The sequence below is a fragment of the Mesorhizobium sp. M7A.F.Ca.US.010.02.1.1 genome (assembly GCF_004023085.1).
GTDB lineage: Bacteria > Pseudomonadota > Alphaproteobacteria > Rhizobiales > Rhizobiaceae > Mesorhizobium.
Genome location: NZ_RZRV01000035.1, coordinates 19,492 through 67,039, shown reverse-complemented (window position 1 = coordinate 67,039; position 47,548 = coordinate 19,492). Strand labels below are relative to the sequence as shown.

The window sequence follows — 47,548 nt, the reverse complement described above, 5'->3', positions numbered from 1 at the left end:
GGCAACAGTGGGGGCGGCAACGGCGGCAATTCCGGCGGAGGCAATAGCGGGAACAGCGGCAATAGCGGCAACGGCAATGGGAATGGCAACAGCGGCAAATCAGGATCCAATCAGGGTAAGAGCGGGAGCCATGTCAATGCAAAGACCGGTGACAAGGTCGACGTGACCGGCAACAAGATCACGGTCCGGCACCCCGACGGCATAACGGAAAAGCTCGAGAACGGTCGTTTCAGCATGAAGGACGCGCTCGGTCGCACGATCATCGACCGCCAGGCTACCCCGGCCGATGCCAATCGTCTCAAGGCCTTGTGAAGCTGGCCAACAGGCAACGGTCAGCTTTGCACGTCACCTCCGCCGCCCCCCGGCGGAGGTGACCTCGTTTTTGGCCAGCGTCCCGGTTTTCGGCACCGCAATGGCTGCAGTCCCGAGGCGCGACGTGCTTTTGCGCAATCCGGGACGGGAAACCGCTGCGCATTTCTCCGTACCTGGCCTGGAGCAATTCTAGGAAAAGTGTGAAGCGGTTTTCCGTCTAGAATCGCGTCAAAACAAAGAATTAGAGCAGCTCGCCGTTTCCGTGAAACGGTGAAATGCTCTAAGAAGGCCTGTCGCGGTCGCGCAACTCACGCATCATCAAGGCCGCTTCGGTGCGGTTTCGCACATTGAGCTTCGACAGCACCCCGGTCATGTGATGCTTGACGGTCTTCTCCTGCAGCTCAAGCCGCAAGGCGACTTCCTTGTTGCTCAGCCCCTCCGCCACCAGCCGCAGGATTTCCGTCTGCCGATCGGTGAGCTGCCGCAGCCGTTCCGCAATGCCGTCGGTCGGCTGCTGGGACTGGAGATCCGAAAGCAGCCGGGCCGACAGCGTCGGCGACAGATAGCTTTCGCCGGCTGCAACATTGCGCAGGATGTCGGCGAGCCCGCGCGACCCGACGCCTTTGAGGACATAGCCATTCACCCCTGCGTTCAGCGCCTTTGTCACATCGGCATTGGCCTCCGAAACGGTCAGCATGACGATCTTCTGGGCGGGATGGCTGGCGAGGATGCTTGCGACCGCGGTCAGCCCGCCGCCCGGCATGGAGATATCGAGCAGCAAGATGTCGGGCCGCACCGTCGTGGCGAGGCGTTCGGCATCCTGCGCCGTGGCGCCCTCGCCAACCATCTCGAAGCCCCCGATCTCCGACAGGCTGCGCGTCACACCTTCGCGAAAGAGGGGATGATCGTCGACAATGGCGATGCGGATGGTACCAGTCATGCTTGCTCCTCGACCGACAGACGGATCACCAAACGCGTACCTTGCGGCCCGGTCAAGGTTTCGAACTGTCCGCCAATGCTTTCGACCCGCTCCCTGAGGCCGGCGAGGCCGAGACCCTCGACCCGTGCCGCCGGATCGAAACCCGGCCCGCCGTCCGACACTTCGACAAAAAGCCTGCCACCTTTCATCCCGGCGCTCACCGCCTGATCCTTGCCTAGCCCGTGGCGATAGGCGTTGTTCAGCCCTTCCTGAACGAAACGATAGATGCTGATCTTCTCGGAAGCGCCGGGTTCCGGCAACTGTCCGGCCAGCGTCAGCGTCACCGACGTTCCCGTCCTCTGCTCGTGTTCCTTGACGGCCAGCCGCAGAATGTCGTTTGCGGCAGCCGTCTCGATCTGCGGAAGGACAAGGCCGGTGCAGATGCCGCGTATTTCGCGCATCGCATCCTCCAGTGTCTTGCGGATCATCGCGACCTCGGTCGAACGGCTTACGCCCGAATGGCCATCGCTGGAAAATATCGGGCTGTCCATGCGCAGCGCCGCCAGGGCCACGAGTTGGGCCGGGCCGTCATGGAGGTCGGCGCCGATGCGGCGCAGATATCTTTCGTTGAGCGCGGTGGCGCGGCGAGAGGCCCGTTGCACGCGCAGTCGCAAGGCACTGTTTTGCGCCACCAAATCCTGCAGCTCCGACACCTGGCGGCGCAGCGCCCCACGCTGGTCGTCGATGGTGCGGCTGCCGCGCAGGACGATGCCCGACAGGAGCAGGAATGCCGCCAGGGTCGCGCCGGCCACGATCAGCCAGCTCGACCACAGAGCGGACGCCAGGGTGGCCTGGAAATCGTCGGCGATCTCATAGAACTCGGTGACCGCCACCACCTCGCCCGACCAGGGCTCGCGCACGGGATTGTAGATCTCCAGCAAGGGCAAGCGGGTAGCCTTCTCCTCGCGTTCATCATCATCGAATGTATTGAATTCAGCGACGACGTTGCCTTCGAAGGCGGAACGCAGATTGTCGCTCGGACCGAAGCGGCGGCCGATCAGGGCCGTCTCCTTGGCGTAGAGAACCGTCCCGTCGCGGCGCCAGAGCACGAACGATTCGAGGCGCTTGCCAAGCGCGCCCTGGCCAAGCGTCTCGTCCAGCGCCTGCTTGACGGACTCGCTGAGCTCCTGCTCCTTGCGCAAGTCGGGAAGCAGCGGCGCAATCACGCTGTCGACATAAAGGGCCGTCGTGGCGGCCGAATTGCGGATGACGCCGTCCCGGATCTGCGCCGTCACCCAGGTGCCGACCACCAACATGACAGCCAGCAGGCCAAAGCCGCCGGCAATGACGAATTGCAGGGCAAGGGAAAGCTCGCTCCAGCGCCGCACCAGGTTTTGAAAACTGCGAATCATGAGCCCCTGACCGCCCTTCGAACCGACAGATTGGGCGATGGTAGTACTTTGAGCTTCCGGCTTGCCATTGCCAAGAGCTTCGTTTGGTCGAGGTCGCTTGACGTCCCGGCGCGCTTGGGAAACAACGTCCGCGACACACGCGGCGGGAGCCGCTTCGAGAGGGGACGGAGCGTTGAGTTTTTCAGGATTGCTGCAGCTCGGCTTTTCGACGGTCATTTTCCTGCTGGCGGCGACAGCCGCCAAGCAATGGGGCCTGGCGCCGAGCCTTGGCAAGATCGCGCTGACGCTGGCACTCTATTCGCTGGGCAATCTGATCATGCTGCGGCTGATCCGCGAATTCGGCATGTCGGTGTCGTTCAGCCTTTCCGCCGTCATCCAGCTGGTCTCGGTGAACGTCGTGGCACTGGTCTTCTTCGGCGAGCGCGTCAATGCGCTGCAGGCGACCGGGATCATGCTGGCGATCGCAGCGGTGGCGCTGATCACGCTCGGACCCTATCTGCAAGGCCGGCTGTAACGGGCGAATTGCCGATGAAGAACGCCGCGAACGCTTTGCTCAACCGGGTTGAATTCCCGGTGCTGCTGGCCGGCCTGGTCATCGCCGCCGGCCTGTGGGGATTCGAGGAGCTGATGGAGATGGCGCGCGCCACCACGCCGCACGCCTTCGATACCGAAATCCTGCTCGCCTTCCGCCAGGCGGGCCGCCCCGACAGCCCGGTCGGCCCGCTGTGGCTGCAAGGGGCGATGCGCGACATCACCAGCCTCGGCAGCGGCAGCGTGCTGGTGCTGATCGTGACGGCGGTCATCGTGTATCTCCTGCTTATCCGCAGGCCGGCGACCGCCCTTTTCATCTTCGTGGCGGTGGCCGGCGGTCAGGTGCTGTCGAGCCTGCTGAAAGCCGGCATCGACCGGCCGCGCCCCGAACTCGTCTCGCATCTCGTCAACGAAACGACGCTGTCTTTTCCGAGCGGCCACGCCATGCTGTCGGCGGTGACCTATCTGACGCTCGGCGCGCTGGCGGCACGCTTCCTGCCCGGTCGAACGACGAAGATCTATGTGCTGTCGCTGGCGGTGCTGACGACGCTGCTGGTTGGCATCAGCCGCATCTATCTTGGCGTCCACTGGCCATCGGACGTGCTTGCCGGCTGGTGCGCGGGCTTCGTCTGGGCGATGCTTTGCTGGCTCGCTGCCCGGGCGTGGCAGCGATGGCGTGGGCAGCACCCGGACGGCGAGACTGGAGACTAGATCAGCCGGTTGATCAGCCCGGGAAAGTATCTGAAAAAATGGTCAGTCAATGCGCCGCGCCTTACGTCCCAGACGTTCATACTAATGCTTGAAACATCACAATAATGGTATTATACCTCATTTCTGCAGACTCAGACGGGGATTCCGGCCGATGATCACTGCCGCGCAGATGCGTGCCGCAAGGGCGCTGGCCGGCATCGATCAGAAGACGCTCGCCGAGCGCGCCGGCGTTTCGCTTCCGACCATCCAGCGCATGGAGGCGAGCGATGGCGTGGTCAGGGGCGTGGTCGACACGCTGATGAAGGTCATCCAGGCTCTCGACGAGGCCGGGGTGGAGCTGATCGGCGAGAACCAGGCCAGCGAGCGCGGCGGCCGGGGCGTGCGCCTCAAGCCTGCCGTGCCGCGGGGTCCCAAGGCTGAGCCGGCATAAAGTCGCGACGGCGACCGCCGACAGCCCTGCCGACGATCCCGCCGCCTTTCAGGGTGCGAAAGGCAGTCCATGGATCACACGCAGCGGGCAGTGCATGAACCGGCCCACAGGTCGGTAAAGCCGACATTTTCCGAATTGTTCACACCGAAGCTGGTGACGGTCTGGCGCGAGGGCTACACGTTCGCCGACTTCAAGGCGGACGCCATTGCCGGGCTGACGGTCGCCATCGTCGCGCTGCCCTTGTCGATGGCGATCGCGATCGCATCGGGCGTCGCTCCCGAGCGCGGCCTCTACACCTCGATCGTCGGCGGCTTCATCATTTCGGCGCTCGGCGGCAGCCGCTTCCAGATCGGCGGTCCGGCCGGCGCCTTCATTGTGCTGGTGGCAGCGACGGTTGCCCGTGTCGGCATCGATGGGCTGCTTTTGGCAACGATGATGGCAGGGGTCTTCCTGCTCGCCATCGGCTATCTTCGTCTCGGCACCTACATCAAATTCATTCCCTATCCGGTGACGGTCGGCTTCACCGCCGGCATCGCCGTCATCATCTTTTCAGGACAGATCGTCGAACTGTTCGGGCTGAAGCTTGCCGGCAAGGAGCCGGGACCGCTGGTGCCGAAGCTGATCGCGGTCGCCGAGGCGGCCGGCACCATCAACCCGGCGGCGACCTTGGTGGCGGTGTTGACCATCGTCACCATCGCCGGCCTGAAACGCTGGCGGCCGACATGGCCCGCAATGCTCATCGCCATCGGGCTGGCATCGCTGGTCGTGGCGCTTCTTGCGCTGCCGGCGGAGACGATCGGCACCCGCTTTGGCGGTATCCCGCGCAGCCTGCAAATGCCCGCTCTGCCACCGGTCAGCCTGGACAGGATGATTGACGTGCTGCCGGATGCCATTGCCTTCGCCTTGCTGGGCGCCATCGAATCGCTGCTGTCGGCAGTGGTCGCCGACGGAATGACCGGCCGGCGGCATCGCTCCAACTGCGAACTGGTGGCGCAAGGCTTCGCCAACATCGCGTCCGCCCTGTTCGGCGGCATCTGTGCCACCGGCACCATCGCCCGCACGGCGACCAATGTGCGGGCCGGCGCCCACGGACCGGTTTCGGGCATCGTCCACGCCGCCATCCTGCTCGCTTTGATGCTGGTGGCGGCGCCGCTCGCCAGCTACATCCCGCTCGCCGCCCTTGCCGGCGTGCTGGCCGTCGTGTGCTGGAACATGTTCGAGAAACAGGCCTTCGCCACCTTGCTGCGTGCCTCGCGCGGCGATGCGCTGGTGCTGATGGTGACCTTCCTGCTCGTCATCTTCCGCGATCTCACCGAAGGCATCGTCGTCGGCTTCGTGCTGGGGTCGATCCTGTTCATCGACCGCATGGCCAAGTCGATTGCGGTCGAGGCCGATCAGCCGCTGGTGCAGGAGGATGTCGCCGACAGCACCAACGCCTACGATGCCAGCGAGGCGACCGACGCCGACACCGTGGTCTACCGCATCTCCGGCGCTTTCTTCTTCGGCGCCGCGTCGACCGTCGGCACCGTGCTCGACCGCATCGCCGACCAGCGCAAAAACTTCATCCTCGATTGCTCGGCCGTACCGTTCTTCGATTCGACGGCGGCCAACGTCATCGAGGGCGCCGCCCACAAGGCGAAACGCGCCGGCGTCCGCTTCATCATATCAGGTGCCGCGCCGCAGATCCGGCGTATGCTGATCAACCACGGCGTCAAGCGCCCGCTGGTGACCTATGCCGCCTCGATCAAGGATGCGCGGGCGCAGCTGAAAGGGAAGCTGGAGGCAGAGTAGAAATCGGGATTTGCCGGTCGGCGGGCCACACAGGTGTCCGCCGGTTGAACGCAAACGTTTTGGCCCTGGGTTGACTCACGCACGGCGCGACGTGAACGGCCGCTTTGCGCCCTCGTTTCCGCCATTAGACCACCGTTGCAGCTTCCCGAAAGCTGACGGTCTGCTAAGCCAGCACTAAGGCCTCGAATGGGGTGGTAGCAGGTTACGCCGCCGGTCAGCCCGCTGCCCAACGATAATAGTCGTGTTGATGTCAATGCGAGCCCCAAATATCATGCAAGTACTCCTGGGCTATCCGCCCGGGTGGTCGTGCCACCGTGCGCGGCGATGAACATGGCGACGGCCGACCGGCAATAGGATTCGATTTCGTTGTCGTCCTCTGCTCTCGCCTCATCGAAGCGTGCGATAATCAGGAGATCGGATCCTTTGATAAGCGCGGCAAACAGGCGGGCGGACCGGAGAGGATCGGTCACGTTCAGAACCGCCTTCGCGTGCAACTGACGCAACAGGGCCTCGATTTGGGCGATGACATGGGCGGGGCCGGCTTCGTAATGGAGCTTGCTTAACGACTTCTGATTCGTCTTGTCGGCCATGATCATGGCTTCGACACTGCGGACGTCCGGGTTCAACAGCGTGCGAAGCAGGGATGATCCCACCGCCATGAGCTGATCTTCGGCCGAACCGTCGACGCCTTCAAGAAGGGCAGGTGGTGCAAACAACTGATGGCAGCCGGACGCGATGGCCGCGCTGAACAGCGCCTCCTTGTTCTCGAAGTGCCGATAGATGCTGAGCTTGGATATCTTCGCCCGCTGGGCGACCTTGTCCAATGTCGTCCCTTGAAAACCCAATTCGACAAAGAGTTCGGACGCAGCGTCGAGTATCGTTTGGCCAAGCGCCTCGTTGGCGGGCCGGCCGCGGCGGCCCTGGCTATTTTCGGTCACGGCAATTACAGTCCTTGACAGTATCTTAATTGTTGAATTACGATACCACGCAGTTTCAGAAATATGCAAGCCAGGCCAAGCCAACCTCTCATCCACACACGGAGCCCATCACCATGGATGACGTCATCATCATCGGCGGCAGCTTTGCCGGTCTCGCCGCCGCCCTGCAGCTCGGACGTGCCCGTCGCAAGGTCACCGTTCTCGATACCGGCCTGCCGCGCAACCGCTTCGCCGGCCACTCGCATGGTCTGCTCGGCCACGATCACAAGCCACCGCTGGACATCCTGGCCGAAGCGCGGAAGCAACTGGCGCGTTATCCCACGATCAGGCTGGTCAATGGCCGGGCCGACAGCATCTCCGGCACCATCGACGATTTCTCCGTCCTCACTGGCGATGGCGAACGCCTTGGGGCGCGCCGCCTGATCCTGAGTTATGGCGTCGCCGACCAGATGCCGGATGTTACGGGCTTTGCCGAAAGCTGGGGCACATCCATTGTGCCCTGCCCCTATTGCGATGGCTTTGAAGTCGCCGACCAGCATTGGGGCCTCGTCTGGTCCGGCCCGCCGTCGCACAATTATGTCAGGCTGTACCACGACTGGACCGAAACATTGACGGTCTTCGCCGATGGTCACGACATTTCACCCGATGTTCGGGCCGATCTGGCGCGCCGCAACATACCTGTCGTTGATGGCCGGATCGCCGAAATCGCCCATCACCGGGGCCATATCACCACCGTTAATCTCGAGAGCGGCCGCAATGCCGCGGTCGACATCCTGTTCGCGCATCCGCGCAACAAGCCGTCCGCAAGCCTGCATGAATTAGTGGGCCTCGCCACGGTCAATACGCCTTTCGGCATCGCCATCAAGGTCGATGAGCGCCGCGAAACCAGCACAGCCGGCATCTATGCTGCCGGCGATCTTGCGAACCCGGCCATGGCCTCGGTCACCACGGCAATATCGCAAGGCGCGACGGCGGGTATCTCCGCCCAGCAGTCGATGCTGGTTTGAGAACACAGATTCCCCTCTCCCGCACCGGCCTCCCTACGTCGTCGCCACCGTCGGCTGCCCGACAATACCAGCCAGTCTGCTGCCGGCCCCAATTGAGCCGTGGGTACGCCCGCAACCCGATGTCCGCTTTCGATGCCTCTCCACTAGAAGCTGACGGACTGCTACCGGCCCAAAGGCGACATCAAAATATCTGCTCGGCAATGTCCGCTATTGGCGCTTGGCGGGCCGATCCGGGCGACGTCGTTTACTAGCCACAATAAGAGTTCGAGTTGGCGATCCTCGCCGATGAACGACAGTCCATCGGCTGTTGGCGAACGTCTCGGAGATCGGCCCCTGAGGCACCGATCATGGCTCTCAGTCGAGCTTCAGCGCAGCCACTTCGCCCTCGTTCATCAACGGCACATAGAGGATCGACTTGCCGTCGGTACCGATGTCGGCGCTGCCCGGTTTGAAGTGCGCCAACGCTTCCGGCGCGCCGCCGGCTTGATAGCGGTAGAGCGTGCCGGTCATGTAGGCGGTGGCGTAGATGGTGTCGCCGATGGCGATGACGCCATCGAGATCGGCGAATTTCTGCGCGCCCGGCAAGGGCGAAACCACCTTGCTGGCGATGTCGACCGACAGCAGCCCACCCGGCTCCGCCGTGCTGAAGTCGGACTTGATGTCCTTGCCCCAGGAGGCGACGATCAGCCTGTCGCCATCGGCGAAGACGCCGTTGGGCGAAGCCAGCATCGCATCCCTAGCGAACAGTTCTGGTTGTTCGCCGTCGATGCGATAGATCGTGTCGGCCAGCATGTCCGTGACATAGATCTTGCCTGATTGGTCCGATGTTATGTCGTTCAGGAAAACAGCGTTCGGCACCGTGATGCTGGCGACGAGCTTGCCGCTGGCGAGGTCGACGACGCGAACCTTGGTGATGTCGGCGACATAGAGCTTGCCGCCCGCTATCGCCATACCCTTGGGCGCGTCCATGCCGTCGGTCCAGTGCCGGGTGACCGTCCTGCCGTCCACGGACAGCACGCTGAGATAGCCGTTGCCGTCGGCGTCGCCGGGATTGCCGACGATATTGGAAACGATAAGGCGATTGTTGGCTGCGTCGAACAGTGCCGATTCCGGTTGTTCGAGGCCGGTGGCGCGCCAGAGTTCTCCAGCCTCGGCGGCAGGCGCGGCTGCGATGCCGATGACGGCGAGAAAGGCTGATGTGACGAGGGTGTTCATGGCTGCTCTCCTGTGATGACGGCGGAGAGCTATGATTTTCGATACTTTCCGGAAAGGCCGATAACCGCTAGTATCGAAAGTCGATACGAAACCCACGGCAAGAGGTGCATTCCATGAACGGCCTTATCTTCGACGCGTTGAAGCGGACGCTGAAGGCGAAGGGCGTCACCTATCGCGAGCTTGCCGAACGCATGGGGGTTTCCGAGCCGACGGTGAAGCGCATCTTCCACGAGCGCAACTGCAAGCTCGACCGGCTGGTGGAGATCTGCGCTGCCGCCGGTGTCGAGCTGGAGAACGTGCTCGGCTCGATGAACCGGGGGCCAGGGCCGGTCAACCACATCGCGCCGGAGATCGAACGCAGGCTCGCCGGCCGGCCGGCACTGCTGTTCATTTTCGTCATGCTGTCGGAAAAATTCACGCCCGAGGGCATCATGCGCTCGCAAGGCCTGAGCGAAGCCTCGATGTTCCTCTATCTGCGCGATCTCGAGGAGCTCGGCCTGATCGCGCTCGGCCGCGGGCTCACGGCGAGATTGCTTGTCGAGACGCCGATCCAGTGGAATTTCGAAGGGCCGCTGCGGCCGCTGTTCGAGATGACCAACAAGAACTTCATCGGCTGGGCGATCACCCATATCGACAAGGAAGCGACCTTCGTCAGCTTTAGCAGGCGGATGCGGCCGGAGACGGCGGAGATGGTGCGACGCGAGGCGCAGGACCTCGCCGATCGCGCCAAACTGCTGGCCCATCACGACCAGCACACGACGCCGGAAGACGGGCTGGTCGGCTACAAATGGACGTTTGCCTTTGGCGCGACGCCATTCCCGGCGATCATGCCGATCGGGCCGCACGCGCGAGATGCCGGTGCGAGAGCAACCGACCCGGCCGCCAAGACACGGCGGCCGCTGCCGGCCTGATCGGCCAATCGTCTCAGCATGATTGCATCTGGCGGCTGAGCTTGCCGCGCACGGCCCTGGCGGTGCCGATGGCCACCATTTTCGCCGCTGTCTTGCCGCCTGGGCCTGCCATGCGGCCGGCGATGCCGACCGCGCCATTGACCGCGCCCATCATCTTCATCTGCCCGGCCGTCTCGTTCATGCTGGCCCTGCAGTCCTGCATTTTCCTGGTCGCCTCGACTGCAGCCAGGGCCTCGCCAAGGCCCTCCGGCGAGTCCGGGCCGGCCGCCAGCTCCGCCAATTGCGCATGCTGCTCTGGCGTGATCGGCGGGCTGGCGGCCGTCTGGCTGCAGCTGGACGCCAGCAGGCAGATAAGCATCGCGATCGGGCTGCCCCGCCTGACACGTGCCGTGGTTGGAAAAATGCCGCGATGTTCGGCCTCGAGGCTCCCGCTCGGAGTTGCTTTTCCCGCCACCCGTTTCCTGTTGCCCAACATCCTATCGCCCCATCGCCGGGCCGAGGATGAGGCTGCGGATTTTTGGCGTCAGCGGCCTGACGACATCGGCGAAGGGGCCGCCCTCGGCCCGCAAAGCCATCAACCCTTCGACCTCTTCGTTGATGGCGTCGATGGTCTCTGTCTTCTGCGCGTCGGTCAGCTCCTTCATGCCGGATATGGCATTCCTGAGCTTGGCGAAAATGGCATCGAGTTCTGCGACCGGCATCGTCGCCAGGAACCCGCGCATGGTCTCGCCAAGCGCGATCTTCCAGCTGTCGGCGGTGAAACCGGCTGTGTCGATCAAGCCCTTGTCCGCGGCATCGCGCTCGTACCAGTCGGCGGCGATCTCCTCGTCATAGGCGAACTGACCGAATTCGGGTTGCAAGGCCTCGATCAGGCCGACGACCGCCGACGCATCCCGCGCTGTCAGCGCCAAGGCCTGCGGGCTGTCGAAGATCATGCCGGCAAGTGCGAGCGCGCCGGCCAGCCGGCGCATGGCTGCGAAACGCCGCTCAGCCATAACAATCCTCCGCAATGCCGGCCCGGGCACTGCTCGTCGCCTGGGACTGCAGAACCGAGCCGCCGATCGAGGCGGCCTGGCCGGCAATGACCCCACCATTGCCAGCCAGACCGCCAAGACCCCCCGCCATCGACAGGACACCGCCGAGCAGAGCCGCATTGGTCTGCGCCTTCGCCGCCTTCTTGGCGGCATCGGCGCAGGCCGTTTCCGTCGTCGGTTCGTTCTGGGCCTTCTTGCTGCCGGCCGCGCTCGCGATCGATGCCGGGTTGTTGTCGGCCTGGCCCGTTTGGCAGCCCGCCAGGGCAAGGGTCAGGGCCAGGAAAATGATCCTTTTCATGGTGCTGCTCATCATCGGGCAGCGCGCGGCGGCAGCTTGGCCTCGCGATGATCGGTCACCGCGTTGCCCAAGGCGATCGACAGCAGATAGACGCGCGGATTGAAGCCCGCCGCGGCCAGTGCCGACAGCGTCTTGAACAATTGCAAATGAAACATCGTGCCCCCTTGGATTGCCGCCAATGCGGTTCCGGTTTTGGAATCGCGCCGCAAACTAGGGGCATCGAAGGGGGTCAGCTTGGACAGAACGGCACTGAAAGCGGCCAAAACGGCCCGGGATTGACGTTTTGCAGGCCGCGGCGCATATGACCGCGCTCTTGGGCATGGGGGTGTCGATGACTGCGACGATGGGGCCGTCAGCTTCGTTCAGGCTGGCGACGGAGATGTTTCCGGAGCGGGATCGCGTCGAGATTACGCGCGAGGTTTACGGCCGCACCGTTCTGAGGGTGGACCTCGATCCGCTGGCGCCGGCGCAGATCGACATGCGGGTGCGCGCGTTGCCGGGCCTCGGCATCGCCACCGGCAGCTCATCGGAATTCCGGGTGCATCATACGTCGTCGCTGATCGACAACGACGACTTCGTTCTTCTGGCGGCCCTCGACGGGGGCAGCGTGATGAAGCATCGCGGCCGCGAGGAGGCGGTCGGCAACGGCCAGGCGCTCATGATGAGCGGTGAAGAGGTTGGCCTCAACCTGATCGGCGCCGGCGGGTTCCGCTTCGTCAATCTCAGTTTTTCGCGCAAGCAGCTTTCGCCTCTGATCGGCGATCCGGCCGCGGTCCTTATGCGGCCCTTGCCGACCCAGAGCGGGGCGATGCGGCTGTTGCTCGACTATATCAGCTCGATCCAGGAGGTCGGAGACGAGTTGACCGCGGAGGCCTGCCACCTTGCGGCGACGCATGTCTTCGACCTTGCCGCACTCGCCATGGGCGCGACCAGGGATGCGGCCCAGATCGCACGCGGCCGTGGCGTCAGCGTTGCCCGCTTGCGCGCCATCAAGGCCGATATCGTCGCGCATGGTGGCCATGTCGACCTGTCGGCGCAGGACGTCGCCGCCCGCCACGGACTGTCGGCACGCTACGTCCGCAAGCTGTTCGAGAGCGATGGCACATCCTTGATTGATTTCATGATGAACCAGCGGCTGGCGCGCGCCCATCGCATGCTCGGCGATCCACGCCATGCCGGACGCAGCATCACCGCGATCGCCTACGAGGCCGGCTTCAACGACCTTTCCTATTTCAATCGGGCGTTCCGTCGGCGTTATGACGCTACTCCCTCGGACGTGCGCGCTGCGGCTTGCAAGCACTGACGCCAAAGCGCCGCCGACCGGCGCGCTCCCGGGCCGTCCACGCGGTTGGACTCATTTGATCGCGTCTATTCGGCGGCCTTCGCCCCGGGATCGGCAACCTTGTCATCCCAGGTCACCGCCCGGTAGTCGAAACCATATTCCAGCGTCGGCTTGACGATGCGGAAATAGGGCGACAGGTCGAAATCGCGCGGCGTGTAGAGCGAGTGGTGGCGGATGTGCAGGATCTCCTTGCGCGAGTAATTCGACTGCGCCGAGGCGCGGCCGGGCGCACGGGTGATCTCGGGCAGGATCGGATAGCGGATCTGGCCATAGGCCTCGGCGATCAGCGTAGAGCAGATCGCCCGTGTCGGGTCGCCGGAGCCGAAGGCCAGCATGCGGCGCCGCCAGCGCACCGGCACCGGCGGTGTCGGGAAGAAAAAACGCAGCATGTCGAAAATGTTCTTGAGGTCGTATTTCAGGCCGAGCCTGCCGATCATGAACGCGACGACCTTGTCGCGATCCTCCGGCGCCAGCCCGCTCGCCCGGCAGATGCGGGTGTTGTAGGTGCGGTAGCGCGACAATGGCACGGCGACGCAGCCTTCGCCGATCGTGACCTCGATCAGCCGCGGCCGCTCCGAGCCGTCTTGCGGCTCTGGCAAGGCGTCGCCGACATAGAAGGCCGCATGCGACCAGGTCGACTGGGTCAGGTATTTGATCGCCGCCGAGATCTTCTGGTTGCCCTCGATCAGCAGGATGTCGCCGGGCTCAAGCGTGCGGCGCAGCGTTTCGGCATCGGACGGTGTGTAGGGCTCGTAGCCGGAGGATTCTTCCTGCAGCCGGCCGGCAAGCCAGCGGCCAAGTCGATCCAGAAGCGTGTCGCCGGGCTCGGTCATGCCCCATGGCGATTAGCATGGGCGGGTAATGAGGGCTAGCGCACGCCTTTCCTCCCCCTGTCCGGACCGAGAGGAAGGCGCCAAGTCAGCTTGCCGTCGCAGCGGCCTCTTCCGGCGGCGCAGCCAGATCGTCACGCGCCTTGCGGGCCAGTTTGCGTGTCGAGCGTTTGGGACTGTCGCTGAACAGTTCGGCCGCCTCAGCAAGGCAGCTCTTCTTCAGCTGCTTCTCCGACCGTTTCAACAGCTTGCCCAGAAGTTTCGTGTCCTCGGGCAGCCCGAGCGGCTGGTCGTCGGCCTCGAGCAGCGCGCGCATCACCAGCACATCGTGCAGGTCGCCCAGCCGCTCGCCCAGTTCGTCGACCGCCTTGCGCCGGGCCTTGATCGGTGTCGGCCACAGCCTGCCGAGCAGCGACAGATGCATGCCGTGGGTCTTGGCCGCCTTGCGCAAATCGTGGAAATCATCGGCCGCGCCCCGCGATCTGGCCTTGTCGAGCGCCTTCCTGGCACGGCGCAGCGTGACGCGGGCACCTTCGGCAAGCACGTCGGCCGCCTGTTCCGGCTGGTCGGGCAAGGCCAGCGCTTCGATGCGTTTGAGGCCATCCTCGCAAGCGGCGGTCGCCGCGCCGATCGCCGCTTCGAGCCCGCTGCCTTCGTGCAGTTCATGCTGGCGCGCGATCAGCCTGTCGCGCGCAGCAGTAAGCCCATCGTCGGCGCTCTCCTTGGGAAAGCTCGCCGCCAGCCGGTCGATGGTCTCGATCAGCGCAGTCGCCTCGCGCGGACCGGCAAGCAGGCCGGCCACATTGCGATAGCACTGGTTTTCGGTCTCACAGAACGTTTCGTCTCCGGAACGAACAAGCCGCAGCAAGGCGCGGGCGCTCTTCAGTCGCTTGCGGCACTTGTGCAGCGCCTGTTCCGGCCGGCTCCGTGCGGCGTCAAGGTGATGCAGCGCCTTGCCGATTTCCTCGGCAAGGATACGCCTGACCTCGCCGGTCAGCGGCAGGCGCGGATCGATACGAAAGCTCATGCGGCGATCTCCGGTATCCCCCCAAGGGCGAGCGACGCGTTGTAGAATTTTGACTCGCCGGTGACTTCGCGGCCGAGCCAATCAGGCAGCATTTCGTCCGGCACGTCCTCCGGCGTCTCAAGTTCGGCGATCACAAGTCCCGCAAGCGGACCGCCAAAGACATCGATTTCGTAGAGATAGCCACGGTGCCTAACATGGTGACGTGTCTTCTCGATGACACGTCCGATGGCGAAATCCAGCATCTCCACCGCCTCCGAGAGCGGGATCGAGTATTCGAATTCGTCGCGTTCGCGCGCCTTGCTGCCGAATTTGAGTGTCAGCTTGGCGGAACCGCCATCGCTGATGCGGATGCGCACCGTGCGCCCGGGGCCGGCAGCGAGATAGAACTGGAGAATGCGGATACTGGCCTCGGCCAGTTCCCGCCATGCGGTGCTGGTGACCAGGAATTTTCGTTCGACTTCCTTGCCCATGGCCGCGCACTAAAGCGTTTGCCGCCGTCGATGGCAAGACAATGACGAACAGAAGTTGACTTTAATCAATCGATTGATTAAACTGTGCTCATGATCAAACTACCTGAGCCCAAAATTCTTCGCCGCGAGCCCGCCGAGATGACGCGCGCGGCCCTTGTCCAGGCGGCGCTGAAGCTGTTCGGAAGGCAGGGCTTCGATGGCACCTCGACGCGCGAGATCGCCGCCGAGGCACAAGCCAATATCGGCTCGATCGCCTATCATTTCGGCGGCAAGGAGGGTCTTCGCACGGCCGCCGCCGACTTTATCGTCGAGACCATCCAGACGGTCGCCGGCCCGGCGCTCGGCAACGCGCAGGCGACCGCGCCGGTCGGTCCCGAGGCAGCGCAGGCGCAGCTCTTCGCGGCGCTGGAGCGGATGGTCGGCTTTGTCGTGGCCAGCCCGCAGGCCGGCGAGATCGTGCAGTTCCTGTTGCGTGAGCTTTCGCATCCGACGGCAGCCCTCGACCGCATCTATGACGGCGTCTTCGAGCCGACGCATCGCCGGCTGTGCCAGCTCTGGGAACAGGCGACCGGCGAGCCCGCCGAAAGCGAGGCCACAAGGCTCACCGTGTTCACGCTGATTGGCCAGGTCATCTATTTCCGCATCGGCCGCGAGGCGGTGATGCGCCGCATGGGCTGGAAAGACATCGGCGCCGCCGAGGCGGCCAAGGTGGTGGCGGTCACATCGGGTAATCTCAAGGCCATATTGGCTTTCAGAAAGAGCAAAGCATGAAGGGGCAAAGACCATGAGCTTTCTGTGTTCGCTGCCGCTCGCCGCGCAGCTCTTCTCGGCCTGTGCCCCGGCTGCCCCGCTGGCCGTCGGCTATGTCGAAGGCGACTATGTGCTGCTGGCGCCGATCGAGGTGGCGCAGGTCGAGACCGTCACGGTGAAGCGCGGCGACCGTGTGGTGCCTGGCACGACCGTGGTGACGCTGGAAAGTGCCGATGCCAAGATCGCGGTTGCGCAGGCGCAGGCCGGCCTTGCCCAGGCCCAGGCGCAGTTGGCCGACCTGCAGATCGGCAAGCGGCCGGAAGAGATCGCCGTGCTGAAGGCCGAGGTCGACATGGCCAGCGCCCAGGCCGCCGACGCCAAGCGCAAATACGACCGCGCCGCCGATCTGTTCAAGCGCGGCGCCGGCACGCAGGCCGATTTCGACACCGCGTCGGCCACGCTCGAGACGGCCAATGCGCAGGTCGGCCAGGCCAATGCCAATCTCGCCGTCGGCGGCCTGCCGGCACGGCCCGAAACGATCAAGGCCGCCGACAATCAGGTCAAGCAGGCGCAGGCCGCGTTGGAGCAGGCGCAGTGGCGGCTGTCGAAACGGGTGCTGGCGGCGCCTTCGCCGGGCCGCGTCAACGATGTCATCCGCAATCCGGGCGACACATCAGGTCCGACCGCGCCGGTCATCTCGATCCTGCCCGACGGCGCGGTGAAGCTCAGCGTCTACATTCCAGAGAGCGCTTTCTCCTCGGTCAAGGTCGGCACCTTGCTCGGCGTCCATTGCGACGGCTGCGGCCCGGATGTGAAGGCGCGCGTCAGCTATGTCTCGCCGGATCCCGAGTTCACCCCGCCGGTGATCTACTCCCTGGAGAACCGGCAAAAGCTGGTCTACCTCGTCGAGGCGCGGCCGGAGGGCGATGCCGGCCCGCTGCAACCGGGCCAGATCGTCGATGTCGATCTGGCGGACAGCGCAAGATGAACGCCATCGACGTCCATGGCTTGGTCAAGCGTTTTGGCGACAAGACCGTCGTCGATCATGTGACGATGTCGGTCGCCGAGGGCGAGATCGTCGGCTTTCTCGGCCCCAACGGCTCGGGCAAGACCACCACCATCCGCATCATGTGCGGTCTGCTGACGCCGGACGAAGGCGAAGGCACGGTGCTCGGCTTCAACATCCGCACCGAGAGCCTGCGCATCAAGCGCGAAGTCGGCTACATGACGCAGAAATTCTCCTTCTACGAGGATCTGACGATCGGCGAGAATCTCGAATTCGTCGCGCGGCTCTACCGGCTGAAGCCGGTCGAAGAGCATGTGGCGCGCACGTTGGAGGACCTCGGCCTGACGTCGCGCCGCAACCAGCTGGCCGGCACCTTGTCGGGCGGCTGGAAGCAGCGGCTGGCGCTGGCCGCCTGCATCATGCACAAGCCGAAATTGCTGCTGCTCGACGAGCCTACGGCCGGTGTCGACCCGAAGGCTCGGCGCGAGTTCTGGGACGAGATCCATCGCCTCGCCAGCGGCGGGCTGACCGTGCTGGTCTCCACCCACTACATGGACGAAGCCGAGCGCTGCCACCGCATCAGCTACATCTCCTATGGCAAGATGCTGGCCACCGGCACTGTCGCCGAAGTGGTGAAAAATGCCGGGTTGACCACTTTCGTCCTCCAGGGCCCGCGGCTCGATCAGATCGCCGAAGCGCTGCAGGGCCGCGCCGGCGTCGACCAGGTGGCGCCGTTCGGCGCGACGCTGCATGTCGTCGGCTCTGACAAGAAGAAGCTCGAAGCCGCGCTCGCCGATGTCGAGAGAGAGCACAAGGGCGTGAAAGTTTCGCCCGGCGAAACCAGCCTCGAGGACGTCTTCATCCAGTTCATGTCCGGCTCGAAGGACAACATGGCATGAACAGCGTCTTTTCCTTCGCCCGGCTTGGCGCGCTGCTGATCAAGGAATTCATCCAGATGCGGCGCGACCGCATCACCTTCGCCATGATGCTGGGCGTCCCGCTGATACAGTTGGTGCTTTTCGGCTACGCCATCAACAACGATCCGAAAAGCCTGCCGGCAGCACTCGTGGCGACGAGCAACGATCCCTACACGCGTGCCATTGTCGCGGCGCTGCAGACCACCGGCTACTACCGTTTCGACCATGTCGCACAAAGTGCCGCCGAGGCCGAGTTCCTGATATCGCGCGGCGACGTCGCCTTCGTCGTCACCATCCCCGCCGATTTTGCCAGGAGGGTGGAGAGCGGCAACAACCCGCAGATACTCATCGAGGCGGACGCCACCGACCCGGCGGTGGCCAGCGGCGCCATCTCGACGCTCGGCACCGTCGCCAGTCAGGCGCTGCTGAGGGCGCAAGGCACGCAGGAAGCCGCCGCCGAGGCCGCCAAGGGTCAGCTCGATGTCGTCGTACACCGGCGCTACAATCCCGAAGGCATCTCGCAATACAACATCGTGCCCGGCCTGCTCGGCGTCATCCTGCAGATGACCATGGTGATGATGACCTCGATCGCGCTGACGCGCGAGACCGAGCGCGGCACGATGGAAAACCTGCTGGCGATGCCGTCCAGCCCGCTCGAGATCATGATGGGCAAGGTGCTGCCCTATCTGGCGGTCGGCGGCGTGCAGATGGTGGTGGTGCTGGCGGCGGCGAAGCTTCTGTTCGCCATCCCCTTCACCGGATCGATGTCGCTGCTCCTGACCGCCGTGCTGATCTTCGTGCTGGCGCTGGTGCTGCTCGGCTATACGATTTCGACCATCGCCCGCACGCAGATGCAGGCCCTGCAACTGACCTTCTTCTTCTTCCTGCCGTCGATCATGCTGTCGGGTTTTATGTTCCCCTATCGCGGCATGCCGGACTGGGCGCAAATCTTCGGCGAGATCTTCCCGCTGACGCATTTCCTGCGCATCACCCGCGCCGTGATGCTGAAGGGCGCCGAACTGCCGGCGGTGGCAGACGAGATCGGCTGGCTGGTGGTGTTCGTGGCCTTGTTTGCCGGCGTGGCACTGGTAAGGTTCAGGCGCACGCTGGATTAGGCGCCGCACGACCTCCACAGTTTTGGTACCAGCCTTTGCGGCGTCGTCATCCTATGGTCTGCGCTGCGTCGCTTCGCTCCTTGCTCCGCCCGTGGATGACGAAGGGAGAAATGCTTCCGCCAATCTCCATGGTTTGTAACTGCCACTAACCGTTGAGCGATTTCGGGCCGCTGACAAACACGCTTCCCTTGACATAGAATCGCAGCAGGCGGTCCGCATCCTTCGAAATGCCGATCCTGACGCTCTGTCCGATTTCGCCGGCCTCGTCACTATCGCGTGCCAGCCATAGCGGGCCTTTGCGGCAAAGATCGAGCCCGTCGAGCGAACGATCGATCCGCAACGCCTGGGCCAGCCTTCCCGGTCCTCGCGCCAGGTCGCGCAAACGCTCGATGCCGCGATTGACCCGCATGATCGCAATGCCCTCGAGCGGCTCAAGCGCCCTGATCAGCACGCCGGTTCCGACCCCTGGCATCTCGCTCGAGACATTGAGCATGTAGGAGATGCCGTAGGAGAGATAGACATAGGCATGCCCAGCGTCGAGAAACAGCGAACGGTTGCGCGGGGTCATCCCCCGGTAACCGTGTCCGGCGGCGTCACCGGTCACATAGGCCTCGGTCTCGACGATGCGGCCGCTGGCGATGCCTTCGGGCAGTTCGCGCACCACGATCTTGCCGATGAGGGTGCGGGCAAGGGATGCCGTATCGTCGGGCAGCTCGGAACGCGTGAGCGGGCGGTAGATGATCATGCTCAGCGCGGCGACGATTTGGCGGCGGGCGAGGAGTGATCCAAGGCGGAGCCTGTCGCCAGATACTCCATATCAGGTCCCCTTGGACATCGCCGTCTCAAGCCGCCGCCATGATCCCGGCATAAGTGCCGAAATCGACATTGCCGCCGGACAGCACCACGGCAACGCATTTGCCCGACAGTTCGATCTCGCCCGATGACAGTGCTGCCAGCGCCACGCAGCCGCCGGGCTCGACCACCAGCTTGAGATAGGCCATGGCGTCGCGCATCGCCTGAGCCGCCGCCTGGTCCGAGACGGCGATGCCACCGGTGAGGTTCCTGCGGTTGATCTCGAAGGTGATCACGCCAGGCTCGGCGGTTAGCAGCGCGTCGCAGATCGAGGCGTAGCCGGGCTCGTTCGAAACCCTGGCACCGGCGGCCAGCGACCGGCGGGTGTCGTCGAAATGCTCGGGCTCCACAGCCCAGACCGCGGTGTCAGGCGAGGCGTCTTTGACCGCAATCGAAATGCCGCTGGTCAGGCCGCCGCCGCCGCAGGGAACGACCACCGCGTCGAGGTCGACGCCAAGTGTTTTTGCCTGGCGCATCAATTCGAGGCCGATCGTGCCCTGGCCGGCAATGATGGCCGGATCGTCGAAAGGCGGCACCAGCACCATGCCTCTCTCCATGTAAGGACGGATCACGGTCATGCGGTCGTCGCGAAAGCGGTCGAACGGGACCACCTCCGCGCCCATCTTGCGCACGTTGGCGATCTTCATCGCCGGCGCGTCCGAAGGCATGGCGATCACCGCCCTGACGCCGAACATCGCGGCCGAAGCGGCGACGCCTTGCGCATGATTGCCCGACGAGAAAGCGACGACACCTTGGCTGCGTTCCGCCTCGCCGAGCGACGACAGCTTGTTGTAGGCGCCGCGGAATTTGAACGAGCCGGTACGCTGCAGCGTCTCCGGCTTGAACAGGATGCGGCCGCCGAAGCGCTTGTTCAGCTCCTGCGATTCGAGCAACGGGGTTTCGACGATCAGGCCGGAGAGACGCGCGGCGGCGGCGTGGATGTCGGCGATGCCGGGAGGGGTGGTCATGGCGGGTCCTGCGGAAACATGTTGCCCTTCATGATGCCCGCAAAGGGAGGCGGCGCACCAATGAAAAAATGTGACCGTTACAAAGTTTGGCGGGTCATGAACGGCGCTTGCGCCGCCCCTCACCTGCCTGCCGGCATCCTCTCCCCGTATAGTGACGGGGAGAGGGGCCTTCATCAACGGTTTCGCCAATCACTAGCGTTGCAGGAAGAGTGCCGAGGTTGCGGCCGGCGTCTTTCTCCCCGTTCTACGGGGAGAAATGCCCGGCAGGGCAATGAGGGGCGGCGCCGAGATGGGCAGTTAACTCCCTACTTATCCAAGCAACGTCCTCTGCCTCTTGCTCCCACCCAGCTTGCGCCAGTTGTTGAACCGGTGGCTGGCGGCGGCAAAGGAGATTTTCATCTGCTGGGCGACCGAGTAGCGCGACTTGCCCTCGTCGAACATGCGGTAGCAGCACTCGGCGCCTTCCTCGGTCAGTTTGCCATCCGGCCCCTTGTTGTGCGGATTGGCGGGGTCGAATTTCTCGACCTGCTGTTCGACCAGGCCCTTCAGGCGCTGCAGGTCGGCCTCGATGCTGGCGATGAGATCGAGAACGGGCTTTGGGTCATAGTGATGCGGAGGCTGTTTTGCCGTCATCTGCCGGTTCCTTGTTCTGGTTAGGTAAATTATATAGGTGAACATTCACTGATAATGAAGGGCCAGCCCGGCTTACGAGCTTCAACAATTCTTGACCGCGACCGAGCGCAATTGACCGGAGGCGCTCAAAACCCTAGTTTAGAACTATTCTAAACTAGGGTGAATTCCTCATGCTTTCCCGTGTTTTCGGCTTCGGCCGCCGTCCCTTCGAATCGCTCTCCGAACAGGAGATCCTGGCGCTGGCCATTTCGTCCGAGGAGGATGATGGACGCATCTACCGGGCCTATGCCGATGGCCTGACGGAAAACTTCCCGCAATCGGCAAAAGTGTTCGAGGAGATGGCCGAGGAAGAGGATGGCCATCGCGATGCGCTGATCGAGCTTTTCCGCAAACGGTTCGGCGAGCGCATACCGCTGATCCGGCGCGAACATGTGAAGGGCTATTACGAGCGCAAGCCCGACTGGCTGGTCCGGCCGCTCGGCATCGAGCACGTCCGCAGCCAGGCCGAGGCGATGGAGCGGCAAGCCTACCTTTTTTATGTCGAGGCGGCCAAGCGCACGGCGGATGCCTCGACGCGAAAACTGCTCGACGATCTGGCGGTGGCCGAACTGGGCCATGAGACCCTGGCGCAGCGTCTGGAGCAGAAACATGTGCCGGGCGAAGTGAAGGATGAAGAGACCGCCGCCGAGCAGCGCCAGTTCATCCTCACCTATGTGCAACCAGGGCTGGCCGGGCTGATGGACGGATCGGTGTCCACTCTGGCGCCGATCTTTGCCGCCGCCTTCGCCACGCATGACACCTGGCAGACGCTGTTGGTTGGGCTTGCCGCCTCGATCGGCGCCGGCATTTCGATGGGCTTCACCGAAGTCGCTTCAGATGACGGCAAGCTGTCGGGGCGCGGCTCGCCGATCAAGCGCGGTTTGACCGTCGGCATCATGACGACGCTGGGTGGTCTCGGACACGCACTCCCCTATCTCATTCCGCATTTCTGGACGGCGACCGGGGTTGCCGCGGTGGTGGTGTTCTTCGAACTGTGGGCGATTGCCTTCGTGCAGAACCGCTACATGCAGACGCCCTTCCTGCGTGCCGCCTTCCAGGTGGTGCTGGGCGGCGCGCTGGTATTCGCGGCCGGCGTGCTGATCGGCAATGCTTGAGTAGCCTCAGTCACCCATTCACCGCCCGGCTATCCGCTGGCGCCTCATCCCTCTCCGTCAGCCCATAATCCCTCACCACATGGGCGATGCGCAGTCGGTAGCCGGCAAAGATGCCGCCACGACCGGCCTGCTGCGCCTGCCGGTGTTCTTCGGTGCTGCGCCAGGCCTTGACCGCTTCCTCGTCGCGCCAGAACGACAGCGACAGGACGCGGTTCGGATCGGCCAGGCTCTGGAAGCGCTCGATCGACAGAAAGCCGTCGATGCCGTCGAGCAGCGGCCGCAGATCGGCGGCGATGCTCAGATATGCATCGCGCCTGCCCGCCGCCGGCTCGACCTCGAAGATGACGGCAATCACGGCAGCACCAGTTTCGCGTGCGGGCCCGAGACGTGCTTCAGGAACATGCGGTCCTCCTTGAGGATGAATCTTTCACGCTTGGCAAACTCGTAGTTTGCCTTGCCGGCGGGATCGGCGGCAAGTCGCGCGCGGTAGGCCTCATAGGCCGCCAGGCTGTCGATGTTGTAGGCGGCATAGGCCGTTGTCGCCGAGCCTTCATGAGGCGCGTAATAACCGATCAAATCGGCGCCGCAGCGTGGAATGGCCTGGCCCCAGTTGCGGGCGTACTCCTCGAAGGCCGCCTTGCCGAACGGGTCGATCTCATAGCGGATGAAGCAAGTGATGGTCATTGTGGTCTCCTCGGGATTGCGTCAATAGTTCGAGCCGCATCGAAACGTCCTGCCGCCCGGCCTGCTAGGGCTGCCAGAAGGATTTCGCGCATTCGCGGCGCACGTCTTGCCGTGTAAGGCCAAGATCGCGCAGCTGATGATCGTCGATCTCGGCAAGGTCGAGGCGCTGCAGATGACGGTCATACCAGCGGGCCAGCAGCCGCGAACGCAACCAGGTGACGAACGGGAACGATTGTCGGCTGGGGAGCGCCGAGGGGAAAGCGGTTCGTGCGGTCATCGTCGTCTCCTTGATCTCACCGGAGAATAGTGGTTATCTGACAGGGATGCTTCGATGAGGAACGAACTATGCGAGAAGGCCCCGACATCGCCCGCATCGCCAGCCTGGTCGGCGACCCGGCACGGGCAAACATGCTGAATGCCCTGATGGGCGGCACGGCGCTGACGGCGAGCGAACTGGCGCTCGAGGCCGGCGTTTCGCTGCCGACCGCCAGCTCGCACCTGGGCAAACTGATGGAAGGTGGGCTGCTCACGGTGGCGAGCCAAGGCCGGCATCGCTATTACGGCCTCGCCGGACCGCAGGTGGCGGGCATGATCGAAGCCATCACAGGCGTCGCGGAAGCCGTCGGTCCAAAGCGTGTGCGCCCGGGTCCGCGCGATGGCGCCATGCGCGTGGCGCGCGTCTGCTACGATCACCTCGCCGGCGAGCAGGCGGTGGCGATGCTCGATCGGCTCGTCGCCAAGAACGTACTGGTCCGCGACGAGCAGGAGATCAGGCTCGGGCCATCGGCGGCTTCGCATTTCGCTGCGATAGGCATCGACGTCTACACCAAGCCGCGACGGCCGGTGTGCCGCGCTTGCCTCGACTGGAGCGTGCGGCGCTCACACCTCGCCGGCACGCTGGGCGCCGCCATCCTCGACAAGATCCTTGCCGAGAAATGGGCGCGCCGCGAGAAGGACAGCCGCGCGGTGATCTTCTCGCCGCCGGGCAAGCAGGCGTTTGAGAGGGCGTTTTTGAGCTGATGGTGGTGGGCTCGCCCACACCTTCGTCATCCTAGGGTCTGCGCCGCGTCGCTTCGCTCCTTGCTTCGCCCTAGGATGACGAAATCACGAGGATCACCCCCGCTTCAACACCTTCCCCCGCCCGAAAAAATCCGCCCACGGATCGGCTTTCGCCAGCTGCTTCAGCGTCGTCTTGTCGCCGATCGGGAAAGCGTTCGGCGCCAGCCCGGCCTCGATCTCGGCCCAGGTCACCGGCATCGACACGGTGGCGCCCTTCTTGGCGCGTGACGAATAGGGCGCGACCGTCGTCGAGCCCCTGCCGTTGCGCAGATAGTCGACGAAGATCTTTCCGGTGCGCGCTTTTTTCGACAGCGTCGCCGTGTAGCGGTCGGGGGCACCCTGCTCCAGCGCCCTGGCGAAATCATGGGCGAAGGTTTTGACCTCCTCCCAATCCGCCGCTGGTCTCAGCGGCACCATGACGTGAAAGCCCTTGCCGCCCGACGTCTTGACGAAGTTCGGCAGCGACAGCTCGTCGAGCTTGCCCCTGATATCAAGTGCCGCCTCGCGGACCGCCTTCACGTCGACACCTTCATCGGGATCGAGATCGAAGATGATCTGGTCGGGCTTTTCGATCTCATCGATCGTGCACCCCCAAATGTGGATCTCGACCACGCCATACTGGACCAGTGCGGCAACACCATCGAAATCCCGGATGTACAGGATCTCCTCGCCGTCACTAGGGTCCTTCATGCGGGCGATCTTGTCGCTCATGCCGGCCGAGGCATGTTTCTGGAAGAAACGCTGGCCGCCGACACCGTCCGGCGCCCGCACCAAGCTGAGCGGCCGGTTGACGACAAACTGTTCCATGCGCGGCCAAACCTGCGCGTAATGGTCCAGCAGGCCCCGCTTGGAGATGTTTTCGTCCGGCCACAGCAGCTTGTCGGGATGCGAGAGTTTTACCGTGGTCGTCATCGATCTAGCGGCTTTGCCACCCGGTGCCGGCTTGGCCGTGCTCTCGCCTGTCGATGGCTTGCCTGTCGACGCTTTAGGCTTTTCCTGCACGACTTCCTCCGCCGCCTTGTCCTCGCGCAATCCCTGGAACGAGGCGTGGCGTATTATACGGTCCGAGGTCCAGCTGCGAAACTCCACTTCGCCGACAAGCTCGGGCTTGACCCAGACCAGGCCCTTTCCCTTCGGCACGGCGGTGGAGAAGGGCGATGTTTTTGCCGTCAATGCATCGAGTTTTGCCTTCAGCTCATTGGCGCCCTTGCCCGAAAAACCGGTGCCGACGCGGCCGGCATAATGCAGCTTGCCGCCCTCGTGGAAGCCGACGAGGATCGAGCGCAGTCCGCGCCCGGTCTTGTCGGACGGCAGGTAGCCGCCGATCACGAATTCCTGCCGCGCCGTGCATTTCGATTTGACCCAGGTCGGGCCGCGGCCGCTGCGGTAGGGTGCATCGGCACGCTTGGAGACGACGCCTTCCAGGCCCATGCGGCAGGCATGCTCCAGCATGATCTTGCCAGGTTCGGCGAAATGGTCGCTGAAGCGGACCGCGGGATTGTCGGACTGTTCGCCGAGCAGCTCCTGCAAGGCCTGCTTGCGCTCGACCAGCGGCTCGCGGCGCAAATCCCTTCCGTCGAGGCGCATCAGGTCGAACACGTAATAGATGAACCGATGCGTCCGCTTCGCCGATAGGTCCTGCTGCAGCAGCGCGAAGGAGGAAACGCCGCTGTCGGCGAGCACGACCACCTCGCCATCGATGATGGCGTCGCTGCACTTCAGCCCGGCCAGCTCCGCCACGATCTCGTTGCCGAATTTCTTCGTCCAGTCGAGGCCGGTCCGGGTCAGCAGCCGCACATCGGTGCCGGCTATCTGCGCCTGCATGCGATAGCCGTCGAACTTCACCTCATGCAGCCAGTCCTTGCCCGGCGGTGCATCGCGCTCCAGCGTGGCCAGCTGCGGCTCGATGAAGTCGAGGCGTTTGCCGGGTTTCGCTTTGCCGGCGGCCGGCTTGTTGGAATGCCATACTTTCGGCTTCTCACCCTTTGCGGACTTGCCCTCGCCGACCTCCTCGATGGTCAGGCCGGACTTCACCGATTCTGGCGCCTCCTTGAGAATATCCTCGCCAGGACGCGCTGCGGCATCGTCCGACTTGATCAGCAGCCAGTTGTCGCGTTTTTCACCCGCACGCGGCTTCAGCCGCACCAGATGCCATGCCCCATGCAGCTTGTGGCCCTCAAGCTCAAAGCTGATATGGCCCTTCTTCATCGCCTTGGCCGGGTCGATCTCGGGGGTCCAGGTGCCCTCGTCCCAAACGATGACCGAACCGCCGCCATATTCGCCCTTGGGAATGGTGCCCTCGAACGGCGCATAGTCGATCGGGTGGTCCTCGACATGCACGGCGAGCCGCTTCTCATGCGGGTCGAGGCTCGGGCCGCGCGTCACCGCCCAGCTCCACAGCACGCCGTCATGCTCAAGCCGCAGGTCGTAATGCAGCCGCGTCGCGGCATGCTTGTGGATGACGAAGATGCCGCCGGCCTCGCCCTTCTTGGCCAGGGCAACCTTGCCGGCCGGTTCGGCGGTCTTCTTGAAATCGCGCTTGGAATGATATTGTTCGAGGCTGGCCATCCGTTGGGTTCCTCAGGCCGATTTGCGTTTGGGCGCGCTGCCTTTCGGCTTGGCACGTTTGGCCGCCGGCTTGGCTTTCGCCGACGAAGGCTTTTTCGATGACCCGGAGTCCGACAGGCTCTTCTTCAGCGCGTCGAACAGATTGACGACATTGGAAGGTTTGGGCGCCGCTTTGGCCTTCGGCGCCCTGTGGCCGGCCTTCTTGGCGCGGATCAGCTCCAGCAGCGCCTCCTCGTATTTGTCGTCGAATTTCGAGGGGTCGAACTTCGTCTTCTTCTTGTCGATGATCAACTCGGCGAGGTCGGTCATCTCCTGATCGGTCTTCACGGACTCGATGTCGCCGAACACAGTTTCCGGTTGGCGCACCGTGTTGTCGTAGCGCAAGGTCGTCAGCACCATCCCTTTGCCGAGCGGCTCGATAACCACCGGCCGTTCGCGTCGGTAGAGCACGATACGCGCCAACCCGGCCATCTTCTTGCCCGCCATCGCATCCCGGATGACGGCGAACGCCTCTTCCGACACCTTGTCGGCCGGGGCGACATAATAGGGCGTATCGAGATAGATCTGCTGGATCGAAGCTTTGTCGACGAAACCGTCCAGCGCCATCGTGTGCGAGGATTCGATCTGTACCGCCTCGATCTCGTCCTCCTCGATATGGATGAAATCGCCATCGTCGAGTTCATAGCCCTTGACCTCCTCATCCTCCTCCAGCGGCTTGCCGGTTTCGGCATCGACATAGAGCCGCTTCACCGTGTTGCCGGTCTTGCGGTTGAGAATGCGAAACGAGACCCGCTCCGTGTGGGTGACGACATTGGTCAGTTCGACGGCACAGGTGACCAGCGATAGCTTCAGATAGCCCTTCCAGGCCGGACGCGGCGCCATGAGCTCTTCCCTTCCAGAACGAGATGAAGGTGAGAACGGACAGACCGCGCTCCAGTTCCGCGCTCACGCGCCGATCTGGATGCCGAGGGCCACCCGTGGCGTTCTGGCCGCCAGCACGGAAATTTCGCGAGCGCGGCAAAAGTTGAAACAGAACCGCGCACGGGCGACATTCAAACGAAACATATGTGATGCAAAAGTCACATTGACCGGAATGCCGACCAACTGCACCGAAAGACCCCGAATCAGCCGCATTCCAGCCACGAAGCGAGGCATTTTCGACCAGATATTAACATCACGTTCACCGACTATTCACGCCTCGACGCTATGATGACCGCAATTCGGAAGGGACATCCGAAAATCGGGACAGGGACCAGGGTAATGAACTTCCTCGCGCACCTCATCGGCTATGCCGCCGCAATCCGCGAATTCATCGCGCCGACTTATCGGCCCGAGCGCTATTACATGCGCGGCCCCGGCCCGGCCTGCGCCCGTCGCGGCAACTCGCTGGGCGCGCACTGATCATGGCTTTCGAAAATCGCCACGACAGCCGGATCTGCAGGCCCGCCGCCTCTACCCGCGCCACCACCTATCGCGCCGAGCGTCCCGCTCTCGCCGACAGGCGCCGTGCGACAACGCCAGGGCTTTGATACCGACGCTGGCCGGCTTAGTGTCGTAGGACACGAGCAGCCGAGGCCAGCTTGACCGACCATTCCCAACCCAGTCGACCCAAGTCAAACCGTCCCTCTGGAACAACTCTCGACGCACGCTATCCATTGATCGTTTTCGATGGCGTCTGCGTGCTCTGCTCTGGCTTCGTGCGCATGGTGGTCAGGCTCGACCGCCAAGGCCGTTTCCGCTTCGCCACCGCGCAGTCGCCCTTCGGTGAAACGCTGTTCCGGAAGCATGGACTGCGCACGGACTCTTACGAAACCAATCTCGTCCTGATCGACGGCGTCGCCTTCACGCGGCTTGACAGCTTCGTCGCCGTCATGGCGGAACTCGGCTGGCCCTGGCGGGCGGCAAAAACACTGCTGCTGCTGCCGCGCCCGCTGCGTGGTTGGCTCTACGATCGCATCGCCAAGAACCGCTACGCCCTGTTCGGCAAGAAGGACAGCTGCGAGATCCCCGCACCCGAGCTGCGGGAACGGTTCCTTGGCTAGAAAACGTGGCTATGGGGAGCAGCGCTTGAAGCGTCTCATCGTCGACGTTGACGCTTCTGGCGCCCGCATCGTCCATTCGTTCGAAGCTGCCGAGGGTAGCCGCTTCCACGTTCCCGGCGAGATTTCTCATCTGCTCAGAAGGCCGATCACGCGTTATCGTGGTTGGCCGGTGCCATCCGGCCCGCATGGCTCAAGCACGATCGGTCTGCCTGCAGTCTTGCCGAGCTCCCTGCAGCCCTGAGCCGTGCACAGCGTCCACCCGTCACCGGTCGCGCCGGAGGCGGCCAGCACGACGCGCCGCTGCGGGCCGACATCAGGCGCATAGATCCACCAGCCGTCGCGCAGCACCGCGCCTTCCGGGGGCTCCATGCCGGCACCCGAACCCTCGATCCGGGCTTCGACCACCTGCAGGCCGGAAGGCGTGATCTTCCAGTCCTCCTCCCACCGCGTCCGTTCCACCGAATGCGTCCAGGACAGCGTGAAGGCGGCAACGGAGAGCGTCACCGTCTTGCCGGCGGCCACGATGCACAGGCTCATGCTTTGGCGGCCTGCCGTGAGCGAAAATAGTGCCAGCCGATCCAGGCCAGCGCCAGCACCCAGCCGGCCTCGTCGGTGAGCGGCACCGCAGCGACCAGAAGCACGCCGGCCGCGAAGGCGATGAGCCGTTCCCACAACGCCATGCGGCGGGCGAGAAAGCCGACGGCGGCGGCACCCCACAACACGATGCCCATGCACGCCTTGGCGACGATGTATGCGACCTCGACGGGATAGCCGAACTGGGCGGCGATTGGCCCGGCGTCCTGCAGCATCAGCGCCGGCGTATAGACCGCCATGAACGGCACGACGAAGCCGGCAATGGCGAGCTTGGTCGCCTGGATGCCGATCTTGAGGCCGCTTTCCCTAGCCATCGGTGCGGCGGCAAACGCGGCCAGTGCCACCGGCGGCGTCAGATCGGCCATGATGCCGAAATAGAACACGAACATGTGGCTGACCAGCAGCGGCACGCCGAGTTCCAGCAGCGCCGGCCCGGCCAGCGACGAGGTGATGATGTAGTTGGGGATGGTCGGGATGCCCATGCCGAGCACCAGGCAGGTGACCATGGTCAACACCAGCGACAGGAACAGATTGTCCTGGCCGATCGAGATGATCCAGCCGATGAAGGTCGAGGCGATGCCGGTGAGCGTCAGCGTGCCGATGACGATGCCGACGATGGCGCAGGCAATGCCGACCGGCAGCGCGTTCTTGGCGCCTTCGGCAAGCGAGTCGACGCAGATTTGCAACGTCTCGCGGCCGCCCTTGAACGTGAAGCAGGCGACGACCAGTGCGGCGATCACCAGGCCGAGGAGGTTGACGCCGAACTTCATGAACGAAGCGGCGGCAAGCCCGAGCGCGATCCAGAAGACGATGCGGAAGGCGAGCGGTCCGATCGCCGCCGCCAGCGGCGTGCCGAGGATGAGCACGATGGTCAGCGCCAGGCCCATCGTGCCGGCGAAGATCGGCGTGTAGCCGGCCAACAGCAGATAGATCAGCGCTGCCAGCGGCAGCACCAGCGGCCAGTGTTGCCGCACCGCGTCCCACGGGTTGGGCAGCTCGGCCTTGGCCATGCCGTGCAGGCCGGCCTTGCCGGCTTCCAGATGCACCTGCCAGAAGCAGGCGCCGAAATAGAGCAGCGCCGGGATGATCGCCGCCTTGACCACTTCGGCATAAGGCACGTTCAGCGTCTCGGCCATGATGAAGGCGACCGCGCCCATCACCGGCGGCATGATCTGGCCGCCCATCGAGGAGGTCGCCTCGACGGCGCCGGCAAAGGCCGAGCGGAAGCCGAAGCGCTTCATCAGCGGGATGGTGAACTGGCCGCTGGCCACCACATTGGCGACGCCCGAGCCGGAAATGGTGCCCATCAGCGCCGACGACAGCACGCAGACCTGCGCCGGGCCGCCGCGCCATGTGCCGACAAGGCCGAGCGCGAAATCGTTGAACAGCGCGATCATGCCGGCACGTTCGAGGAAGGCGGCAAAGACGACGAAGATGAAGATGTAGGCGGCCGAGACATAGATCGGCGTGCCGTAGATGCCTTCGGTGCCGTAGGCGAAGGTGTCGACGAGCTGGGCGAAATCATAGCCGCGATGGATGAGCGGCGGCGGCAAATGGTTGCCGACGAAGCAATAGGCGAGGAAGATGAAGGCGATGACCGCCAGCGGCAGGCCCATCAGCCGCCGCGCGGCTTCGAAGACAAGCACCACCAGCACCGCGCCGACGATCAGATCGGGCGTGGTCAGGAAGCCGGAGCGCCGGATGAGGTCGGTGTAGAACACCCAATTGTACAGGCCGGTGCCGAAGCCGAGCGCCCCGAGCGTCCAGAACGCGGCTTTCGCCGGCAGGCTCTTGGCGCGCAGATTGGCAATCAGGCCAAAGCCAAGCAGCAGCAGGAAGCCGACATGCATGGCCCGCACCACCTGGCTCGGAATGCTGCCATAGGCGGCGACATAAATCTGGAACACGGAAAAGGCGACGGCGATGAGAAAGGCGGCCTTGCCGGCGATGCCGTCGCCGAAGCCTGGCGGCAGGCCTTCGACCTGCTCTTCGACGACAGGAAGATGGAAGGTGGCGGATTTGCCGTCGGGTATTGTTCCAGACGTTGCTTCGCTCATCCGACGGTCTCCAAAAGGAGCGAAGTGTAGTGCGTGGCGCCCCCCTCTGCCCTGCCGGGCATCTCCCCCTCAAGGGAGGAGATCAGCAGCGTTGGTGTCTGCGCACGTCCTGCAACGTTAGCGATTGGCGAAGGGTGTGGTGACGTCCAATCTCCCCCCTTGAGGGGGAGATGCCCGGCAGGGCAGAGGGGGGCGCCTGGCGAAGACATGTCAGGTTGCCACGCGTCTTACTTCAACAGCCCCTTCTCCTTGTAATAACGCTCGGCACCGGGGTGCAGCGGCACCGGCATGCCGTCGAGCGCCTTGGCCGGGTCGATCGCCTTGGCAGCGGCATGCGCCGCGGCAAGCTGGTCGAGATGGTCGAATATCAGCTTGGTCAACTGGTAGGCGGTCTCGTCGGAGACATCGGCGCGGGTGATGAGGAAATTGCCGACGGCGGCGGTCGCGACATCCTCGCTCTGGCCCTCATAGGTGCCCTTGGGAATGACCACCGAAAGATAGGGCGAGCCGATTTTGGCGACATCCTCGGCCGGCACCGCCACGACATTGATCGGCACCGAGGTGGCGAGGTCGCGGATCGAGGCGACGCCGAGCCCGGCCGATTGCAGCGTGGCGTCGAGCTGCCGGTTCTTGATCAGCTCGACCGATTCGGCGAAGGGCAGATACTCGACCCGGCCGAGATCCTCATATTTCAGCCCGGCGGCGGCGAAGATGGCGCGGGCGTTGAGCTCGGTGCCGGACGCAGGCGCGCCGACCGACAGGCTCTTGCCCTTGAGGTCGGCCAGCGTCTTGATGCCGGATTCCTGGCTGGCGACGATCTGGATATAATTGGGATAGATGGCGGCGATGCCGCGCAATTTATCGAGCTTGCCGGGGAAACCGGCCTCGGCATTGCCTTCGGCGGCCAGCTTGACGGAATCGCCCAGCGCAAAGGCGATCTCGCCCTTGCCTTGCTGCAACAGATTGAGGTTTTCGACCGAAGCCTTTGTCGCCTGTACCTGGGTGCGGGCGCCTTCGATGCCCTTGCCGTAGATTTCCGACAGCGCCACGCCGAGCGGATAATAGACGCCGGATGTGCCGCCGGTCAGCACATTGATGAATTCCTGCGCCCTGGCTGAGATGGTGCCCAGGCCAAGCGAGAGCGCCACGGCGCCGGCTGCAACGAATTTCGTTTTGAAATTGAACATCGGATCTCCTCCCTGAAAATATCGACGACCGCACCGCCTCCTAGATGCGAACCGGGGCGAGTTTAGACAGCGAGCCGCAAATGCCAACCCGCAATTGCGCTCGTTAGACGAACGGTTGAGGGATCAGGAAACAGATGGCCGCTTGCACAAAAAGCCATCGGGGCCGAAAGTTTTTTGAGCAGCCTGTCGAAATCGGCCACTGCCGCGCGACATACGTCCGGCCTCGCAAGGACGCGGCCTTCGCAAAACGGGAGAAGACCATGCGATACATGATTTTGATCAATAGCGACGAAGCCGCATTGGCGAACACGCCGATCGAGAAGGCCCAGCAGATGAGCGCGGCCTATGGCGCCTATACCGAAGCGTTGAAGAAATCCGGTGCGTGGCTGGCTGGCGAAAGGCTGCGCCCGACCCAGGCCACCACCTCGGTGCGGATCGCTGACGGCAAGACCAACGTGATCGACGGCCCCTATGCCGACACCAAGGAGCAGCTTGCCGGCTTCTACATGATCGAGGCGGCTGACATCGATACAGCCATCGAATGGGCGGCACGCTGTCCGGCAGCCAGCACCGGCACGGTCGAATTGCGGCCGATCTGGGAAATGGCCGACTACATGCCCAAGAAATGACGGTGATGGACAGTCGCCCGGACATCGCCCGGGCGGCCGCCGAGGCGGCCGCCCGGCAAAGCTACGGCAAGCTTGTCGCGTGGCTCGCGGCGCGCACGCGCGACGTGGCCGCCGCCGAGGACGCGCTGGCCGATGCCTTTGCCGCGGCGCTCGAACGCTGGCCGCGAACCGGCGTACCGGAAAAGCCGGAAGCCTGGCTGCTTGCGGTGGCGCGGCGCCGCCGCGTCGATGCGGTGCGGCGGCGGCTCACCAGCGAGGCCGGCCGCGAGCATCTCAAGCTGATTGCGCAGGAGGCGGAGGCACGCATGACCGAGGAAGATCTGCCCGACGATCGGCTGCGGCTGATGTTCGCTTGCGCCCATCCGGCGATCGAATCGAGCGTACGCTCGCCACTTATCCTGCAGACGGTGCTGGGGTTCGACGCCGCGACGATCGCCTCCGCCTTCCTGGTCTCGCCCGCAGCCATGGGCCAGCGCCTGGTGCGGGCCAAGTCCCGCATCCGTGAAACCGGCATTCCGTTCCGCGTGCCGGAGCGGGCCGAACTCGGGGAACGGCTGGATGCGGTGCTGGAAGCGATCTACGCCGCCTTCGCCGAAGGTTGGTCCGATCCGGCGGGCACCGAAACGCGGCGCCGCAACCTGGCGACCGAAGGCATCTGGCTCGGCCGGCTGGTGGCTTCGCTGTTGCCGGAGGAGCCGGAGGCACTGGGCCTCTTGTCGCTGATGCTGTTTGCTGAGTCCCGCCGCGCCGCACGGCGCAGTGCCGAAGGCGACTTCGTGCCGCTGGCGGAACAGGATTGCCTTCTATGGGACCGCGCCCTCATCGATGAGGCGGAGGCGCTGCTTTCCCACGCCGCGTCCAAGGGCGTCATCGGCCGTTACCAGCTTGAGGCGGCCGTGCAGTCCGCGCATGCGGCACGAAGGTTCACCGGCCGCACCGACTGGGTGGCGATCCAGGAACTCTACGACGCGCTGCTTTCGATCGCAGGATCGCCGGTGGTGGCGATAAACCGCGCGGTGGCGATCGCCGAGGCCGAGGGCGCAGTGGCCGGATTGGCGGCCCTTTACGTGCTGGGCGACGACAAGCGGCTTGACGAGTACCAGCCCTATTGGGCCGCACGCGCCGGTCTCCTGGCCAGGCTTGGTCAGGTACCGCAAGCCTGCGAAGCCTACGACCGGGCGATCGGCCTCGAGCGAGACCCGGCGGTGCGCCGGTTCCTGCAGGGAAAACGGGCGGTGCTCAGAAATTGAGCTTCAGCCCGGCCACATCTCGTGCGAGGTGTTGAGCGTCTTCATCAGCGGATGGTCGCGCAGCCGCGCCCACAGGCGTTCGATGTTCGGCCATGCCGTCCGCGCGCTGTCGATGTCGGGATGCCAGGCCACCAGCATGACCAGATAGATGTCGGCCAGCGACATCCGGTCACCGACCAGCCAGTCACGGCCCTCGAGCGCGGCATCGAGAACGGCAAAGCCGCGGTCCATCTCGGCCACGGCCGCCTGCTTGACCGCCTTGGTGCCTTCGGGATCGGCCGTGTAGCGGTATGCGTAGTAGAAACGCAGCACCGCCGAATAGAGCACCGACGACATGAATGCCATCCAGCGCAGGAAATCGGCGCGGGCAGGCGAATCTACTGCCGGCGCCAAATTGCCATTGGGATGACGCTCGGCAAGCAGGATGCAGATCGCCGCCGACTCGGTCATCGAGCTTCCGTTTGGCAAGGTCAGCACCGGCACCTGGTTCAACGGACTGATGTCGAGGAAGGCGGGATCGGGCCGGTCGGTCTTCGGCACGTCGATCTGCTCGAACGGTGCATTCGCCAGCACCAGCGCCGCCTCGACGACGAAGCCGCCGCTGCCAGGACGGGTGTAGAGCTTGTACATGAAATCCTCCCCCGGCCCGCGCAGACGGGCCGTGGGCGGTATGCACCGGAAGCAGGGCGCTGCTCAAGCCGGTGGCTGACGCCACGGGGATTTTTTCAGCGGGCCAGCTCAGTCACGGAGAAGCGTCGGACTACGATCCCAACCCTTCGAACAGGATCGTCGACAGATAGCGCTCGGCGAAGGACGGGATGATCACCACAAGGTTCTTGCCCTTGTTCTCCGGCCGCGAGCCGACGACGATGGCTGCCTGCAAGGCGGCGCCCGACGAGATGCCGACCGGCACGCCTTCGAGGCGGGCGACGAGGCGGGCATTGGCCACGGAATCCTCGTTCGACACTTTGACGATCTCGTCATAGATCGTCGTGTCGAGGATTTTGGGCGCAAAGCCGGCGCCGATGCCCTGGATCTTGTGCGGGCCGGGCTGGCCGCCCGACAGAACCGGCGAGGAGTCCGGCTCGACGGCGACGACATGCACCGAGGGCTTGCGCTTCTTCAGCACCTGGCCGACGCCGGTGATGGTGCCGCCGGTGCCGATGCCGGCGACGAAGATATCGACCTCGCCATGCGTATCGTTCCAGATTTCCTCGGCCGTTGTCGTGCGGTGGATTTCCGGATTGGCCGGGTTCTCGAACTGCTGCGGGATGATCGCGTTGGGGATCGTCGCTGCCAGTTCGTCGGCCTTGGCGATGGCGCCCTTCATACCTTTCGGGCCTTCTGTCAGCACCAGCTCCGCGCCGAGCAGCGCCAGCATTTTCCGGCGCTCGATCGACATCGTTTCGGGCATCGTCAGGATCAATTTGTAGCCCTTGGCGGCAGCGGCGAAGGCAAGCGCGATGCCGGTGTTGCCAGACGTCGGTTCGATCAGCGTGGTCTTGCCGGGAGAGATCTTGCCCGACGCCTCCAGGGCCTCGATCATCGCCACGCCGATGCGGTCCTTGACCGAGGCGATCGGATTGAAGAATTCGAGCTTGGCGATGAGATTGGCGACGATGCCCTTTTCCCGAGCGAATTTGTCGAGCCGCACCAGCGGCGTGTCGCCGATCGTGTCGGTGATGGAATCGTAGACGCGGCCGCGGCCGGGCACGCGGGCTGATGTAACGGGCTTGTTCATTGGTTTCGCTCCCAGAATTTCAGGCAAGTGGATTTGCGGGCAACATAGGACCTTCGACCGCGCAAGATAGACTGTCGATTGAAAATATCCGAGTGGGACCTGTGTCTAAAACAGTGCCGTCTCGGAAAAGCATTTCCCGCAAAGGCCTGTTTGCGAAATGCTTTGGCCGAAAGCCCGCTATTGGCGGGCGGCAATCGCTGCAGCGGCACCGACCATGAAGCCGGCAGCCGTACGGTTCAGCGCCTTGAGCGCGCGCGGCGACTTCAGGAACCAGCGCGCCTTGGCGGCCAGCGCCAGATACGGCACCAGCACCACCAGAAGCACGACGACCGTCAGCGCGACGAGAATGCCGTAGTCGGCCAGCGTAATGGTATTCAGGTCGACGACGGTCGGCGTGATGGCGAGATAGAAGATCATCGTCTTCGGATTGCCGAGCGTGACAGTCAGGCCGGCGGCAAAGCTCGACAGCAACCCGCTTTTGCCTTTTCTGGCCTCGACGGTCTCGGGCGTGATGCCGCTGTTCCAGAAGCGCCAGCCGAGGAAGGCGAGATAGGCGACGCCGAGCCATTTGATGGCCAGGAAAACCATGCCGAAACTCTGTGCAACGATGGCGAGGCCGAGCACCACAGCGGTCAGATAGGTGATGTCGCCAACCATCAGGCCAAAAGACATCGCCAGCGACGAGCGGAAGCCGGAGCCGAGCGCACGGGCGACCAGCGCGGTGATGCCGGGACCAGGAATCGCGGCGGCGATGCCGAGAGCGGCGCTGTAGGCGAGGAATCCGGTGAGGGTCATGGTTGCGGCCTTGCGCGACGCTGCTATCACGGCATCCTATCGCACAAAGCCCGGCGGGCGTGAATTCCCTGGAACTCGGATTCGATTGCACCACGCCTGTGCGAGTTGCGCTCAGGAACGACCGTCGCCATGGGTGACACGCCAGATGGTGCCGTTGCCGTCCTCGGTGACGATCAGCGCACCATCCAGGTCCACCGCCACGCCGACCGGCCGCCCCCAGACCTCACCGTTCGAGACGACGAAGCCGGTGATGAAATCCTCATACTCGCCGGTTGGCTTGCCGTCCTTGAACAGCAACCGCACCACCTTGTAGCCGGTCCGGTTGCCGCGGTTCCATGACCCGTGCAGAGCGACGAAAGCATCGCCCTTGTACTCGGCCGGAAAGCTCTTCCCATCGTAGAAGGCGATGTTGAGCGGCGCCGAATGCGCCTGCATCAGCACATCGGGAACGGTCGTTTTGCCGGCAAGATCGGGGCGCTCACCCTTGTGGCGCGGATCCTCATTGTCGCCGATATAATACCACGGCCAGCCATAGAAGGCGCCGTCCTTGATCACGGTCGCGTATTCGGGCGGCACATTGTCGCCAAGCGCATCCCGTTCGTTGACGACGCACCACAGCGCGCCGGTCGCCGGCTGCACGGTCATGCCCGAGCAGTTGCGCAGGCCGGTGGCAAGGATGCGGCCATTCTTGCCATTGGGATCGAAGGCCAGGACGCCGGCGCGGCCGTCCTCGGATCCCCATGTGGCGCCGAGCGGCTGCGACTTCGCCCAGGCGTCGAGGCCGCCCTTCGGTTCCTTGCCCATGCGCTCGGCGACATTCGATCCCGAGCCGACCGACAGATAAAGCGTCTTGCCATCCGGCGAAAAGGCGATGTCGCGGGTCCAGTGATGATTGGCGGGGATGTTGCCGACGATGGTTTCCGGATCGCCGGAGGCCTTCAGGTCGCCATTGCGGTAGGCAAAGCGCACGATGCTGTCGCTGTTGGCGACATAGATCCATTGCGGGTCAGCGCCCGGCGGATAGAAGGCAATGCCATAGGGCCGTTTGAGATTGCCGGCAAAGATGCCGTCCTGCACAGGGCTCGCGCTGCCTTCCGCCAGGCGATAGATGCGGACCTGATTTGCTTTGCTGTCGGCGACGAACAGGTCACCGTTCGGCGCGACGCGCACGACGCGTGGATTGTCGATGCCTGATGCAACCAGCTCGGCCGAGAATCCCGGCGGCAGTTGCAGCTTCGCGTCTGCCGGCATGTCCGCAACGCCGGCGCTGTTCGAGGTCGATCTGTTGGCATAGGGCTTAGGCAGATCATCCGGTCTGATCAGCCGACGTGTGCCCGGCTTGTCCGCTCGCCAGTCGCCGAAGGCGGCCGCACCTTTCAGCACCGGCTCGTCCGCCTGCTGCGCGAACGAAGCGGTCGAGAGAAACAGTGCGGCGAAAAGTGCGGGGCCGGCAAAACGCATCATTCGGTCCTCCAATGTTTGGGCGTGAGAACAGGAACGAGCGGTCTCGTCGATCGTTCCACGGCACACGATGAGGTGGAGGAAGCTTCCGGTTTCCCGGCTCAGGTCCCGGCGGCGTAAAAATCGTCGTCGAGGCGTTTTTCCAACTCGACGAGGTCAGCCGGCAGCGGCAATCCCATGGCGCGCATTTCCTGCAGTTTTTCACGCAACTGCTCCTGGATCTCGTGCTGGTCTTCCGGCTGGTTGACCATCTCTTCCAGCAGCAGGCTGATCCGGGCCTTGAATTCTTCGAGCGCCATCATCGTCTCCTCGGTTGGATCAGCTCAGCGCAGCATGCGGGAAATCAGCTGCGCCGTATAGTCGACCATTGGGACGATGCGCGCGTAGTTCAGCCGGGTCGGGCCGATGACGCCGAGCGCGCCCACGACGCGGGCATCCTTGTCGCGATAGGGCGCGACAACCAGCGACGAGCCTGACAGCGAAAACAGCTTGTTTTCCGAGCCGATGAAGATGCGCACGCCCGATCCCTCTTCGGCGAGGTCAAGCAGCTGGATAAGCCCGTCCTGCGTCTCCATGTCCTCGAACAGATGGCGCAGCAGTTCGATGTCGGCCTGGGCGGTGACGTTTTCGAGCAGATTGGCGCGGCCACGCACGATCAGCCGCGCCGGCAGGCCGCTGTCTGCGCCTGCCCACACCGCCAGTCCCTTTTCGACCAGGTCCTGCGACAGCGTGTCGAGTGCGGCGCGGGTTTCTTCCTTGATGCGGGCGATCTCGATCCGCGCCTCGGCCAGCGTGCGGCCGCGTATATGGGCGTTGAGGAAATTCGAGGCCTCGTGCAGTTGCGAGACGGTGATGCCGGCGGGCAGCTCGACGACGCGATTTTCGACGTCGCCATTCTGCGACACCAGCACCGCCAGCGCCTTGGTCGGTTCGAGCTGGATGAATTCGATGTGCTTCAGCGCCACCTCGTTCTTGGCGGCCAGCACCAGGCCGGCGCCGCGCGACATGCCTGACAGCATCTGGCTGGCCTCGGTCAGCATGTGTTCCAGCGTCGCGCCCGAGCCGGACGCCCGAACCTGTGCCTCGATGGCGCGGCGCTCCTCGTCGGAAAGGTCGCCAAGCTCCATGAAGGCATCGACGAAGAAACGCAGGCCGGCCTGCGTCGGCAACCGGCCGGCCGAGATGTGCGGCGCGTAGATCAGGCCGAGATGCTCGAGATCGCTCATCACGTTGCGGATGGTCGCCGGCGACAGCGAGGACGGCAGGATGCGCGACAGGCTGCGCGAGCCCACCGGTTCACCGTCCCTGAGGTAGGAATCGACAATGCGCCGGAAGATGTCGCGGGAACGCATATCGAGCGACTGAAGCGCGGGCGACTGCGAACTCGGATCGACTGCCTTGGTCATACGGCCAAAAACCTCCGGCCCAAGGATATAGACTTACACTGCACCCGCGCAACCCGGTGTCTTTGTGAGATCACCCGGTGTCTGTGTGAGATCACCAGGTGTCTGCGTCAGATCGTCAGGCCATTTTCCTTTGCGCCACGCGTCCCATGCGGTTACAAGCCGGCCAAGATTCCGAAAAATGACAAGAAAGCAGCCTGAATGCGCCCTTCCAAACGCCAATTCGACGAAATGCGTGCCATCTCCTTCGAGCGCGGCGTCTCCAAGCATGCCGAAGGCTCGTGCCTGGTGAAGTTCGGCGACACGCATGTCCTGTGCACGGCCAGCCTTGAGGAAAAAGTGCCTGGCTGGATGCGCAATTCCGGCAAGGGCTGGGTGACGGCCGAATACGGCATGCTGCCGCGCTCGACCGGCGAGCGCATGCGCCGCGAGGCTTCGGCCGGCAAGCAGGGCGGCCGCACGCTGGAAATCCAGCGGCTGATCGGCCGCTCCCTGCGCGCCGTGGTCGATCTGCAGGCGCTGGGCGAGCAACAGATCACCGTCGACTGCGACGTCATCCAGGCCGATGGCGGCACCCGCACCGCATCGATCACCGGCGGCTGGGTGGCGCTGTATGACTGCCTGCGCTGGATGGAAGCGCGCCAGATGGCCAGCGTCGCCAAGGTGCTGAAGGACCATGTCGCGGCGATCTCCTGCGGCATCCATGACGGTCAGCCGGTCATCGACCTCGACTATATCGAGGATTCCGCGGCCGGCACCGACGCCAATTTCGTCATGACCGGGAAGGGCGGCATCGTCGAGATCCAGGGCACCGCCGAGGGCGAGCCTTTCTCCGAGGAGCAGTTCGCGGACTTGATGGGCCTGGCCAAGAAAGGCATCCAGCGGTTGGTGAGTTTGCAGCAGATGGCAGTGGCTTAGGATTAAATGCCGAGCTTGAACACCCCCCTCTGCCCTGTCGGGCATCTCCCCCGCAAGGGGGGAGATCGGATGTCGTTTCGGGCTTCGCTAATCTCTAACGTTGCAAAGGGCGCGGCGATGCGGAGGCTGCCAATCTCCCCCCTTGCGGGGGAGATGCCCGGCAGGGCAGAGGGGGGTGCCTCGTGATGCCCTCTGCCATCCTTGAATCAGCTCTCTACGTCAGCGACCTGACCGCAGCGGAAACCTTCTACACCGACATCCTCGGCCTCCCCCTCCTCGGCAAGGTGGCCGGCCGCCACCTGTTCTTCCGCTGCGGGCCGGGCGTGCTGCTCGTCTTCAACGCCGAGGCGACCAAAATCCCGCCGGCGTCCGACGCCAAGCTGCCGGTGCCGCCGCACGGCACGGTCGGCGAAGGCCATCTCTGCTTTGCGACGACCGCCGACGAAATCGTGCGCTGGAAAGCGCATCTCGAGGCGAAGAACATCGCTATCGAAAGCGAATTTGAATGGCCGCAGGGCGGCCGTTCGATCTATATACGCGACCCCTCGGGCAATTCGATCGAATTCGCCGAGCCACGAATCTGGGGCCTTTGATGCATTCTCTCGACGGAAAGAAGATCGTCGTCGCCAGCCATAATGACGGCAAGCTGCGCGAATTCGCCGACCTGATGGGGCCGTTCGGCTTCGAAGCCAAGTCGGCCAAGGAGTATGGCCTGCCGGAACCGGACGAGACCGGTACCACCTTCGAGGAGAACGCCTACATCAAAGCGCTCGCCGCAGCCAAGGCGACCGGCCTGCCGGCGCTGTCGGACGATTCCGGCCTGTGTGTCGACGCGCTTGATGGCGCGCCCGGCGTCTACACCGCCAACTGGGCCGAAACCCCGGATGGATCGCGCGATTTCGGCATGGCCATGCAGCGCACCGAAGTGGCGTTGCAGGAAGTCGGCGCGGCCTTGCCGCAACAGCGCAAGGGCCGCTTTGTCGCCGTCATCTGCCTGGCGTTTCCAGACGGCGAGGCGGAATATTATCGCGGCGAGGCCGAAGGCACGCTGGTCTGGCCGCCGCGCGGCGAACTCGGCTTCGGCTACGACCCGGTCTTCCTCCCCGACGGCTTCGACAAGACTTTTGGTGAGATGACGGCCGAGGAAAAGCACGGCTGGAAGCCCGGCCAGCCGACGGCGCTGTCGCATCGCGCTCGCGCCTTCCAGAAGTTCGCCAAGGCGAGATTGGGCTCGGCATGAGCATGCTGCTCGACCGGACGCCCGGTTTCGGCGTCTATGTCCACTGGCCGTTCTGCGCGGCCAAGTGCCCCTATTGCGACTTCAACAGCCATGTCCGCCACCAGCCCGTCGACCAGGATCGTTTTGCCAGCGCCTTCGAGGCCGAGCTGGCGACGATGCGCGAACGCACCGGGCCGCGCGAGGTGACCAGCATTTTTCTCGGCGGCGGCACGCCGTCGCTGATGAAGCCGGAAACGGTGGCCAGGGTTCTGGACGCCGTGGCGAAGAACTGGACTGTGCCTGACGGCATCGAGGTGACGCTGGAGGCCAATCCGTCCTCGGTCGAGGCCGAACGCTTTCGCGGCTACCGGGCAGCCGGCGTCAACCGCGTGTCGCTCGGCGTGCAGGCGCTGGATGACAAGGATTTGCGCTTCCTCGGGCGGCTGCACAATGTCGAGGAAGCGCTGCACGCCATCGGCCTCGCGCGGGAAATATTCCCAAGGCTATCCTTCGACCTGATCTATGCCCGCCCCGGCCAGACCCCGGACGCTTGGGCATCGGAGCTGGAACAGGCGATCGGCCATGCCGCCGACCATCTGTCGCTTTATCAGCTGACCATCGAGGAAGGCACGCCCTTCCACGCCCTGCACGCGGCAAAGAAATTCATCATTCCCGACAATGACCACGCCGCCGACCTCTATGCGCTGACGCAGGAGATTACATCGGCGCATGGTTTGCCGGCCTACGAGATTTCCAACCACGCAAGGCCGGGCGCCGAGAGCCGGCACAACCTCACCTATTGGCGCTATGGCGAATATGTCGGCGTTGGACCCGGCGCGCATGGCCGCTTCGTCGAGAACGGTCGCCGCACGGTGACGATCGCCGAGCGGATGCCGGAAACCTGGGCCAATCTGGTCGAGGCCAAGGGCCATGGCGTCACCGGCGGCGAAATCCTGACGCGTTCGGAAGAGGCCGACGAATTCCTGCTGATGGGCCTGCGGCTCGCCGAAGGCATCGACCTCTCCCGCTACGAAGCGTTCTCCGGACGCGGCCTGTCGAGCGCGCGACTGTCGATGCTGCAGGGAGAGGGGCTGGTAGCGCCGATCGGCAATTCGCGCCTGCGCGCCACGCCGGCCGGTATGATCGTGCTCGACGCCGTAGTGGCGGACCTGGCGCGCTAACCCTTGAAGAACGTCCTCTTCGTATGCAGCCAGAACCGCTTGCGCAGCCCGACCGCCGAACAGGTGTTTTCAACGCGCCGGGATATCGAGGTGGCCTCGGCGGGGACCAACCACGATGCCGACACGCCGCTGACGCATTATCTGGTGGCGTGGGCCGACCTCATCTTCGTCATGGAAAAGGCGCACCGCACCAAACTGCAGAAGAAATTCAAGGCCAGCCTGAGGAAGGCCCGTGTTATCTGCCTCGATATACCTGACGAGTATGAATTCATGGATCTTGAGTTGATTAGCCTTCTGAAGGCACGCGTTTCACGGTATCTCGGTTGAGACGCCATCCGCAAAGGCCACCGGCATGAACCTGACCGTATCCTCCTGGCAATTCTGGGCCCTCCTCTCGGCTGCATTCGCGGCCCTGACGGCGGTCTTCGCCAAAGTCGGCATCGAGAACATCAATTCCGATTTCGCCACCTTCATCCGCACGGTCATCATCCTGATCGTGCTCGGTGCCATCCTGCTCGCCAGCGGCCAGTTCCAGTCGCCGGCTACAATCTCGGGAAAGACCTGGGCTTTCCTCGGCCTGTCCGGTCTGGCGACCGGCGCCTCATGGCTCTGCTATTTTCGGGCGCTCAAGATCGGCAATGCGGCGCAGGTGGCGCCGATCGACAAGCTAAGCGTCGTGCTTGTGGCGGTGTTTGGCGCGGCCTTTCTCGGCGAGCGGTTGTCCGGAGCGAATTGGCTTGGCGTCGCCCTTATCGCGGCGGGCGCGGTGCTGGTCGCCTATCGAGGCTAGTTGCGCGCCGTTGCGGGCATTCTTTGTTTCAAGACGGGTGATGAAGATGTCGAAGCGATTGGGCATCGTCCGGTCAGTGCTCCGTCGTGCTGTCTGGTTTGTTGCTGTCGGAATGCCTGCCCTTCGTCGGCGAGGTGCTCGCGGTCCGCTCTTTGGTCAGGCTGTTCTCGGTCTTGGCAGCCGGGCGCTTGGCCGTGGGCGCGGCACCGCGCTTGCGGCCGGCATAGTAAGGCTCGAAAGCGTCCTGTATCTTCAGGCTGTCCATCCTGTCCTCCTCCGGAATCAGGGGGCTAATCTGCCAACGCCGGTTTGGTTCCCCACTGTGGCAAAGGAAAGGCGAATTCCTTACATCGGCGTCAGCTTTTGCAAGCCCGCGTCAGCCGTGCCAAACAGGGCTGAATGGAGAAGTCATCGGTGACCGCAGAGACGAGCAAGCGCAGCTATGTGGTCGGGCAGACCGAGATCGCGGCACGGCCATTGGAGCCGGCGCTCTATCTGGTGGCGACGCCGATCGGCAATCTCGCCGACATCACGCTGCGCGCGCTGGAGACGCTGGCCGCGGCCGACATCGTCGCCTGCGAAGACACGCGGGTGTCGCGCGTGCTGCTCGAGCGCTACGGCATTCGCCGCCGCACCACGGCCTATCATGAACACAATGCCGGCGAGGCCGGGCCGAAGCTGATATCGGCACTTCAGGCCGGGCAGAGCGTGGCGCTGATCTCCGATGCCGGCACGCCGCTGGTATCCGATCCCGGCTACCGGCTGGTCGGCGAGGCGCTCGACCACGGCATTCGCGTCGTGCCGATCCCCGGCCCGTCGGCGCCGCTTGCGGCGTTGACCGCATCCGGCCTGCCCTCCGATGCCTTCATGTTCGCCGGATTTTTGCCGGTGAAGACCGGGCAGCGGTTGACGCGGCTGGAGGCACTGAAAGCCGTGCCGGCGACGCTGATCTTCTTCGAATCGCCGCGTCGGCTGGCCGAATCCCTCGGTGCCATGGTCGAAGCGCTGGGCGGCGAGCGAAAGGCGGCTATCGGCAGGGAATTGACCAAGACCTTCGAGGAGATGCGAACCGGCACGCTGCAGGCGCTGGCCGACCACTATGCTGCGGCCGATACGCCGAAGGGCGAGATCGTCGTCTGCGTCGGCCCGGCCGAGGCCAAGGCGGACGAGCCCGCCGATATCGACCGCCTGCTGCTGTCGCTCGCCGCCGAGATGCCGGCTTCCAAGGCGGCTGCGGAAGCCGCGAAAATGACCGGCGGCCAGAAACAGGCGCTCTATCGGCGGCTGCTAGAACTCAGGGAGATTTCTGGAGAAAGCGACAGTGGCTGAGCGCCCGAGCTCCAGCCGCCTGAAAGCCTATCGACGCGGTCATCGCGGCGAATGGCTGGCGGCGGCAGCCCTGATGATGAAGGGCTACAGGATTCTTGCGCGCCGCCACCGCACACGCTTCGGCGAGATCGACCTGATCGCGCGGCGCGGCGATCTGGTGCTGTTCGTCGAGGTCAAGGCGCGCCGCACCCTGATGGAAGCCATGGAGGCGATCGGTCACGAATCGGAGCGTCGCATAGAAGGCGCGGCTGACATCTGGCTGTCACGCCAAGCGGACTACGGCAGATTGTCGATGCGCTTCGACATGGTCGCGGTGCTGCCCTGGCGCTGGCCGGTGCATGTCGAGAACGCGTTTTACGGAAGGAATTGAGGGAGCGTTCCTCCTTCATTCGTCATCCACGGGCGGAGCAGGAGCGAAGCTCCGTCGCGGAGACCCGAGGATCCATGCCGCGACCTCTAAGCGCCTCTACGGTGCAGGAATTGGGAGACTTTTCGCCGGATTTGGCGAGCTTGGCGATGGCTATTCTCGATCGCCGAACCCTCCGATCGACGTCACGGCATGGATCCTCGGGTCTGCGCTGCGTCGCTACGCTCCTTGCTCCGCCCGTGGATGACGAAGCGTAGGGTCCGCTTCGCGGACCACTCCTCACCCCCAGATCATCAGCGCCACCAGTCCGACACCGCCGACCACCAGCCGCCACCAGCCGAACAGCGAGTAGCCGTTGCGCGAGACGTAATCGAGCAGGAAGCGTACGACTATGAGCGCCGTGACGAAGGCGGCGACGAAGCCGACGGCGATGATCGGCAGGTCGGCGCTGCTCAGCACGTTGCGGTTCTTGAACAGGTCGAAGGCGAAGGCGCCGACCATGGTCGGGATCGCAAGGAAGAAGGAAAATTCCGCGGCCGCGCGCTTATCGACGCCCAAAAGCAGGGCGCCGACGATGGTCGAGCCCGAACGCGATGTGCCGGGAATGAGCGACAGGCACTGGAAAAGCCCGATCTGCAGGTAAAGCCGGGTCGGGAAGCGCTCGACATCGCGGTAGACCGGCTTGAGGTTCATGCGGTCCACCGCCAGCAGTACGACGCCGCCGATGATCAGCATGATGCAGATCAGCCTCGGCGATTCGAACAGCACCGTCTTGATGAAATCATGCGCCAGCGCGCCGATGATCGCCGCCGGCAGGAAGGCGATCAGGATGCCGATGGCGAAATGCCGCGTCAGCCGGTCATGCGGCAGGTCGAGCAGCATCTTCCACAGCCGGCGGAAATAGACGCTGAGGATCGCCAGGATGGCGCCGAGCTGGATCAGGATCTCGAAGGCCTTGCCGGTCGAATGGAAGCCGAGGAAATGACCGGCAAGCAGAATATGGCCGGTCGACGACACCGGGATGAACTCGGTCAGCCCCTCCAGCAGGCCGAGCAGCAGGGCTTCGACGATGGTCTGGCTTTCCATGGCTACCTCGGCATTGGCGTGACGGCTGACAGAAGGGCTTGCTTGTCATGGCGTTGAAGTCCCCCTATAGGTCGCAACACCCTGACGGCCCGCTAACCGGGCGGCCAAGACTTACCGGTGCGCCCTGCGATTCGCCAGTGCGCTTTATCATCGCGGAACCATGCTGACGCTTTTCCACCATCCCATGTTCGCCACCTGTCGCTTCGTCCGCCTCGCATTCGGCGAGTATGGCGAGGAGCTGGCTTTGATCGAGGAAAAGCCGTGGACCCGGCGCAAGGAGTTCCTGGCGCTGAACCCGGCCGGCACGCTGCCGATCCTGCTGGCCGAAGGCGACGTGCCGATCGTCGGCGCGACGGTCATATCGGAATATCTCGATGAAACGCGCGGCGTGCTGAAGCGCGACAAGCGGCTGTTCGCCGAAGACCCGATGCAGCGCGCCGAAATCCGCCGGCTGATCGACTGGTACCTCAACAAGGCTGAAAGCGAAGTCACCCGCCATCTGGTGCGCGAGCGCGTGCTGAAGCCGGTCATGCCGGAAACGGCGGGCGGCGGCTCGCCCGATTCGGGCGCGATCCGTGCCGCGCGCGCCAACATCCGCCAGCACATGAAATACAC

56 protein-coding genes and 2 pseudogenes (1 of these 58 cut by a window edge) are annotated in these 47,548 nt (G+C 64.1%); 27 read left to right on the top strand and 31 right to left on the bottom strand.

The features are described from left to right. A pseudogene (locus EOA19_RS26770) lies at positions 1 to 312 on the top strand (hypothetical protein); the annotation flags it as partial. Positions 313 to 592: 280 nt separating this feature from the next. Here EOA19_RS26770 and EOA19_RS26765 read toward each other — a convergent pair. Next, entirely contained in the window at positions 593 to 1,252 is a 660-nt protein-coding gene (locus tag EOA19_RS26765) for a response regulator transcription factor (RefSeq protein ID WP_023813468.1), read from the bottom strand. Next, the gene (locus EOA19_RS26760) at positions 1,249 to 2,643 is read right to left on the bottom strand and encodes a sensor histidine kinase (protein WP_128305315.1); all 1,395 of its coding nucleotides are present in this window, start codon (positions 2,641 to 2,643) and stop codon (positions 1,249 to 1,251) included. The genes EOA19_RS26765 and EOA19_RS26760 overlap by 4 nt, the downstream gene beginning before the upstream one ends. Positions 2,644 to 2,815: 172 nt before the next feature. Between EOA19_RS26760 and EOA19_RS26755 the strand changes: the two genes are divergently transcribed. From EOA19_RS26755 to EOA19_RS26740, 4 genes are all read left to right on the top strand, one after another. Further along, positions 2,816 to 3,157: a hypothetical protein gene (locus tag EOA19_RS26755; protein WP_013528672.1), complete on the top strand. Its 342-nt coding sequence runs from the start codon at positions 2,816 to 2,818 to the stop codon at positions 3,155 to 3,157. Positions 3,158 to 3,171: 14 nt separating this feature from the next. Further along, positions 3,172 to 3,885, top strand: coding sequence for a phosphatase PAP2 family protein (locus tag EOA19_RS26750; protein WP_128305314.1), 714 nt, complete (start codon positions 3,172 to 3,174; stop codon positions 3,883 to 3,885). 151 nt (positions 3,886 to 4,036) lie between these two features. Next, positions 4,037 to 4,315, top strand: a complete 279-nt coding sequence (locus EOA19_RS26745; RefSeq protein WP_128305313.1) for a helix-turn-helix transcriptional regulator — start codon at positions 4,037 to 4,039, stop codon at positions 4,313 to 4,315. Positions 4,316 to 4,384: 69 nt separating this feature from the next. Next, a complete protein-coding gene (locus tag EOA19_RS26740) occupies positions 4,385 to 6,106 on the top strand; it encodes a SulP family inorganic anion transporter (RefSeq protein WP_128305312.1) in 1,722 nt (573 codons plus the stop codon). A gap of 269 nt (positions 6,107 to 6,375) precedes the next feature. Here EOA19_RS26740 and EOA19_RS26735 read toward each other — a convergent pair whose 3' ends face one another. Beyond that, positions 6,376 to 7,044 (bottom strand): TetR/AcrR family transcriptional regulator, encoded by a 669-nt coding sequence (locus tag EOA19_RS26735; protein ID WP_128305311.1) that lies wholly within the window; start codon positions 7,042 to 7,044, stop codon positions 6,376 to 6,378. 113 nt (positions 7,045 to 7,157) lie between these two features. Between EOA19_RS26735 and EOA19_RS26730 the strand changes: the two genes are divergently transcribed. Further along, entirely contained in the window at positions 7,158 to 8,051 is an 894-nt protein-coding gene (locus EOA19_RS26730; RefSeq protein ID WP_128305310.1) for an NAD(P)/FAD-dependent oxidoreductase, read from the top strand. A 354-nt stretch (positions 8,052 to 8,405) separates the two neighbouring features. Here EOA19_RS26730 and EOA19_RS26725 read toward each other — a convergent pair whose 3' ends face one another. Continuing rightward, entirely contained in the window at positions 8,406 to 9,266 is an 861-nt protein-coding gene (locus EOA19_RS26725; RefSeq protein ID WP_128305309.1) for an ATP/GTP-binding protein, read from the bottom strand. A 113-nt stretch (positions 9,267 to 9,379) separates the two neighbouring features. Between EOA19_RS26725 and EOA19_RS26720 the strand changes: the two genes are divergently transcribed. After that, entirely contained in the window at positions 9,380 to 10,177 is a 798-nt protein-coding gene (locus EOA19_RS26720) for a helix-turn-helix transcriptional regulator (protein WP_128305308.1), read from the top strand. Between the two features lie 13 nt (positions 10,178 to 10,190). On the opposite strand, the gene EOA19_RS26715 is transcribed toward EOA19_RS26720, so the two are convergent. From EOA19_RS26715 to EOA19_RS26700, 4 genes are read right to left on the bottom strand one after another with little or no spacing between them, the layout of a single operon-like run. Further along, a complete protein-coding gene (locus EOA19_RS26715; protein WP_164893054.1) occupies positions 10,191 to 10,631 on the bottom strand; it encodes a hypothetical protein in 441 nt (146 codons plus the stop codon). A gap of 22 nt (positions 10,632 to 10,653) precedes the next feature. Next, the gene (locus EOA19_RS26710) at positions 10,654 to 11,172 is read right to left on the bottom strand and encodes a hypothetical protein (RefSeq protein ID WP_023813479.1); all 519 of its coding nucleotides are present in this window, start codon (positions 11,170 to 11,172) and stop codon (positions 10,654 to 10,656) included. Beyond that, positions 11,165 to 11,509, bottom strand: a complete 345-nt coding sequence (locus tag EOA19_RS26705; protein ID WP_128305307.1) for a hypothetical protein — start codon at positions 11,507 to 11,509, stop codon at positions 11,165 to 11,167. The genes EOA19_RS26710 and EOA19_RS26705 overlap by 8 nt, the downstream gene beginning before the upstream one ends. An 11-nt stretch (positions 11,510 to 11,520) precedes the next feature. Continuing rightward, positions 11,521 to 11,664 carry a hypothetical protein gene (locus EOA19_RS26700; RefSeq protein ID WP_023813481.1) on the bottom strand — a complete coding sequence of 48 codons (144 nt, stop codon included), beginning with the start codon at positions 11,662 to 11,664 and terminating at the stop codon, positions 11,521 to 11,523. 146 nt (positions 11,665 to 11,810) lie between these two features. Between EOA19_RS26700 and EOA19_RS26695 the strand changes: the two genes are divergently transcribed. After that, positions 11,811 to 12,812 (top strand): AraC family transcriptional regulator, encoded by a 1,002-nt coding sequence (locus EOA19_RS26695; protein ID WP_245486339.1) that lies wholly within the window; start codon positions 11,811 to 11,813, stop codon positions 12,810 to 12,812. A gap of 65 nt (positions 12,813 to 12,877) precedes the next feature. Here the strand turns inward: EOA19_RS26695 and EOA19_RS26690 are convergent, their stop codons facing one another. The 3 genes from EOA19_RS26690 to EOA19_RS26680 form a co-directional block, all read right to left on the bottom strand. Next, positions 12,878 to 13,684 (bottom strand): YiiX/YebB-like N1pC/P60 family cysteine hydrolase, encoded by an 807-nt coding sequence (locus EOA19_RS26690; protein ID WP_128305306.1) that lies wholly within the window; start codon positions 13,682 to 13,684, stop codon positions 12,878 to 12,880. 85 nt (positions 13,685 to 13,769) lie between these two features. Continuing rightward, the gene (locus EOA19_RS26685) at positions 13,770 to 14,708 is read right to left on the bottom strand and encodes a CHAD domain-containing protein (RefSeq protein ID WP_128305305.1); all 939 of its coding nucleotides are present in this window, start codon (positions 14,706 to 14,708) and stop codon (positions 13,770 to 13,772) included. Further along, positions 14,705 to 15,178: a CYTH domain-containing protein gene (locus EOA19_RS26680; RefSeq protein ID WP_128305304.1), complete on the bottom strand. Its 474-nt coding sequence runs from the start codon at positions 15,176 to 15,178 to the stop codon at positions 14,705 to 14,707. Before EOA19_RS26680 ends, EOA19_RS26685 begins: the two co-directional genes overlap by 4 nt. Positions 15,179 to 15,268: 90 nt before the next feature. Between EOA19_RS26680 and EOA19_RS26675 the strand changes: the two genes are divergently transcribed. The 4 genes from EOA19_RS26675 to EOA19_RS26660 are packed head-to-tail and all read left to right on the top strand — an operon-like array spanning position 15,269 to position 18,966. Then, positions 15,269 to 15,949: a CerR family C-terminal domain-containing protein gene (locus EOA19_RS26675; protein WP_128305303.1), complete on the top strand. Its 681-nt coding sequence runs from the start codon at positions 15,269 to 15,271 to the stop codon at positions 15,947 to 15,949. Positions 15,950 to 15,962: 13 nt separating this feature from the next. Further along, positions 15,963 to 16,916: an HlyD family efflux transporter periplasmic adaptor subunit gene (locus tag EOA19_RS26670; RefSeq protein WP_023813487.1), complete on the top strand. Its 954-nt coding sequence runs from the start codon at positions 15,963 to 15,965 to the stop codon at positions 16,914 to 16,916. After that, positions 16,913 to 17,833, top strand: coding sequence for an ABC transporter ATP-binding protein (locus EOA19_RS26665; RefSeq protein ID WP_023813488.1), 921 nt, complete (start codon positions 16,913 to 16,915; stop codon positions 17,831 to 17,833). Before EOA19_RS26670 ends, EOA19_RS26665 begins: the two co-directional genes overlap by 4 nt. After that, positions 17,830 to 18,966, top strand: coding sequence for an ABC transporter permease (locus tag EOA19_RS26660; protein WP_023813489.1), 1,137 nt, complete (start codon positions 17,830 to 17,832; stop codon positions 18,964 to 18,966). Before EOA19_RS26665 ends, EOA19_RS26660 begins: the two co-directional genes overlap by 4 nt. Before the next feature lie 145 nt (positions 18,967 to 19,111). Here the strand turns inward: EOA19_RS26660 and EOA19_RS26655 are convergent, their stop codons facing one another. From EOA19_RS26655 to EOA19_RS26640, 3 genes are all read right to left on the bottom strand, one after another. Continuing rightward, positions 19,112 to 19,711 carry a DNA-3-methyladenine glycosylase gene (locus EOA19_RS26655; RefSeq protein ID WP_128305302.1) on the bottom strand — a complete coding sequence of 200 codons (600 nt, stop codon included), beginning with the start codon at positions 19,709 to 19,711 and terminating at the stop codon, positions 19,112 to 19,114. A gap of 97 nt (positions 19,712 to 19,808) precedes the next feature. Further along, positions 19,809 to 20,786: a threonine/serine dehydratase gene (locus EOA19_RS26650; RefSeq protein ID WP_023813491.1), complete on the bottom strand. Its 978-nt coding sequence runs from the start codon at positions 20,784 to 20,786 to the stop codon at positions 19,809 to 19,811. Positions 20,787 to 21,095: 309 nt separating this feature from the next. Continuing rightward, positions 21,096 to 21,419 (bottom strand): hypothetical protein, encoded by a 324-nt coding sequence (locus tag EOA19_RS26640; protein ID WP_128305301.1) that lies wholly within the window; start codon positions 21,417 to 21,419, stop codon positions 21,096 to 21,098. 170 nt (positions 21,420 to 21,589) lie between these two features. Here EOA19_RS26640 and mbfA point away from each other — a divergent pair, with 170 nt between their 5' ends. Beyond that, entirely contained in the window at positions 21,590 to 22,573 is a 984-nt protein-coding gene (gene mbfA / locus EOA19_RS26635) for an iron exporter MbfA (RefSeq protein WP_128305300.1), read from the top strand. A gap of 10 nt (positions 22,574 to 22,583) precedes the next feature. Here the strand turns inward: mbfA and EOA19_RS26630 are convergent, their stop codons facing one another. The 3 genes from EOA19_RS26630 to EOA19_RS26620 form a co-directional block, all read right to left on the bottom strand. Beyond that, the gene (locus tag EOA19_RS26630; protein ID WP_128305299.1) at positions 22,584 to 22,928 is read right to left on the bottom strand and encodes an antibiotic biosynthesis monooxygenase; all 345 of its coding nucleotides are present in this window, start codon (positions 22,926 to 22,928) and stop codon (positions 22,584 to 22,586) included. Beyond that, complete coding sequence (locus EOA19_RS26625; protein WP_127261220.1) at positions 22,925 to 23,257, bottom strand: NIPSNAP family protein; 333 nt, start codon at positions 23,255 to 23,257, stop codon at positions 22,925 to 22,927. Before EOA19_RS26625 ends, EOA19_RS26630 begins: the two co-directional genes overlap by 4 nt. 64 nt (positions 23,258 to 23,321) lie before the next feature. Further along, positions 23,322 to 23,534, bottom strand: coding sequence for a DUF1127 domain-containing protein (locus tag EOA19_RS26620; RefSeq protein WP_128305298.1), 213 nt, complete (start codon positions 23,532 to 23,534; stop codon positions 23,322 to 23,324). 68 nt (positions 23,535 to 23,602) lie between these two features. Between EOA19_RS26620 and EOA19_RS26615 the strand changes: the two genes are divergently transcribed. Continuing rightward, positions 23,603 to 24,277 carry a winged helix-turn-helix domain-containing protein gene (locus EOA19_RS26615; RefSeq protein WP_128305297.1) on the top strand — a complete coding sequence of 225 codons (675 nt, stop codon included), beginning with the start codon at positions 23,603 to 23,605 and terminating at the stop codon, positions 24,275 to 24,277. 93 nt (positions 24,278 to 24,370) lie between these two features. Here the strand turns inward: EOA19_RS26615 and ligD are convergent, their stop codons facing one another. The 3 genes from ligD to EOA19_RS35425 form a co-directional block, all read right to left on the bottom strand. After that, a complete protein-coding gene (gene ligD / locus EOA19_RS26610; protein ID WP_128305296.1) occupies positions 24,371 to 26,884 on the bottom strand; it encodes a DNA ligase D in 2,514 nt (837 codons plus the stop codon). Between the two features lie 12 nt (positions 26,885 to 26,896). Further along, complete coding sequence (locus tag EOA19_RS26605; protein ID WP_128305295.1) at positions 26,897 to 27,766, bottom strand: Ku protein; 870 nt, start codon at positions 27,764 to 27,766, stop codon at positions 26,897 to 26,899. 63 nt (positions 27,767 to 27,829) lie between these two features. After that, the gene (locus EOA19_RS35425; protein WP_164893053.1) at positions 27,830 to 27,994 is read right to left on the bottom strand and encodes a hypothetical protein; all 165 of its coding nucleotides are present in this window, start codon (positions 27,992 to 27,994) and stop codon (positions 27,830 to 27,832) included. Positions 27,995 to 28,144: 150 nt separating this feature from the next. Between EOA19_RS35425 and EOA19_RS26600 the strand changes: the two genes are divergently transcribed. Further along, a complete protein-coding gene (locus EOA19_RS26600; protein ID WP_023813501.1) occupies positions 28,145 to 28,285 on the top strand; it encodes a hypothetical protein in 141 nt (46 codons plus the stop codon). A gap of 254 nt (positions 28,286 to 28,539) precedes the next feature. Next, a complete protein-coding gene (locus tag EOA19_RS26595; protein WP_281040490.1) occupies positions 28,540 to 28,926 on the top strand; it encodes a DCC1-like thiol-disulfide oxidoreductase family protein in 387 nt (128 codons plus the stop codon). 153 nt (positions 28,927 to 29,079) lie between these two features. Here the strand turns inward: EOA19_RS26595 and EOA19_RS26590 are convergent, their stop codons facing one another. The 3 genes from EOA19_RS26590 to EOA19_RS26575 all read right to left on the bottom strand — a co-directional run bounded on the left by EOA19_RS26590 (position 29,080) and on the right by EOA19_RS26575 (position 32,764). After that, entirely contained in the window at positions 29,080 to 29,463 is a 384-nt protein-coding gene (locus tag EOA19_RS26590) for a DUF1850 domain-containing protein (protein ID WP_128305293.1), read from the bottom strand. Beyond that, positions 29,460 to 31,577, bottom strand: a complete 2,118-nt coding sequence (locus tag EOA19_RS26585) for a TRAP transporter permease (RefSeq protein WP_128305292.1) — start codon at positions 31,575 to 31,577, stop codon at positions 29,460 to 29,462. Before EOA19_RS26585 ends, EOA19_RS26590 begins: the two co-directional genes overlap by 4 nt. Positions 31,578 to 31,804: 227 nt before the next feature. After that, positions 31,805 to 32,764 carry a TAXI family TRAP transporter solute-binding subunit gene (locus tag EOA19_RS26575; RefSeq protein ID WP_127297569.1) on the bottom strand — a complete coding sequence of 320 codons (960 nt, stop codon included), beginning with the start codon at positions 32,762 to 32,764 and terminating at the stop codon, positions 31,805 to 31,807. Between the two features lie 260 nt (positions 32,765 to 33,024). Between EOA19_RS26575 and EOA19_RS26570 the strand changes: the two genes are divergently transcribed. Together EOA19_RS26570 and EOA19_RS26565 are read left to right on the top strand one after the other, a co-directional pair. Beyond that, complete coding sequence (locus EOA19_RS26570) at positions 33,025 to 33,393, top strand: YciI family protein (protein ID WP_031213674.1); 369 nt, start codon at positions 33,025 to 33,027, stop codon at positions 33,391 to 33,393. A 5-nt stretch (positions 33,394 to 33,398) separates the two neighbouring features. Beyond that, positions 33,399 to 34,643, top strand: coding sequence for an RNA polymerase sigma factor (locus tag EOA19_RS26565; protein ID WP_128305317.1), 1,245 nt, complete (start codon positions 33,399 to 33,401; stop codon positions 34,641 to 34,643). 3 nt (positions 34,644 to 34,646) lie between these two features. Here EOA19_RS26565 and EOA19_RS26560 read toward each other — a convergent pair whose 3' ends face one another. The 6 genes from EOA19_RS26560 to hrcA all read right to left on the bottom strand — a co-directional run bounded on the left by EOA19_RS26560 (position 34,647) and on the right by hrcA (position 40,046). Then, complete coding sequence (locus tag EOA19_RS26560; protein ID WP_128305291.1) at positions 34,647 to 35,273, bottom strand: glutathione S-transferase family protein; 627 nt, start codon at positions 35,271 to 35,273, stop codon at positions 34,647 to 34,649. Positions 35,274 to 35,403: 130 nt separating this feature from the next. Beyond that, positions 35,404 to 36,384: a cysteine synthase A gene (gene cysK, locus EOA19_RS26555; protein WP_128305290.1), complete on the bottom strand. Its 981-nt coding sequence runs from the start codon at positions 36,382 to 36,384 to the stop codon at positions 35,404 to 35,406. A gap of 177 nt (positions 36,385 to 36,561) precedes the next feature. Further along, complete coding sequence (locus tag EOA19_RS26550) at positions 36,562 to 37,179, bottom strand: LysE family translocator (protein WP_128305289.1); 618 nt, start codon at positions 37,177 to 37,179, stop codon at positions 36,562 to 36,564. A gap of 111 nt (positions 37,180 to 37,290) precedes the next feature. Further along, positions 37,291 to 38,643 carry a sorbosone dehydrogenase family protein gene (locus EOA19_RS26545; protein ID WP_128305288.1) on the bottom strand — a complete coding sequence of 451 codons (1,353 nt, stop codon included), beginning with the start codon at positions 38,641 to 38,643 and terminating at the stop codon, positions 37,291 to 37,293. A 98-nt stretch (positions 38,644 to 38,741) separates the two neighbouring features. Further along, positions 38,742 to 38,939, bottom strand: a complete 198-nt coding sequence (locus tag EOA19_RS26540) for a hypothetical protein (RefSeq protein ID WP_023814156.1) — start codon at positions 38,937 to 38,939, stop codon at positions 38,742 to 38,744. A gap of 24 nt (positions 38,940 to 38,963) precedes the next feature. Further along, positions 38,964 to 40,046 carry a heat-inducible transcriptional repressor HrcA gene (gene hrcA, locus EOA19_RS26535; protein WP_127261208.1) on the bottom strand — a complete coding sequence of 361 codons (1,083 nt, stop codon included), beginning with the start codon at positions 40,044 to 40,046 and terminating at the stop codon, positions 38,964 to 38,966. A gap of 198 nt (positions 40,047 to 40,244) precedes the next feature. Here hrcA and rph point away from each other — a divergent pair, with 198 nt between their 5' ends. The 6 genes from rph (at position 40,245) to EOA19_RS26505 (ending at position 44,151) form a co-directional block, all read left to right on the top strand. Further along, positions 40,245 to 40,961: a ribonuclease PH gene (gene rph / locus EOA19_RS26530; protein WP_013528632.1), complete on the top strand. Its 717-nt coding sequence runs from the start codon at positions 40,245 to 40,247 to the stop codon at positions 40,959 to 40,961. A 182-nt stretch (positions 40,962 to 41,143) separates the two neighbouring features. Beyond that, the gene (locus EOA19_RS26525) at positions 41,144 to 41,554 is read left to right on the top strand and encodes a VOC family protein (RefSeq protein WP_128305287.1); all 411 of its coding nucleotides are present in this window, start codon (positions 41,144 to 41,146) and stop codon (positions 41,552 to 41,554) included. Further along, positions 41,554 to 42,201 carry an RdgB/HAM1 family non-canonical purine NTP pyrophosphatase gene (rdgB, locus tag EOA19_RS26520; RefSeq protein WP_128305286.1) on the top strand — a complete coding sequence of 216 codons (648 nt, stop codon included), beginning with the start codon at positions 41,554 to 41,556 and terminating at the stop codon, positions 42,199 to 42,201. The genes EOA19_RS26525 and rdgB overlap by 1 nt, the downstream gene beginning before the upstream one ends. Beyond that, positions 42,198 to 43,361, top strand: a complete 1,164-nt coding sequence (gene hemW / locus EOA19_RS26515; protein WP_128305285.1) for a radical SAM family heme chaperone HemW — start codon at positions 42,198 to 42,200, stop codon at positions 43,359 to 43,361. Before rdgB ends, hemW begins: the two co-directional genes overlap by 4 nt. Before the next feature lie 3 nt (positions 43,362 to 43,364). Beyond that, entirely contained in the window at positions 43,365 to 43,688 is a 324-nt protein-coding gene (locus tag EOA19_RS26510; protein WP_023814161.1) for a low molecular weight protein tyrosine phosphatase family protein, read from the top strand. A 25-nt stretch (positions 43,689 to 43,713) separates the two neighbouring features. After that, complete coding sequence (locus EOA19_RS26505; RefSeq protein ID WP_023814162.1) at positions 43,714 to 44,151, top strand: EamA family transporter; 438 nt, start codon at positions 43,714 to 43,716, stop codon at positions 44,149 to 44,151. Between the two features lie 73 nt (positions 44,152 to 44,224). Here EOA19_RS26505 and EOA19_RS26500 read toward each other — a convergent pair whose 3' ends face one another. After that, on the bottom strand, positions 44,225 to 44,416 hold the full coding sequence (locus tag EOA19_RS26500) for a hypothetical protein (RefSeq protein ID WP_128305284.1): 192 nt from the start codon (positions 44,414 to 44,416) through the stop codon (positions 44,225 to 44,227). 134 nt (positions 44,417 to 44,550) lie between these two features. On the opposite strand from EOA19_RS26500, the gene rsmI reads away from it, so the two are divergent. Further along, positions 44,551 to 45,480 carry a 16S rRNA (cytidine(1402)-2'-O)-methyltransferase gene (gene rsmI / locus EOA19_RS26495; protein ID WP_128305283.1) on the top strand — a complete coding sequence of 310 codons (930 nt, stop codon included), beginning with the start codon at positions 44,551 to 44,553 and terminating at the stop codon, positions 45,478 to 45,480. Next, on the top strand, positions 45,473 to 45,850 hold the full coding sequence (locus tag EOA19_RS26490; protein ID WP_128305282.1) for a YraN family protein: 378 nt from the start codon (positions 45,473 to 45,475) through the stop codon (positions 45,848 to 45,850). The genes rsmI and EOA19_RS26490 overlap by 8 nt, the downstream gene beginning before the upstream one ends. A 276-nt stretch (positions 45,851 to 46,126) precedes the next feature. Here the strand turns inward: EOA19_RS26490 and EOA19_RS26485 are convergent, their stop codons facing one another. Continuing rightward, the gene (locus tag EOA19_RS26485; RefSeq protein ID WP_027040262.1) at positions 46,127 to 46,933 is read right to left on the bottom strand and encodes an undecaprenyl-diphosphate phosphatase; all 807 of its coding nucleotides are present in this window, start codon (positions 46,931 to 46,933) and stop codon (positions 46,127 to 46,129) included. A 160-nt stretch (positions 46,934 to 47,093) separates the two neighbouring features. Between EOA19_RS26485 and EOA19_RS26480 the strand changes: the two are divergent. After that, positions 47,094 to 47,548 (top strand): annotated as a pseudogene (locus tag EOA19_RS26480) (glutathione S-transferase family protein); it runs 257 nt beyond the window's last position.

Excerpts from the sequence above, each read along its gene's own strand:
- EOA19_RS26765 (WP_023813468.1), bottom strand. The coding sequence starts at position 1,252 with ATGACTGGTACCATCCGCATCGCCATTGTCGACGATCATCCCCTCTTT.
- EOA19_RS26760 (WP_128305315.1), bottom strand. The coding sequence starts at position 2,643 with ATGATTCGCAGTTTTCAAAACCTGGTGCGGCGCTGGAGCGAGCTTTCC.
- EOA19_RS26750 (WP_128305314.1), top strand. The coding sequence starts at position 3,172 with ATGAAGAACGCCGCGAACGCTTTGCTCAACCGGGTTGAATTCCCGGTG.
- EOA19_RS26745 (WP_128305313.1), top strand. The coding sequence starts at position 4,037 with ATGATCACTGCCGCGCAGATGCGTGCCGCAAGGGCGCTGGCCGGCATC.
- EOA19_RS26740 (WP_128305312.1), top strand. The coding sequence starts at position 4,385 with ATGGATCACACGCAGCGGGCAGTGCATGAACCGGCCCACAGGTCGGTA.
- EOA19_RS26730 (WP_128305310.1), top strand. The coding sequence starts at position 7,158 with ATGGATGACGTCATCATCATCGGCGGCAGCTTTGCCGGTCTCGCCGCC.
- EOA19_RS26725 (WP_128305309.1), bottom strand. The coding sequence starts at position 9,266 with ATGAACACCCTCGTCACATCAGCCTTTCTCGCCGTCATCGGCATCGCA.
- EOA19_RS26720 (WP_128305308.1), top strand. The coding sequence starts at position 9,380 with ATGAACGGCCTTATCTTCGACGCGTTGAAGCGGACGCTGAAGGCGAAG.
- EOA19_RS26710 (WP_023813479.1), bottom strand. The coding sequence starts at position 11,172 with ATGGCTGAGCGGCGTTTCGCAGCCATGCGCCGGCTGGCCGGCGCGCTC.
- EOA19_RS26705 (WP_128305307.1), bottom strand. The coding sequence starts at position 11,509 with ATGAAAAGGATCATTTTCCTGGCCCTGACCCTTGCCCTGGCGGGCTGC.
- EOA19_RS26700 (WP_023813481.1), bottom strand. The coding sequence starts at position 11,664 with ATGTTTCATTTGCAATTGTTCAAGACGCTGTCGGCACTGGCCGCGGCG.
- EOA19_RS26695 (WP_245486339.1), top strand. The coding sequence starts at position 11,811 with ATGACCGCGCTCTTGGGCATGGGGGTGTCGATGACTGCGACGATGGGG.
- EOA19_RS26690 (WP_128305306.1), bottom strand. The coding sequence starts at position 13,684 with ATGACCGAGCCCGGCGACACGCTTCTGGATCGACTTGGCCGCTGGCTT.
- EOA19_RS26685 (WP_128305305.1), bottom strand. The coding sequence starts at position 14,708 with ATGAGCTTTCGTATCGATCCGCGCCTGCCGCTGACCGGCGAGGTCAGG.
- EOA19_RS26680 (WP_128305304.1), bottom strand. The coding sequence starts at position 15,178 with ATGGGCAAGGAAGTCGAACGAAAATTCCTGGTCACCAGCACCGCATGG.
- EOA19_RS26675 (WP_128305303.1), top strand. The coding sequence starts at position 15,269 with ATGATCAAACTACCTGAGCCCAAAATTCTTCGCCGCGAGCCCGCCGAG.
- EOA19_RS26670 (WP_023813487.1), top strand. The coding sequence starts at position 15,963 with ATGAGCTTTCTGTGTTCGCTGCCGCTCGCCGCGCAGCTCTTCTCGGCC.
- EOA19_RS26665 (WP_023813488.1), top strand. The coding sequence starts at position 16,913 with ATGAACGCCATCGACGTCCATGGCTTGGTCAAGCGTTTTGGCGACAAG.
- EOA19_RS26660 (WP_023813489.1), top strand. The coding sequence starts at position 17,830 with ATGAACAGCGTCTTTTCCTTCGCCCGGCTTGGCGCGCTGCTGATCAAG.
- EOA19_RS26655 (WP_128305302.1), bottom strand. The coding sequence starts at position 19,711 with ATGATCATCTACCGCCCGCTCACGCGTTCCGAGCTGCCCGACGATACG.
- EOA19_RS26650 (WP_023813491.1), bottom strand. The coding sequence starts at position 20,786 with ATGACCACCCCTCCCGGCATCGCCGACATCCACGCCGCCGCCGCGCGT.
- EOA19_RS26640 (WP_128305301.1), bottom strand. The coding sequence starts at position 21,419 with ATGACGGCAAAACAGCCTCCGCATCACTATGACCCAAAGCCCGTTCTC.
- mbfA (WP_128305300.1), top strand. The coding sequence starts at position 21,590 with ATGCTTTCCCGTGTTTTCGGCTTCGGCCGCCGTCCCTTCGAATCGCTC.
- EOA19_RS26625 (WP_127261220.1), bottom strand. The coding sequence starts at position 23,257 with ATGACCATCACTTGCTTCATCCGCTATGAGATCGACCCGTTCGGCAAG.
- EOA19_RS26620 (WP_128305298.1), bottom strand. The coding sequence starts at position 23,534 with ATGACCGCACGAACCGCTTTCCCCTCGGCGCTCCCCAGCCGACAATCG.
- EOA19_RS26615 (WP_128305297.1), top strand. The coding sequence starts at position 23,603 with ATGCGAGAAGGCCCCGACATCGCCCGCATCGCCAGCCTGGTCGGCGAC.
- ligD (WP_128305296.1), bottom strand. The coding sequence starts at position 26,884 with ATGGCCAGCCTCGAACAATATCATTCCAAGCGCGATTTCAAGAAGACC.
- EOA19_RS26605 (WP_128305295.1), bottom strand. The coding sequence starts at position 27,766 with ATGGCGCCGCGTCCGGCCTGGAAGGGCTATCTGAAGCTATCGCTGGTC.
- EOA19_RS26600 (WP_023813501.1), top strand. The coding sequence starts at position 28,145 with ATGAACTTCCTCGCGCACCTCATCGGCTATGCCGCCGCAATCCGCGAA.
- EOA19_RS26590 (WP_128305293.1), bottom strand. The coding sequence starts at position 29,463 with ATGAGCCTGTGCATCGTGGCCGCCGGCAAGACGGTGACGCTCTCCGTT.
- EOA19_RS26585 (WP_128305292.1), bottom strand. The coding sequence starts at position 31,577 with ATGAGCGAAGCAACGTCTGGAACAATACCCGACGGCAAATCCGCCACC.
- EOA19_RS26575 (WP_127297569.1), bottom strand. The coding sequence starts at position 32,764 with ATGTTCAATTTCAAAACGAAATTCGTTGCAGCCGGCGCCGTGGCGCTC.
- EOA19_RS26570 (WP_031213674.1), top strand. The coding sequence starts at position 33,025 with ATGCGATACATGATTTTGATCAATAGCGACGAAGCCGCATTGGCGAAC.
- EOA19_RS26565 (WP_128305317.1), top strand. The coding sequence starts at position 33,399 with ATGGACAGTCGCCCGGACATCGCCCGGGCGGCCGCCGAGGCGGCCGCC.
- EOA19_RS26560 (WP_128305291.1), bottom strand. The coding sequence starts at position 35,273 with ATGTACAAGCTCTACACCCGTCCTGGCAGCGGCGGCTTCGTCGTCGAG.
- cysK (WP_128305290.1), bottom strand. The coding sequence starts at position 36,384 with ATGAACAAGCCCGTTACATCAGCCCGCGTGCCCGGCCGCGGCCGCGTC.
- EOA19_RS26550 (WP_128305289.1), bottom strand. The coding sequence starts at position 37,179 with ATGACCCTCACCGGATTCCTCGCCTACAGCGCCGCTCTCGGCATCGCC.
- EOA19_RS26545 (WP_128305288.1), bottom strand. The coding sequence starts at position 38,643 with ATGATGCGTTTTGCCGGCCCCGCACTTTTCGCCGCACTGTTTCTCTCG.
- EOA19_RS26540 (WP_023814156.1), bottom strand. The coding sequence starts at position 38,939 with ATGGCGCTCGAAGAATTCAAGGCCCGGATCAGCCTGCTGCTGGAAGAG.
- hrcA (WP_127261208.1), bottom strand. The coding sequence starts at position 40,046 with ATGACCAAGGCAGTCGATCCGAGTTCGCAGTCGCCCGCGCTTCAGTCG.
- rph (WP_013528632.1), top strand. The coding sequence starts at position 40,245 with ATGCGCCCTTCCAAACGCCAATTCGACGAAATGCGTGCCATCTCCTTC.
- rdgB (WP_128305286.1), top strand. The coding sequence starts at position 41,554 with ATGCATTCTCTCGACGGAAAGAAGATCGTCGTCGCCAGCCATAATGAC.
- hemW (WP_128305285.1), top strand. The coding sequence starts at position 42,198 with ATGAGCATGCTGCTCGACCGGACGCCCGGTTTCGGCGTCTATGTCCAC.
- EOA19_RS26505 (WP_023814162.1), top strand. The coding sequence starts at position 43,714 with ATGAACCTGACCGTATCCTCCTGGCAATTCTGGGCCCTCCTCTCGGCT.
- EOA19_RS26500 (WP_128305284.1), bottom strand. The coding sequence starts at position 44,416 with ATGGACAGCCTGAAGATACAGGACGCTTTCGAGCCTTACTATGCCGGC.
- rsmI (WP_128305283.1), top strand. The coding sequence starts at position 44,551 with ATGGAGAAGTCATCGGTGACCGCAGAGACGAGCAAGCGCAGCTATGTG.
- EOA19_RS26485 (WP_027040262.1), bottom strand. The coding sequence starts at position 46,933 with ATGGAAAGCCAGACCATCGTCGAAGCCCTGCTGCTCGGCCTGCTGGAG.